Raw genomic sequence first — 56,000 nt, forward strand, 5'->3', positions numbered from 1 at the left:
CGTCAGCGTGGTGAAGAATCTGTTCATCGGGGTAGGTAATGCCCTGAGCGTGTTTGTCCGTAAGCTGGGGATCAAGCTCATTGCGAATCAGGGCCCGGTGCAGGTGCAGGCACAGAATGATCTGATGGAGCTACTGGCACGAAAGGGGATCAGCATTGTCAGCACGGAGGATGAAATCAAAATCATCGCGAAGAAGAAGCTGACTCTGAATGGTGGTGGGAGCTATATCAGGATTGATGCAAGTGCGATTGAATCTGCTACTGCAGGTGAATATCGTACGAAAGCAGGACACTATGGGCGTAAGGCAAGCGCATCAGAAAAGGTCGCGCTGCCTATATTTCCTGTAATGGAACCTGGCGAACAAAGCTTGCGTTTTGCTTTCCCTGGTGCCGATAGTGTCAGCCAAAGTATGGACTGGATGACAAATCAGCCATACAACATTACTGACAGCAATGGGAAAATCCTGTCGACCGGCACGGTAGACATTTCAGGTCGCTTCCCGAAAATAGTGCTTCCTGAAAGCGATACATTAAACTTAATCATTGGGCGAGAAACCTGGGTCAAAGAAGAGCTTCCAACATCAGTCGAAGAGGCTGAGGTAGATAGTGCGGAAGATATAGAATCACTGGAGACTGATACTGATTCGGATGATACCGAGACAGCTGAAGGTCATACTTCTGCGCTAACTGAATCAATGATTGCAAAACTATTAAATTTAACTACGACAGGGTGATCTATGTTAAAGGAAATTTGGAAGTCTATTTTTTGTTTTATATTCGTACTTTCTAGCTTTAGTACATCTGCTACTTGCCTAAAGGAAGGGGATAAAGTAATTCTGACAGGAGTGATTAGCGAAAAATTATACTACGGCCCTCCTGGCTGGGGAGAGGATAAAGCGAATGATGAGAAACTACACGAGTGGATATTGCATTTAAAACAGCCACTCACATGTGTAACAGACGCAGATACTGACAACCAAAACTGGAATCAGGACGTTCAGTTGATAATGCGTGATAGTAATGACTATAAAGTAAATAAAAATCTTCTTGGGAAAAGTGTCAGTATTGATGGCGTAATATTTCTTGCCGAGACCGGATATCACATGACGCCAGTTTTATTAGATGATGCAAAGTTTGAAGTTGCAGGCAAATAGTAGAGAGGATTAATTAAAATGCGCTTTATAAATTCTATTTATCATGCATCGACGAAAACGGTAGAATATGAGTCATCGAGTGGCACAAGATTGTTAAAAACTGGGGGCTCACTGAATTGGCGATTCAATAACCCAGGTAATCTCATTTCTGTAAAAAATCAGCAAGGGAAAATCGGTGTTGGAGTTGTCTACAATCCAGACAAACATTCATTCGCAATATTTTCTAGCATAGAAGCTGGTGATAATGCCAAACGATCTCTGCTCAAAAGGAAATATAAGGATTATACTATTCCAGAAATGATGAAAAAATATGCACCGGGGAATGATGGTAATAACCCTGAAGATTATGCCGATTTTATCATGTCTGAAAGTGGGGTCGGTAAGGAGGAGAAAGTAGGAGATCTTGACGATACAAAATTCAGTAAGGTAATCAAGGCAATTAGCAAAAAGGAAGGTGGCTTGAAGCCGGGCACCGAAAAATGGGTGTATGTGACAAATGTGACTGTTTCTGATGGCTCTCGACCAGTTGCTGATGTGCCATTTAAAGTGACACTAGGAAGCACTAGCTACGAGTGGAAAACAGATGCTTACGGCAAGCTCAAGACAATCATCCATACGAAACAAGGAATGGCTATTGTCGTCAAATATACTAATTCTGCTGGAAAAGAGGATGTTGTTTATTCAGCTGTTTCTGGGGATGAAACGAAGAATATACTGCTCACGAGAAACTTTTCTCAATTCTCTGCCAAAACACTTGCCGAGACCCCCAAAGCCGCACGTGAGAAGAGCGCTCAGAAGCCGATAGAGTACATAGTCATGTCAGGAGACTCTCTCTCGAAAATTGCCGATCGTTATAAGACAAGCGCTGATAATATCGCCAAAAATAATAATATAAAAGATGTAAGTAAGATCTTCCCAGGGCAACGCCTGGCCATTTATGGTGTTAATCCTAGGAGCTCTTTAATTTATCTGGTTGCGCCTGGCGACACATTGGCAAAAATCGCAGAAAGAAATGGCATGACTGTAGATGAGATTGCTCGTCAAAATAAAATTTCAGATCCTAATAAAATATATCCTGGGCAATCAATATCCATAAGTAAAAACGATCGTAATACCGCCACGCAGAGTGGGACGACGAAAGCTACATCTGGCGCTTCAAACCCAGCGGACAAACAACCACAAAAAACCAGCGCCGCGAATACGAATAAGAAAGAACTGGAATCTGTCGGGGGAAAGAATTCGGGTAATCCGATTGCTCTACTACCGCATCATCAGCGAGAGGCTCCTTGGATGGCGGTTGCATTTGAAGAGGGTGAGAATCGATGGAAATGGGGGAAGGTAAAGGAAGGTGATGGCGGTATAAACTATCATAAGAAAACTGGAATTAATATGGCATCTATGGTTGGTAACTCAAACCCATGGTGTGCTTCTTTTATAAATTACTGCCTTAAAGAATCTGGGTATCCAGTATCGGGGAGTGCAAGTTCGCAATCCTTTTCAAAAAATAAAAATTTTGTGAAAATATCTAAACCTATATACGGTGCAATAGTTGTATTGCGAAAGAAAGGATCGTGGACTGGGCATGTTGCTTTTATATATTGCCAGTTTAAAGATGGGGAGATAGGTGTGCTAGGTGGAAATCAAGGAGATAGTGTTACGATAAATCCATTATATCAAGTCTATATAAATGGGCGTTTAGGTTATAAATTGATTGGATATTATGTGCCTAAATCGTACTATCCACATGCACAAGGAATTATTACTTCAGGTGCAAAAGAGCAACCAACAATGTCTAACATCGGAGAGTTGCGTAAAAGCCTGGGGGCGAATGACTCTTCTAGAGATGATGAGAGAACAAGATAATTAAATGTAATGGTATTTTTTTGGAGAGTGATATGAAGTTCTTTTATTTGATTTTACTGTTTAGTTATGGTTCTTATGCTTCAACTGAAGAATGTATAAATAAGTCGGATGTGGATTCATTGATAGGAATTTTTAAAAATAATGAAAAACAATCATTAATTAATTTTTCTTCTGATGCTATAAAGGGTGATATTGAGCAGGATGAACTCATTCTAAATAAAAAAAGCACTCTTGTTAATATGTCTGAGGTTTATTATGGCTGGGGCGTGGATAAGAATTCTAAATATCCAATGCATTCGTCGCCAGTTTTCCCTCGTGAGAGGGTATGTGTGTGGAATATTTCTTTTGCGTTACCAGAGTCCATGAGAAAAAAATGTGACGATGAAGGTGCATATGGATACTTTATTGATTTTAAAAAAAATGGAGGAAAGTTGTCATTATATAGATTTACTTCCTTGTTTGATGCTCTTCCTGATGGGACCTTAGCGTGCAAGGCTGCAAACAAATTTATGTTCCCCAAGTGAACTTGAAAGTGACTTATCTTACAGCCGATGAGGTAATATTCACTACATCTAATAATGGACATGTAAATGAAACATTTCTTTCACTTCCCATTTTTTAAATTTATTTGCATATTAGTGATTGTTCAATGCCCCTCCGTTTTTGCTAAGGATTTGTTCATTAATAGAACTTGGATTGACGATTCTGGTGAGCATAACTTATTGATAGAAAGGGATTTGCTAAAAACAGCTCTGGTGAGTATTTGTCAGTGAAACAAGTAACAGGAGGGAATGTTGATTGGGTTCTTAACGATTATGCTAATGACTGCGGAGTTGATATCAATCTGGATGTGATAACTAAATCAATTGAGATAAATCGGGCTTTTTCTAATAACGAAGCGACAGTTATGTTCGCGTATAAAATTGGATGCATCGGTGGGTTAGATCCTGTTACTGTGAAGTACTTTGCATATAAAAATGGAGTGAAATATGCCTTGAGAGGGGAAGAGCATATTGTTGTTGAAAATGGTAGTTATGGTGGGGAAAATCCACCGATTCCAGATTCTAATTTAAGAGGTGGTAAACCTCTTCTGGATTACATGATGAAAAAATGGAAGGCCATTTCAATGACAAAAATAAATTAGCGCTCTGATTTCTGTTTTTCTTTAACAGAAATGATGGTTGTGTATTTGAGCGTGAGTTTCGACAATGATAAGAATATAACATGGTGAATTCTTGCCTCGTTTGCATACCAAGCTAATTTAGCCATCCTGTAATATGAGAAAATTAATGTCATATACACTTAAATATTTACCAGAACGCTATCCCAGACCTAAGTCTCTAAAATTTTCTCGTTGGCTTATTGCTCTGGTTGCCATGCTTTCGGTCAGTGTTATATTAATGCGTATATTTGGGCGTTATGTTGAAAACCTGTATTTTTGGAAAATTTCTTTAGGTGTGCCTATTGTTTTGTGGAGTGTTCCGTTTGCTTCTTGTCTGCTTCTGTGGGCATTGCAGGATAGCAAAGCAAATGCTTTCGACAAACAACGGGAACAATGGATTCTTCGAGAAACCCGTAAGGCACGTCGTGCACTGCAGGTGCTGAATGCAACATTTATTACCGGACACTCATCAGTTGCTCAAAAAGATACAGCTATTGCCATGCAAAATAACGATAGCATTATTGTTTCGCAGGTCGACCGGGATGGTAATGAAAGCTCCAGAATGAGCCAAATTTCTTCTAGCCCGCAGGACTCGCTAAAATTCGTGATAACGAATATTTTTTCGCAGTTGATTGCTGGCATTCCTTTCGCACAAATCCCTGAAAAAGTACCACTGGTAGTATTTTTTGATGTAACAACATCGCTGCCTCTGGACAACATTCGCCATTACTGGGATGAGGCCTGGCAAAAGAACAATATTACTCTTCCTGTTGAATATGCTGAAGGGAGTGGACTCAGCGTGATTGACCGCTGGTTGAATACACGTATTAAAGATAAAGCAATGTTATTGATTGTGGGGCTCCAGTTTAAGCCCTCCGTTTCTGATAACACCGCAGAGACCGGTGTAGCGCTGCTTCTTGGCAACCGCATGACGCAAGACGCGCTTGAACCCCTCGCGTTGCTGCACCGGCCAGATGCTGCCCGGACAGGTGAACTGAGCGAGGGGATGAACATGGCCGCCTATAACGTTCCGCTCAAAGAGAATATCGTGAAAAATTTATGGCTTGCCGGACTCACTGGTGAGCAGCGTGCAGAAGTGATCGCGTGCCAGAATGCACACCCTGCGCAGTCTGTAAAGGACGACGCCGTCATTTCGCTCGATACATCCATGGGACATGCCGGAGCCGCTGCTCCCTGGCTGGCCATCGCTGCCGCCACTGAAATCGCCCGACAAACACAGTCACCACAGATGATTATCTGCGGTGATACCACGCCGAATGTGCTGTGGAGCACGCTCATTACCCCGATTGCTTCCCGACAGGAGATGGATCCGTGAAGCTACCCTTAATGCCGAAGACCACGGAAGGCCGCTATCTTGCTGTCGCATCGATTTTCTTTTTGCTGTTAGCCGTTATGACGTTCATGGTCTGGAAGCATCCGGATATAGCCGGGATTGAAGACGGAAGTCAGCAGCAAATTTACTGGCTTATCGCCGGCGGATGTATTTCAGGCTGTGCCCTTATCGTATCCTTAGTGCTCCTGGCGGCGGTACGCAGTGCCGGTAAGCAGGAGTTTAATGCGCTTGTCGACAACACCAACGGTGATGATGAGAAAAGGAAACGGGAAAATGATAAAGCGCCTGTTCACCCTGCGGTGGCCATGTGTAACAAGATTCGGGGACATCTCCGCTCCCGTATTGGCCTTTACTGGCGTTGTAAAACCCGTCTGTTGTTAATCACTGGCGATGAGGCGGCAATCGAACAGCTGGTACCTGGCCTGCAGGAAAACCAGTGGCTTGAAGGTAACCGTACCGTTCTGATTTACGGCGGCAGTCTGACTGCTGAGCCCGATAAGGAAAAATACACCGCGCTGCGTAAACTGCGTCGCGGGCGCCCACTGGATGGTATTGTCCGCGTCATGCCGCAGTCGCTTAATATCACTCCTCAGATTAGTGATAACGATTTACGCGGACTGGAAAAAATCAGTGAATTACTGCGCTATTCCGCCCCGGTCTGGCTGTGGCAACTGTGCGACAGCAAGTGGTCGCAGGCAAAACGCACTGAACAGACGGTAGGGGCCAGTTTCCCGCTGCGTGCTAAGCCTGACGATATTACCCGCCAGCTAGAACTGATGCTGCCGGCCCTGCGAACGCAGGGGGTGAGTCAGGTCGCTGAGAACAACGGCCACGACTTCCTGCTGCGCCTGGGACAGCACCTTAAAGACGGCGGTATCGCCCGCTGGGTTCAGCAACTGATGCCATGGCTGGCTGCCTCCCAGCAGCGCGTTCCGCTGCGTGGCCTGATGTTCAGCCTGCCGGAGAATAAACCTGCCGCTATCGCAGGAGAAACAGCCGGTGCTGCACCTGCCGACGCTGAGAAATATATCCCGGAATCACAACGCCATGCGCTGACCCTGCCGTTAACCTGGCAGGGCATTGTGGATGACTGCACCCATGTTCGTGGCCGCCGTGTCGGTATGGCGTGGGAACAGACGCTGGCCTGGACGCTAATGGCCATTATCGGTGTCTGGGGGGCGGGAACGCTACTGTCGTTTGCGGTCAACCGTCTGCAGATTGTCTCTGTGGCGCAGCAGGCGCATGCGCTGGTGGAGCATCCTTCCGTATCGGATGACCAACTGACGGCCCTGCATACGCTGCGTAATGACGCCGGTCGCCTGCAGCACCGTATTCAGGAAGGCGCGCCATGGTACCAGCGCTTTGGTCTGGACCATAACCAGCAGTTGCTCAATGCGATTCTGCCCTGGTATGGCGTGGCGAACAACCGCCTGATACGCGACCCGGCGAATGCCGCCCTGACACAGAAGCTCAGTGCGCTGGTCGGCTCCGCACCCAACAGTGACCAGCGTGCTGCGCTTGCTAAACTGGGTTATGACCAGCTTAAAGCCTGGCTGATGATGGCCCGTCAGGATAAAGTCGACGGCGCATTCTACGCGCAGACCCTGAAAACCGTGCAGCCGACGCGGATGGGCATTTCAACCGGCCTGTGGCAAAGCCTGTCGCCGGATTTGTGGGTCTTCTACATCACCGAACTGCCTGAGCAACCACAGTGGAAAATCACCCCGGATGCGCAGCTGGTGAGCCAGAGTCGCCAGGTGCTGTTGCAGCAGATTGGCCGCCGCAACGCTGAAAGCACCCTGTATGAGAACATGCTCAAATCAGTGCGTCGTAACTTTGCCGATGTGTCACTGGAGGACATGACCAGCGGGACCGATGCGCGGCGGCTGTTCACCACCGAGGAAGTGGTACCGGGCATGTTCACCCGCCAGGCCTGGGAAGGCGGCATTCAGCAGGCTATAGAAAAGGCCGCAAATTCCCGCCGGGATGAAATTGACTGGGTGCTGAGTGACAGCCGGAAAGCGGTTTCCTCAGACCTGTCGCCTGAAGCCCTGAAAGCACGTCTGACGCAACGTTACTTCACCGACTTTGCTGGCAGCTGGCTGAGCTTCCTCAACAGCCTGCAACTTAATCCTGCGAACAACATTGCTGACGTTACCGACCAGCTGACGCTGATGAGTGATGTCCGTCAGTCGCCACTGATTGCCCTGATGAATACCCTCGCCTGGCAGGGGCAGACTGGTCAGAAGGGGGAAGGGTTGTCCGACTCTATCATCAAGTCAGCCAAAGACCTGGTAGGTGGAAAAGATAAACCCGCGATAGACCAGACCGCATCGGGCCCGCAGGGGCCGCTCGATGAAACCTTTGGCCCACTGCTTCAGCTGCTGGGTAAAAACACAGGCGGCAACGTCATGTCGGCTGATAACTCCCTGAGCCTGCAGACGTATCTGACCCGCATCACCCGCGTGCGTCTGCGTCTGCAACAGGTGGCCAGTGCTTCTGATCCGCAGGCGATGATGCAGACCCTGGCGCAGACCGTATTTCAGGGAAAAAGTGTGGATCTGACCGACACCCAGCAGTACGGCAGCCTGATTTCGGCGAGCCTTGGCGAAGAGTGGAGTGGTTTTGGCAGCACGATGTTTGTGCAGCCACTGACCCAGGCCTGGGAGACCGTGCTTCAGCCGTCGGCGGCGGGTCTGAATGACAAATGGAGCCGGTCCGTGGTGGCGAACTGGCACACCGCCTTTGACGGACGTTTCCCGTTTGCGGCGAGCAAAAGTGATGCCTCCCTGCCAATGCTGGCTGAGTTTTTGCGCAAGGACAGCGGACGTATTGAACGCTTCCTGACGACAGAACTCAGCGGGGTACTGCACAAAGAGGGCAGCCAGTGGGTACCGGATAAGGTCAACAGCCAGGGGCTGAGTTTTAACCCGGCTTTCCTGCGGGCGATTAATCAGCTGAGCCAGCTGTCAGACATTCTGTTCACCGATGGAAGCCAGGGCATCAGCTTTGAGCTGCAGGCTCGCCCTGTACCGCAGGTGGTGGAGACGCAGCTCACTGTTGATGGACAAAAGCTGCACTATTTCAACCAGATGGCTGACTGGCAGAGCTTCCGCTGGCCGGGAGACACTTACAAGCCGGGAACCATGCTGACCTGGACCACGGTCAACGCCGGTGCGCGCCTGTTCGGGGATTACAGCGGGGCCTGGGGCTTTATTCGCTGGCTGGACCAGGGCAAGCGGCAGCAGCTTGACCGCAGCCAGTGGATGATGAGCTTCACCGCCCCGGACGGTCGAACCCTGCAGTGGGTATTGCGCTCACAACTCGGAAAAGGCCCGCTGGCGCTGCTGGATCTGCGCGGATTCACGCTGCCGGATCAGATATTCAGTGTCGACAGCGGGGCCACCGTGCAGGCGCTGATGGCTAATACGGAAAACAATGACATGGAGGGTGTCGAGTAATGAGTACACTGCAGAATCTGGTCGCGGCCTGTCACGCTGACGATACTCAGCTGCGGCAAGAGGCGCAGACACGCACAGAAAACTGGCAGACCTGGCTTGCTCCAGTAAGCGATGCCAGCCCGACCGGAGAAGACCCCGGCTATGACGATGATTTTCAGCGTATCCGGGAGGAGGTCAATAAACTTTCCGGCATCGATACCGGGCTGATTTGCACGCTTGCCGAAAAACTGCTGACCACCACGGCAAAAGATATCCGGATTGCCACCTATTACTGCTGGGCGCGTCTGCACCAGGACGGGGAAACCGGCTTTGCCGAAGGGCTTGAGCTACTGGCGGGGTTGATACAGCGCTATGGAGTGCAACTACATCCTCAGCGTGAGCGGAGCCGTAAACCGGCGCTGGAGTGGCTTGCAGGCTCCCGCGTTCTGGATAGCCTGTCACTCTGGCCGGAAGTGGTACGCGACGATGCACTGCGCACTGCCGGTGCGCTGTTGCTCATTTTCGACAGCATGGAGACAGAACCGGCAGCGTCACGGCCAGAGCTAAATGCCCTGTACAGCGCGCTGGAATCTCGCCTGATGAAGGCGGGTGGTGTGGATGCTGTGGTACCGCAGAACGCAGGTAACAAGACACAGACACAGACCCCCACACATATGACAGAGTCTGACGCGCCAGTCCTGAGCCGCATTACCTCCGGCCAGGATTTGTTGGCCCAAGCCCGTACACTGACGGAATATCTTCGTGAGCAACCTGATGGCTGGCTGGCCGCTCACCGGCTGATGAAAAGCCTGCGTCATGACACGCTGCACAGTATTCCTGCTCCGGATGCACAAGGGAAAACCCGAATCGAACCGCCGCGTGCAGACCAGCGGGCCATGCTTAAGCGCCTGTATCTGCAGCAGAGCTGGTCCGAAATTATGGAGCAGGCCGACAGCGCTTTTTCACGCGGCGCCAACCACCTCTGGCTGGATTTGCAGTGGTATATCCATCAGGCCCTGGTGAAATCGGGGCAGGATGTGCTGGCTGATATCATAGCCGCCGACCTGAAAGGGCTGCTGCGCCGCCTTACCGGGCTTGAAACCCTGGCCTTTAATGACGGTACGCCATTTGCCGATGAGGTGACGCTGAACTGGATAAATCAGAGCGTGCTGGACGATATGTCCGGCTGGCGGGATGAGCCGGTCAGTGCTGTCAGTGAGACGGATAATGACATCCTGGCACTTGAACCGGAAGCACTAGAGAAAGCGGACACTGACGGTCTGGATGCCACACTCCACTGGCTGCAGACCCGCCCTGGTGCGGATTCCGCGAAAGACAAATGGCTGCTGCGTCTGCTGATGGCTCGTGTCGCCGAGCAGAAGGGCAAAAATGAACTGGCCCTGCATCTGCTGGGAGAGCTCGACAATGCCGCACAGTCGATCACCCTCACGCAGTGGGCACCGGCACTGTTGTTTGAAGTGAAATCACGTCGCCTCAGACTGCTGCGCATGAAAGCCACACGCAGTGAAACTGATAAATCAAGGCTTCAGCCCGAGATGGATTTGCTTCTGTCCGGTCTGATTGCGCTCGATCCGGCCAGCAGTGCGGTGTTGTGCGGGTAATCAGAACTGAATTAAGGGAAAAGGGAAACGTATGGGAGCTGAAGGGTATTATCTGGTGCAGGGTGACAAGACGACCTGCGGCGGGAAAATCACCACGGGCGCAGAGGATCACACTCTGTTTGATAAACCGGTTGCCCGGGAGCAGGACAGTGTGACCTGCGGGAAGCATGCCGGACTATTCAAGATAGCCGGTGGCATCGACAACGATACCATTCATGACCGGCGAATGGCCGGAACCCTCGACAGCTACAGTACATGCCCCTGCAAGGCGAAGTTTATTCCATCAATGATGGATGATACGTATGAAAAAAGCAGCGCCGGAGCGGATGCTATATCGAAATCTGGCGTTATCGCTTCAACTCAGGCATCACCCGAACGGCCGTCACCTGTAACAGATGCGCATACGGAAGAGGGGGGGCCGTATCACTGTACGCATAAAGATGGTGCGATAGCGGTGGCTGAATATATTCTCAGCGAAATCAAGAAGAATGTAAGTGGCCGGACGGCGGAAATAATACGTTATCTAATCGACGAAGAGATCTTAAAGCAAAGGCGTGCTGAATGGGATAAACTTCCCTTTTATGCAAAGTTGGCTCCGCCTCCTCAACCTGGTTTGCTTGCTGCAATGACAGTCTGGTATCAGACTGTTAAAACAGGTTCAACCTGGGATCACAAACCAAAGATCCGGGATAAATTCGGTTCGTTAGGCGTTGCTCGTCCACTCCCTCCGCCAAGTAATACTCCGTCTAAGTCCTATTATCACAAATATAAGCAGTATGATTACTTTTATGATGTATGGTCGAATATTCATTATGGATATATTGGGCTAAGTGTTGGATTCAGTGAGGATTTGCTGTTGTCCGGTTCAACGTGGGAGCAAAACATGACACCAGGTGCTGTGGGTGACGATACCTTAGATGATGTAACCAGTATTAAAATAGGTTTTGATCTATACTATCAACATGGGAAAATGGCGGGATCATTAACGGCTTTGGATATCCTGAATGCACTGGAGTGCACTCCAGAAAAACAACTACCGGTGTCAAAGCAAAAGCACTGGTGCTGGAATGTTGAAAATCCAGAACGCATTGAGGAATAATAAATATGAAAAAATTTGTTATTTTTTTATCGCTTTATATTTTTATTATAATTTTTTCTGCAGTCTTTCTTCCTTTCAGACCTACGATTACTGTCAAAAATGAATCTAGTGAGTGCTTATACTTACATTCTGATGAAATAAAACATGATGTTGAGCCAACCCCTGAAGAGGTGGAAAGGATAGTAAAATCAAAGCCTGATGTTGTTGAACCTGGTGCAACATTTAAGTTAACTACTTCTTTCAGTTCTTTAATGATAAGTGGTATTGAATTCAATGTTGGATGGCTTACCGGTGGAAAATATTCATACAATGCTATTGGTGGTGGAGGGCAGAATTTTATCATCACGTCAAAACAAGGAGAGTGCTCTTTCTCTTTGACTATTCGTGATGGGTATAATAACTACGTGTTGAACAGCCAAAAAGGCAGATTCTGCGTCACGAAATTATCACCACTCTAATAGTATTTGATAGTTGATGATGCTTAAGTAAGGGGGGTATTTTTCTTCCTATATATGGTTGATATTTTACTCACTTAATCGCGTGCCCACTATTGGTGAGTAGGAACAGTAATGAAAATCAGCATTGTATCTGTAGTCACATTTGTCGTTGGAAGTGTCGTAGTAACCCCGTTGATTGCATTTAACCTTGTAATAGTCATTGGCGTTGGATTTTTTGCTGCCTGGGGTTTAAATAAGCTGGACCAGAAGTTTGGTGTGACAGACAAAGTAGTTGAGTACATTGATGCGGCTCAACAGGAATTTGCTGAAAAAGCCAGAGAAATGGAAGATGGTTTTTGGGATTTAGGTGCTATGCTTGCAGGGCAAATGTTAAAAAAAGGAAAGCAAATTATAGAATCGGAGATTAGGGGATATTTGAGAGATTCGATTGGCGGCATTACCAAAAGGACATACTAATATATGAATAAAAAAGCCAAGGCTGTTTTTTCAGTTGTTATATTGTTGGTTGTTTCTATTGTGTCATTTTGCTTTTGGTTGAGCGAACTATCTGATTATCTTGAATTCCCTGAAGAGGTTGTTTTTTCGTGGATGTCATTAAGTCTTATATCGATACCGATAATGTTTGCATTTCCCTTATACTGGTTTTTCCTCTCACTTCGACATGGGGAGAAACATGCACTTAAAAAAGTGAATGGAATTATGCCGCTTTTTAAGTGTATGTGTGTTTTTACTTTTGCATTGTCATGTGCGATGTCGTTTGGTTATTTATCAGCACTAAAAAGCAAAGGTTACATTCTTTGCTCAGGAGTACCTTCTGGATGGACACCAGGAACAGCCAGCAAATATGTATTAGATAGAAAATTATGCTTCAGTTCGGGTTTGCAACATGAAAGATAGAGTTCGCGCATTTTTCGCTATCATTATCATTCTTGGGTTGTGTTCTCTGAGTTTTTATCTTGGGGAAAGTATATTTAAAGAATATTTCAGCTTTGGTGATGAAATTTTTTTTCATGGTTAACCGTTGCTTTGGTTGCGTTGCCTTTCGTGATGATATTCCCACTGGCCTATTTTATTCTGGTTCTCTTCATGGAAAAAGAGTTTGCTTTCAGGAAGATGGATTACTATGTTGTATATTTTAAATGGGGTTGCATTGCTATCGTAATACTGGCTCTGTTGTACTCCATCTTCTATCCCAAAGAGCTGATTAGCAGAGGATATGTACGCTGCAATGGTATTCCATCGGGCTGGATGCCAGGCACAGCCACTCGTTATGTAAAAGAAACATTCTCCTGTAAACCATATTGATGAGCGACCTTTTTTATTTGAAGTCGCCTGTCGGTTTTTGGAATTCCTTTAATCGCTCATCACGCAGTAATTAACTAAACAGAAACTATTATGGACGACTTAACCCTGCGTTATTACGACGCCGAAATGCGCTACCTGCTGGAAGCCGGTGAAGAGTTTGCCCGCGCTCATCCTGAGCAGGCGGCGATGCTGAATCTTGATAAAGCGGGCGCGCGCGACCCCTATGTGGAGCGCCTGTTTGAAGGCTTTGCCTTCCTGATGGGCCGTCTTCGTGAAAAGCTCGATGACGACCTGCCTGAACTGACCGAAGGGCTGGTCAGCCTGTTGTGGCCGCATTACCTGCGCACCATTCCGTCCATGTCGGTGGTGGAGTTCACCCCCGACTGGCGTGAAATGAAAGAGCAGATGCGTATTGTCAAAGGTTTCGAGGTGAACTCGCGGCCGATCGGTGAGAAGGGCACGCGCTGCCGGTACACCACCACCAAAGAGATAACCCTTCAGCCGCTGTCGCTGGAGCACGTTCGCCTGTCGACTGACCCTGACGGGCGGTCGGTCATCAGCCTGCGCTTTAATTGTAGCCATCTTGCAGACTGGAGCCGTATGGATCTCAGCCAGATCCCGTTCTACTTCAACGCTGACGCACCGCTGGCCTGCGCCATGCACGAAGCCTTTACCATGAACGCTGCGCGTCTGTGGCTGCGGATGCCGGGTGACGTGGACAGAAGACCGCTCGACGGGTATTTCGCCGCGCTGGGGTTTGGAGATGATGACGGGCTGTGGCCGAAGGGTGACAGCAGTTTCAGCGGCTACCAGCTGCTGCTGGAGTATTTCACCTTCCGCGAGAAGTTCATGTTCACGGGCCTACGCGGGCTGGAGACCGTGGTCTTTCCGGCCGAGCTCCCATGGTTTGAAATCGACGTGGTGCTGGCGGAACGCTGGGAGCATGACTTCAGCTTTACCGAAAAGCATCTGCGTCTGAACTGTGTACCGGTGATTAACCTGTTCCCGCTGGAATCCGATCCGCTGACGCTCAATTCTCTGCAAACCGAATACATGCTGCGTCCGATGCGCGTCCAGGATGGTCATACCGAGATTTACGCGGTGGATTCGGTGATGTCATCGAGCCAGCATACCTACGTGCCGTTCTCGAGCTTTCGCCACAAAGGCGGAATGATGCGCCATGAAGCGCCGGAGTATTACTACCACACCCGCGTGCGCCGCGGCCCGTCCGGGCTGCATAACACCTGGCTTATCCTCGGCGGCGAAGCCTTTGACAATCACACGGTGCCGGAAGATGAAAGCCTGTCGCTGACGCTCACCGGTACCAATGGCCAGTTACCGCGCCGCGCACTGCAGAGCACGGTGCTCGATACGGTGATGAAAACCACCTCGACCAGCATAGCCGTACGTAATCTGTGTGCCCCTACGCTTCCCTGTTACCCGCCGGCTCAGGACCGGTTTCACTGGCGCGTGCTGAGCCACCTCGGTAGCGGTTTTCTCTCGATGATGGATAATGCCGATGTGCTGCGTGGCACGCTGGCGCTGTATGAGTGGACGGACAGTGAGATGAACCGCCGCCGTCTGGAGGCGATTATCGACGTGAAGCACAGCGAAACGGAGCGTTTTGAGCAGGGCTACCTGGTGCGCGGCGTACAGATTGAAGTGACACTGGACAGCCACGGTTTTGCCGGACGGGGCGATATCTGCCTGTTTGGCGAGATGCTAAGCCGCTTCTTCGCCCTCTATACCGATATTTACCTGTTTAACCGCCTGATTATTATTCTGCAACCAACCGGAGAGCGTCTGGAATGGGAAGAGAAGCACGACCGCCGCATTCCCGGCTGACCCCACGGCTGGAAGCCGACCTTCACCGGATAAACTTTTACCGTTTATGTCAACTGCTGGAGAAGCGTAATCCGGGCAGGCCGCTGATGGGGTCGACCAGCCATCCCGCTGATGACCCGGTGCGCTTTGCGCCGCACCCGGGGATGGGGTTTCCCGCCAGCGAACTGAAGGCCGTTGAATACGATGAGGATGATGACAGCAGGCCACCGCTCATCCGCACAACCTTTATGGGGATGTACGGCGTCGACTCACCCTTGCCAACGGCCTATCTCGATGACATCACCCAGCGCCGGGAAGGGCACGAGGCGCTGCAAGGGTTTCTCGATATCTTCAGCCACCGCATCCTGACACAGTTTTATCGCATCTGGCGAAAATATTCCTACCCGGCCACATTTGAACCCGGTGGCACCGACTGCATCTCACAGTCGCTGCTGGGCCTGGTGGGGCTGGGCATACCAGGCACAGCAGAGCATATTGCCACCCCGGTATCCCGCTTTCTGGCTCTGCTGGGAGTGTTGCAGCAACCGTGTAAAACCCAGGAGGGGATGCAGGCGCTGGTGAGCTTGCTGGCACCGGACACTGTGGTGCTGGTCAGTCCGTACTGTCTGCGGCCGGTGGAAGTCAGTCAGCCGCTGGGTTTTTACGGGGATGAGGATTTTCTGCTGGATGGCAACACGGCGCTTGGCGACGAGGCGATGGATGCCAACAGCCAGTTGCTGATTGCGCTTTCAACGGATAACGAGCGGGAAGCGCAGGGCTGGAAGCCGGATGGCCTGCTGTACCAGGATCTCCTGGTGATGCTGCGGGTGTACCTCGGCTGGCGATTCAAGGCCAAAATCACTCTGACCACCGCCACTCGTCTGCTGGCTGCGCCACCGCTCGGCGAAGCTCCCTTCTGGCTCGGCATGAACGGCGTATTGGGTGTGGAAGACGAAGCTCTCCCGGAGGATATTCCACAGACCTTTACGACCGAACTGGGTTACTACGCCGGGCTGGAGCCTGCGACACCACAACAAGGAAACCGACGTGTTACGTACAAGTTTAACTAAAACAGCGCGCTGGCTGTTACCCCTGCTGGCATTCAGCCTAGTGGGGTGCGGGGTGACGCAGGGCATCACCGATGGCACCAAATCGGCATTTAACACCGTGTTCTACAAAAAGATTAAGGTGCTGCACCTGGATTTCACCGCGCGTGAGGCGCTGAATACCGATTCGCGCGAGAGCAACTCGCTGTCTGAGCCGGTGGTGGTCCGTGTCTACCAGCTGAAAGACCGCAAAACCTTCGATAAAACAGTCTACCAACAGTTGCTGAAAGACGGGGAGACCATTCTGAAAGCTGACCTGCTGGCGAGCCGTGATGTGGTGGTGAAGCCGGGGGGGGATGCGAACCTGAATATGCCGATGGAAGCCGATGCACAGTTTGTGGCGGTGGTGGGGCTGTTCCGTCACCCGGATATGGTCAACAACACCTGGAAGCTGGTGATAGGGCGCGAAGACCTTGACCCGGATAAACCGCGCATTCTGGAAGCCGGTAACAATCATCTGACGCTGCAACCTCTCAAGGACAACTGATGCCCCAGGGACATAACACGCCTTCGCTGTATGAAATGCTGACCGGAAATTTTACCGGTGGCCTCGACCTTCATCAGGTCAGCGAGCAGAACCAGGTGATTCTGTCGGTGCTCGACAACATGCAGCGCATTCTTAACTGCCGTGCGGGAACGCTGGCGCATCTGCCGGATTATGGCCTGCCCGATATGACCAGAATCCTGCAGGGCATGCCGGGAACGGCCCATGAGTTGATGGGTACCCTGTCTGCTGTTCTGCTCAAATATGAGCCACGCCTGAAAAAAATAACGGTTGTCCTGCTGGAGCAGCACGTTCCCGGTGAACTGCGCTATGCCATTGATGCTGAGCTTAAGGGCATTGGCCTTGTGCGTTACGGCACCGAGTTTATGCCCGAGGGACGAGTGATGCTGAGACACCTGAAGCAACAGCAGTATATCGATACCACAACCCGTCTGTAAGGCCAGATAGCATCATGTCAGTAAAATCACAGTTTCTCGAAAAATTGCAGACCAGACAGTCTGCTCCGGCTTCATCTGTCAGCAAGACTCAGGCTGATATTGCAGAGTTTCGCCTGCGAATGACACAGCTTCAGGAACAGATGGACGCGTGGCTGGTGGGTACCGGACTGAATGTGGAGACGCTCAGTACACCCGTTACGGACCTGCTGGTTGAGGGGGGAGCATTTGAGATTGCGACCCTCGTTCTGCGTATCGACGACCGGTCAGTAAAATTTGTGCCGGCATTCCTTTATGGTCAGGGTGTAACCGGGTGTGTGGAGGCGACCTTCCATAATGGAGGACTCGTGACGCCACTGGGGCGATTATTTATGCGGTCTGGAACGGTGAACAAGTGGACCTTTACTCCGCCTGGTGCTTTATCCCTCTCTGGGCAGGGTTTTGATGAGAGCACATTTTTTGGTTTGATTCTGGCGCTCCTTCCATAGCTCAGCCGGAATGAGTAATAGGTTGTTTGCCTGTCTGTCATTGCATAATTACCTGGCGAAACAGTTAATGGCTGATGGAGAACAGAGCCACAAAATAACGAATTAAATTACGGATATGGAAATGAGAAAATTAATCTTCCTTCTGGTCTCAGGAATTCTTTTTACGGCACAGGCTGATGCTGCGCGAGGAAGGCAGCCCTGCTCAGGTTCAAAAGGCGGTATAGCGCACTGCACATCGGATGGACGCTTTGTCTGTAATGACGGGAGTCTGAGTCAGTCGAAACGATTCTGCTCCGGATATGTTTCCTCAGAAACCAGCAATCCGGTAAAACCGTCTACGTCCTCCCGCAAAGCGCAGACGAAAAAAGTGCCAACAGCGAAAAAGCAGAAACCGCAACGCGTTGCAGAAAACGACGAACCGGTCAGCACGCAACCCCGACAGCCAACATGCGCTCCCCTCTATATGGTCAACAAGCCCGGATACACCCATTTACCGATTTGCTCAGAGAACCAGTATTAATCGGATATGGCAAAGATTCCCTGCCCGTTGTAAAGATTAAATAGTCAGGATTAAAAGAAGAAAGGAAAAAATAAAACATGGCACGAAGAAAAAAAGATGACAATGCTGCGGGTATTATTCTGGTTATTATTGGCGTAATTGCCTGGGGTATTTATGTTGCGGTAAGAGCATTAATTAATCTGAATGAGCGATTTATTGAATCTGTGTCGAATCCGGCAGGAATACTCGGTCTGTTCTTTGGTTTACTGATAGCCGTTGCGCTGATAATACGGGTTTTCATTTACCGGGGCTTTCGGAAGAAAACAGCAGAGCTCGGACAGGCCGCTTCGGATCTGGCACAGAAAGAGAAAGCCTTTGAAGAAACCGTCAATACTGAAGTAGCTCGAGGTCTGTATCAGGAAAAGAAACAGCTTTCGGGTCAGTGGGATGACTTTCACAATGCCAGAAATAAAGCCTCCCGGGCACTGCAGCGTATTGTGGACTCGGCATATAAATTCAAAGTCAAAACACTGCTTTCCGGTACCACGGTAAATAACTGGCAAAGCAAGTACGACCAGCTCAGGAAGGAGAGAGACGCTTACGCGGCTATCAGCGAAAAAATCACCTTTCTGGAACTTGACGATAATGCCGACTGGGAAGGCGTAAAACAGCAGTTTCTGGATAAGGTTGCCCTGCTGGAAAAAGCGCAGGAAGAAAAGGAATATCAGGCTGAGCTCAAGCGTCAGATGCGGGAAGAAAAACAGCGTCAGGATGAACTGGAGCAGCAGCTGCGAGAAGCGGAAGAGGAGGAACAACGCCTTGCGGAGCAGCAGCGCTTACTGGAAGAAGCCCTGCTCGCCGCTGAAGGTGCTCACAGAGAAGAGCTGGAACGACAGCGCCTGGAGCTGGAGCAGAAAATCCAAGACGTGCATCAGCAGTATGAACGCGCCAAATCCATGGCCCAGCTCACCAGACAGGGACATGTGTATGTGATTTCGAATATCGGCTCTTTCGGTGAAAACGTCTTCAAAATCGGTATGACCCGACGACTGGAGCCTATGGAGCGTGTGAAAGAACTGAGCGGGGCAGCCGTGCCGTTTGATTTTGACGTCCACGCCATGATTTCCTGCGATGACGCTCCTGCGCTTGAAAAGACACTGCATGACCATCTGGAAAGCTACCGGATTAACCGAATCAACCTGCGCAAGGAGTTTTTCCGGGTCGAGCTCAGCAGAATTATTGATGAGGTGGAGCGTCACCACGGGCAGGTTGAATATATTGCTGACCCTGTGGCGCTACAGTATCTGCAGAGTCTCGAATATGCAGAAAGCGAAGCCGCATAAACAATCACTTTCAATAGCTCCTTATATGTCAAATGGATATCTGGTCATGAATGACATTCCCTCCCGTAAAATCAAAACCGGCGGCGACCCGCGCACGCTGCCGGATTATGCTGCCCTGCGCGATGAGCTGAGCAAGCTGTCACATCCGGCACGTCCGGATGTGAACTGGCGTTATGCCGAAAAACTCTGCCTCTCGCTGTTTGAACAAAATGGCGTGGAGCTGCAGACAGCGGCATGGTACACGCTGGCCCGCACGCAACTTGCCGGATTATTCGGTCTCAATGAAGGGCTGGCGATACTGGAAGCCCTGATAAGCCATCAGTGGGGGGTACTCTGGCCGCAGCCGGTACACGCTCGCATGGAAATCCTCAGCGCTCTGAGCCAGCGTATACAACAGCTGATGCGTACTCTCCCACTGAATTACAGTGACCTCAGCCAGCTTTATCGTGCAGAACAGCAGCTTGCCAGCCTGGGGGCGATATTACAGCGCTTGGAGCTCAAACATCTGAGTCAGTTCGATACCTTGCGTACCCTGATGCATAACAGTGCTGTTCGTCTGGAAAACAGTGACGGCGCATCGGGTTCCGGCGTTGTTATTCAGCCCGGAATCGTGCCGTCTGCTGCGACAATGAATGACTTGGGAATATCATCTGAAGCCCACTCAGGTATCCCGATTGCAGAGAAAGATGCACCGGCCAGCCCAGTGAAGTGGGTGTATGTAACGCAACCAGAACACCAGGCGAATGTGGAAGTACTGGCAGCGGTGCCAGCTCCGGAAAAAAAGTGGCATTTCTTCGCCGCCGGGATGTGTTCCATGCTGGTGACAAGTTTGGCAACGGTGTGGGGTTGGCATGTCTTGCACCGACCTGACCCGTTACAGACTCAGTTTGCTGCATCTCTGGCACCGTTACCCGCAATACTCACACCTGAACAGTTGGATATGTTGCGTCAGCAATCCCTGTCATCACAAACAGTGATAGCGCAAACACAACAGCAGCTTGCCCGACTGGATAAATTACCTCCTGACTGGAATATTGCCTACAGTCGGCAGCTTCTGGAACAGGCTCAGTTGCTGTGGCCGGAACAGACTAAACCTCTGGTACAACAATGGCAGCGGCAGTTGAACGCTGCTGGCATACCTGCAGAGAACCTGAATGGCTGGCATCAAGGGATGACGAAGCTACAGCAACTGAGTAACCGGCTGAGCGGGCTGGATGAGCAGAAGGGTAAATACATGACGGTCAGTGAGCTCAAGTCCGTGGTATTTTCCACCATGCAGTCATTTAATCAATCCATACCGGCTGAAGAGCAACTGCGGGCATTATCACAAAATCCTGCTGGAGAACCTTTACCTGCCGCTCTCAGGGCTCAACTGGAGATGCATCTGAAGCAACTGACTACCCGATATGCTGAAATAAAACAGAATGCATCAAAATAAAAACGGTGCTAGTTATGCAGCCAGTTCTGGATACCTGCGACTAATTGTTCGCGCATAGTTCTGGCAAGTTTTCCGGCTTCGGCGATACCGATCTCGGGGTAAATACCTAGCCCTGCGTTACGACGCTTTTGTGTTTGAGGGCTTATAAAACGGAGTACCCATTTTCCGCGCCCCCGTTTTGAGGATGGGTGAAGCGCCAGGCCAGTTACGCTTCCGTGAGGGATAGGTTTGTCGTCCAGTTTGATATTTTTTGCTTTGGTATCGGTGATTACAGCCATGGGCTTTCCTCGAAATCCAGTAGGCCATTTGTTTTGGCTATCAGTGGATTTGATTGAACAGCTTTAAATGAGTGCTGTAAATAACATCATGATATTAAAGATTTAATTGAATTGCGTTGGATTGGATGTGAGATAAGAGGTCTGTTCCTCCGCCATAAATTATGACCCCGTGCTCTTGGATCGCGGGGTTTTTTTATGCTCAGAAAATGGTTCGCCGTGCTCGATCCAAAAAAACCGCCCCGGATGGGGCGGCAGAGTAACAGCGAAAAGTACTAGCGTACCAGGTGCAGGAAGTGCAGGTGTTTCTCGTACTGGTCGAGAATATCGTGAATGATCTGTTCTTGCGTCCAGCCCATCACATCGTAATCCTGGCCCCCTTCTTTCAGGTGGACTTCACCCCGGTAGTACTTATGTTCCTCATCACGTTCCTCGTCTTTCAAGCCCGCCAGAGCAAAGGCCGGTTGAATGTAGGCCCGCAGGCGAACCTCATAGACGAAGTTCAGGTCATCACCCAAATCGACTTCGAAACGGATGCGATCGTCCTGTGAATCATCAATAGAGGAAGTGGTGTTTTGCTTGGCTAATTCAGCTTCTACCAGCGCCATGGCCGGTTGAACCACCTCACTGACAAAGCGTTTTACCTGAGAACGTTTCGGGAAGTAGGCGATATTGCGTAACCGCCGTTGCCAAGAAATCGGGTTGCGTGCGGCGGTCGGTGCAATAGTGGTCATCACCTGGCTGTCACGCTTATAGGCGTCGATGCGCAAGGCCTTTAACAGCCCGTAGATAGACATCAGCAATATCATCGAGAACGGCAGGGCACTGGCGATGGTGACGGTTTGCAGTGCGCTCAGCCCACCGGCGAGCAGCAAGGCAATGGCGACCAGGCCCATCATGCCGGCCCAGAAAATCCGCTGCCAGACCGGAGTTTGGTCGGTCCCCCCGGAAGCCAGAGTATCTACCACCATCGCTCCCGAATCCGCTGAGGTGACGAAGAAGACTACCACCATGGCCATGGCGATAAATGACAAGATATTAGAGAATGGGAAATGTTCCAGGAAGTTGAACAGTGCCAGTGCTACGTCATTTTGCACCGTGTTAGCCAAATCTCGCGCACCTTCGACCATGATCAGATTAATGGCACTGTTACCGAACACGGTCATCCACAGCAGCGTAAAGCCCGCGGGGACGAAAAGCACGCCGGTAACGAATTCACGGATGGTACGTCCACGTGAAACGCGGGCGATAAACATGCCGACGAAAGGCGACCAAGACAACCACCAGCCCCAATACAGCAGCGTCCAACCGCCCAGCCAGTTACTGGATTTCGGCTCATAGGCATACAGGTTAAAAGTCTTGCTGACGATGTCAGAGAGATAACCGCCGGTATTTTCGACAAAGGATTTTAACAACAGCACGGTCGGGCCGAGCGCAGCCACCAGCACCAGCAGCAACACCGCCAGGCCGAGGTTCAATTCGGACAGAATTCGGATGCCTTTATCCAGTCCGGAAACCACTGACAGCGTAGCCAGGCCGGTGATCACCACGATCAGAACCACCTGCACCGTTGCGTTGATCGGCAAGCCAAACAGGTGGTTAAGGCCGGCGTTAACCTGCAACACACCGTAGCCCAGCGAGGTGGCGACACCGAACACGGTACCAATCACCGCAAAAATATCTACCGCGTGGCCAATCGGCCCATAAATGCGATCGCCGATAATAGGATATAGCGCGGAACGCAGCGTCAGTGGCAGGCCGTGGCGATAGCTGAAGAAGGCCAGGATCAGCGCCACGATAGCGTAGATTGCCCAGGCATGCAGGCCCCAGTGGAAGAAGGTTAGGCGCATGGCCTGTTTAGCCGCTTCCACTGTTTCCGGCGTTCCGATTGGGGGGGAAAGATAATGCATTACGGGTTCGGCGACGCCAAAGAACATCAGGCCAATGCCCATCCCGGCGGAAAACAGCATGGCGAACCATGAAACATAGCTAAAGTCTGGCTGGGCGTGATCCGGCCCGAGCTTGATATTGCCGTAACGCGACAATCCCAGGTAGGTCACGCTCATCAGGATCAGTGCCACCGCCAGAATATAAAACCAGCTGGCGTTAGTGAAAATACCCTGTTGCAACGCTTTGAATTTGCGATCGGCCAACTCTGGGTAAAAGGCGGCAAAGGCCACCAGGACGATGATTAAAGCGGCAGAGATAAAAAATACCGGAGGATTGATATGGCTACGACGTGCCACAATTTCAGTGTCGTTTTGGCTCATAGAATACCTTCTAGCTAGTCCGTTAGGAGTGAGGGTTTATCCGTTAAAACAGCTCCATAAAAAGTGGGCGAAACAGGCTGCCCGAGAAATCTAACCTGGCGAGTATAGCGGAAAAACGGGGCTATTAACATTTTTTGGTTGAAACGGCTATTTTAAGCGGTTTGGTTAGACTTTTTAGCTATATGAAAAAAGAGCCTGTGAGAAAGGGTAATCCGCTCTTTTCGAAGGGAAAAACGAGTCGGCCAAACCGGCAATAACAGCAACTGGACAAACAAAGCCTCTGGTGGGGAATCGGAGGCCGTGCAAGATGCCGCTGGCGGCAGGGTAGAGCAATTCCTGATAGAAATGCCTATAACAGCGGCCCTGAACCCGGGGGATAGGTCGTTGACTATTGATCGGGACAATGCAGAGGGTAAAATAGACTGACGCGATCGCGTTTAACTCTTTCATGGAGATAGAGATGACCTGGTATCAAATAGCATTGTGGACCATGATTTTTCTGAAGTCCGGTGCGTTTCTGGTGTTCGTTTGGTGGTGGATGTTCAAACGTGCCACCAAACCTTATGTTCGTCCGCAAGATGTTGTCATTGATGAAACACCGGATGATGAAAATCTGACCATGGAAGAAGTGATGAAGAAACACGGCATCACCCGTGTGGAAAATCAAACTCAATAAAAGCGAACTATGCCGAATTCCTCAGGATGAAGGCAGAAACTATCCTTGCGTGGCTTGCGGCCAAACCTGCAAGCCGGGGATAGCTCCCCAACCTGCAATCACAGGATTTAACGCTGTTTTCTTCCCACCAGCCAGACCAGGATGAGCAAGGCCAGTACCGCCACGCTGATTGCCGGAGCCATATAAGGCTGTAGGCTGGCCAGCAGCGGGATCGGGCCACCTTGCCGCAATAGGTTGACGTCCGTGGCGCTGACCTTAACCGCCGGATTGCCATACTGTTGCAGGACATAGTTGCTGATAGCACCGATCTGCTGGTCGTTCAACGCCGAACCGAATCGCTGAGATCAGGTTGGCCGGGTTACCGGAACCGGTGGCCGTGTTATTGAACAGAGAAGGGTAAGCCTGATTTTTACTGCCGCTGCCGTCCGGCTGGTGGCAATTGGCGCAGTTGCCGCTAAACAACGTGGCACCATTGCTCAGGGTGTTATTGGCCATGGCCGACGGTACCGGTATACCAGGCGGTGATAATCGCGGTGACCACATCCTGCAAGCCGGCCTGAACGGCCTGTTGCTAAACTTGCGTAGTGAACTGGGCATTCTGATTATGCAGTGCAGTATGTATTTACAGTGAAATTAACTTATCGCAACGAAACGAATACAATAATGAAACACATTCACGTTACGAATGTGTCAGCGTTGGTACAGCAACGTTGAGGAAAAACAGGCGATACGGCGACAGGGCGGCGAAGGTATCAAAAACGCCAAAAAGCTCGGGAGCACAAAATCAGTATAGGGTAGATCTCAAGGCGGCCCAGCAACATCGCCGAGCACATTAACCATTTGGCCGCATCGCTGAGCGTACCAAACCCGGCGGCGGTTTCACCAAAGCCTAATCCCATATTATTAATACAGGCGGCGACGGTAGCGAAGGAAGTGACCAGGTCATAGCCCATCAGGTTCAGCAGCCAGACGAAGAAACAGCTGAAGAAGACATACAGAAAGAAGAAGCTCCAGACCGAACGCAACACGCGATCCTGAATCGGCGCGTTGCCAACTTTGATGGTGAAAATGGCGTTGGGATGAACCAGTTGGTTGATCTCATGCCGGCTCTGCTTATACATGATCAGAAAACGCAGTGCCTTGATACCGCCGCAGGTCGAACCGACACAACCACCAAAAAAACTTGCCGCCAACAGCAACATAATGGTGTGAGAAGGCATTTTGGCATAGTCGGCGGTGGCTAACCCGTTATCGGTCATCATCGAACTGGTGAGGAAAAAACCGTGTACGAAGGAGTCTTTGGCACCGTACATGTCAGAGCGGTACAGCTCGAAACAGACAATCACCACAATAATCGACAGCACCAGCAGGAAAAAACGCAGTTCCGGGTTTCTGTAGAGCGGCTTCAGGCTGCGGCGTCCCACGGCGACGAAATACAGGGTGAAGTTCACCGCAGCCAGGATAGAAAAAATCCCGCCGACCATTTCCACCGCCGAGCTATCGTAAAAGCCCAGGCTCTCATTGCGGGTGGAAAACCCCCCGAGTGAAACGGTAGAAATCCCATGGCAGAGGGCATCAAACCATGGCATGCCCGCAATGCGAAATGCCACCGTGCAGGCCAACCCCAGGCCGAGATAAATCAGCCACAGGTTTTTCGAGGTGTCGGCCAGCCGCGGGGTCAGGCGTTCTTCCTTGAACGGGCCGGGCATTTCCGACTGATAAAGTTTGGCGCCACCAATGCCGAGCAAGGGCAGTACCGCCACGGCTAATACAATGACGCCGAGGCCGCCGATAAAATTGAGCTGGGAGCGGTAGTAGAGGAAAGATTTGGGCAGGCCGGAAACATCATTGAGCACCGAAGCACCGGTGGTGGTGATGCCGGAAACACCTTCGAACATGGCATCGGTCAGGCTGATGTTTAGCGTGTCGTCCATCCATAACGGCAGGGCGCTGACCATGGAAAAAAGCAGCCAGAACAACACAATGATTAAAAAACCGTCCTGCGTGCGCAGCTGTACCCTGGACTGACGGGTGCTAAACCAGCCCAAACCGCCGAGCGAACCGGCAATCACCAGCGTATAGAAGAAAGAAAAAACGCTTTTTTCTTTATACAACAATGCCACCAACAGAGGGGGGATCATGGACAGGCTGTAAAGGAAAACTAAAAAACTGCAAAGATGAATAACGACCAGAATCTGCTTATTCTTGACCATACTTGCGCCCGAGTTGCCTGTCGGCAATGAGTCGATTTATTCTTTAAGTCTATAAAGAATAAGGCAGACGATATAAAAAAGGCGTAAAAATTTATATCGTCTGCGAAGGTTGGCACGTTTTTTAACCTTGTTGGTGTTTATTCCAACAGGTTGTTGACGGTGCGCCGCACGTATTGCGTCATCTGAGCCAGATCTTCGGGCGATACCGGCCCACCGCCAGCACGGACTACCTGCTGTTCTATCTGGGCAATTTCTTGCTCGACCTTATTGGCAATCTGTACCTTGACGATTTTATCCACCGACGAGAGCAGAACCTTCAGCACCACTTTCAGCGCCACATTCTCGCAGAACGAATCGTAGTGATGAACCGCAGGCGGCGTCACAGGTGGTTCGGGTGCGCGTGGGGCCAGAGCCTTGAAACTGTCTACATTTTCAATAATAAGATCCATGTCTCTTATTAGTTCATCAAAATCTTTAGACACTGACTTATTTCCCTTCGCTATGCGCAAAAACAGAACGCCCGTCATCAGGGCACGGGGCGGTGATTGACGGGCAGAACGAATTTCGACCGTGACGTTCAGGTAGTGAATGGCAGGCTGAGCGGCATTTTAACCTTGCTGTGGGTTGGCAACAAGATGGGGTCGAAGGAATCAACGACCCCGTAGTGCAGGTAACAGAAGGTTATCGCTTAACTTTTCAGCTTGGCGGTGATTTTTGCCACGTGTTCGCCCTGGTAGCGGGCAATGGTCAGTTCTTCCTGGCTCGGCTGGCGTGAGCCGTCCCCCCCGGCGATGGTGGTTGCGCCATAAGGCGTACCGCCACGCGTTTGGGAGACGTCAAACAGTTCCGGGGTGGCGTAACCGATCGGCACAATAATAAAGCCATGGTGCGCCAGGGTGGTCCAGGTGGAGGTAATGGTATGTTCCTGCCCGCCGCCGGTACCGGTGGAGGAGAAGACGCTGCCCACTTTGCCGTATAGTGCGCCAGAAGCCCACAGGCCGCCGGTTTGATCGAGGAAGGTGCGCATTTGCCCGGCCATATTGCCAAAGCGGGTCGGCGTCCCGAAGATAATGCCATCGTAATCGGCCAACTCCTGTGGGCTGGCCACCGGTGCTTTTTGATCTTGTTTACCACCGGCTTTGGCAAAGGCTTCTGCCGCAATGGTTTCCGGCACGCGTTTCAGGGTCACTTCAACGCCACTGACCCGGCGAGCGCCTTCCGCTACCGCCTCCGCTAAGGTTTCAATATGTCCGTACATCGAGTAATAAAGGACCAATATTTTCGCCATGTTCCATTCTCCGCTTTGGTGATTGAACGATATGCCCCCCTAAGCATAGAAGTGAATGCTGAACTTATCTTCGCGGCATTATTTTATTCCGGCCAATGCCAACAATGTGCCGAAGGTAATCAGCAGGCTACCGAAGACTCTGTCGATACCTTTGCGCATACGCAGCAGGCGCGTATTGATGCGGGGTGCGGAAAACAGCAGCGCGACGGCACTGAACCAGAAAATATGGGCAAGTGAAATAAACAGCCCATAGCCGATTTGTACGCTGAGCGGTGTCTGCGGATTAACCACCTGCATAAACAGGCTGACGATAAAAATGGTGGTTTTCGGGTTTAGCACGTTGGTTAAAAAGCCGGTTTTCAGCGCAACCATATCACTAGCGGCTGTGGGCGAACTGGACGACGGAGCTGCCTGGGCACCGGCGTTACGCAGCATACTGACGCCAAGATAGATCAGATAGGCGGCGCCAATCGCCTTCAGCAGGGTGAATAGCCACAGAGATTGCTGGATTAACACACCGACCCCAATCAGGGTATAAGTGACATGGATCAGTACACCAGCGCCAATGCCACAGGCGGTCACTACCCCGGCGCGGCGGGAAAGCAGCAGACTGTTGCGTGACACCATGGCGAAATCCGGCCCTGGGCTGATGACAGCGAGTAAAGTAATGGTGACGACAGCGAGGAGTTCGGTCATAGTTATCCTATTAATAAATCAGAAGAGAGTCGCTGATTTATAAGAGAAATGGTCGAAGGTGACAAACGATGAAAACTGACAGTACCGGTGAGAAAAACTCACGCAATGCTAACCGCCCGTTATCCTTGGGTGGTTTGCGTTGTTTCGAGGCCGCGGCGCGGCTGGAGAGTTTTACCCAGGCGGCGAACAGCCTGAGTTTGACGCACGGTGCAGTTAGCCGTGCTGTCAGGGGGCTGGAGGATGAACTCGGCGTGATGTTATTTGAGCGCCGTCATAGGCGGGTGTATCTGACGGCGGCGGGTCGTACGTTATTGCAGGCGTCACAACAGGCATTCGGTATTTTGGAGCACAGCGCACAAACGCTGCGGCAGCAGGCGCAGGACGCACCGCTGGTATTGTCCTGTGAGCCGACGCTATTGATGCGCTGGCTGATACCGCGTCTGCCGGCATTTCAGTTGGCACACCCGGACATTAACCTGCAACTGGTGGCTGGTGGTGGGCCGTTTTCGTTTCACGATGGGATTAACGCCGCTATCCGTCGCAATGATTTTGACTGGGACGACAAGCTGAACAGCGTGACGTTGTTCAACGAACGGGTCGGGCCGGTGTGCAAACCTGAAATGCTACGGCGTTTCGTTACCGCCAAGGGTGGCCAGCCGCAGTTGAGTCAAGACGCGGTGTTATTGCACTCGGCCACCCGCCCCGATGCCTGGCTACAGTGGGCACACGTGCAGGGCGTCGCGCTGGTGGGGCGTTCGGAACAACGCTTTGATCATTTTTACTTCAGTTTACAGGCGGCGGTGGCGGGGATAGGCATTGCCATCGGCCCGTGGCAGCAGGTACGTGATGATGTCGCTAACGGGTTGCTGTGCGCACCTTTTGGCTTTTCGTCGGACGGCAGCGGTTACTGTTTGCTGACGCCGCAAGAAATCCGGCCGGGCAGTGCGCTGGCCCGGTTGGCGGATTGGCTACAGCTTATGGCATGCGCCTGAGTTTTTCTGCCAACCGTTGTTGTTGCCAGCGACGGAAAACATCACGCAACAGCAGGGGCCTCATGGCACGCAAGACGAGCGCGATGCTCATGCCGCCGATGGCCCACAGTGACCACAGATCTTGCGGATGGGTAAACCAGTTGATGGCAAACTGCTGTTCTCCAAAATGAACGTTCACTGAGCACAAGTGTAGGGGCTGCCACCCTCGGCCGCCACGACAGTAGCATGACATGGGGACGACAGAGGGGTGACAGCCTGCTGAAAATGCGGGCTGACGTGGCGACTAGAAGGTGACGTTGCAGATAAAACGTATTGGCAGCTCGCTGCGGTTGGCATAGGCATAGTGCTGATCGCTGTTGAACACCTGGGTTTGTCCGGCCTCCAGTGTCAGGGTTTGCTGTTCCAGTACCAGCGTCAGGCTACCGACGATCACGTAGATAATTTCGCTCCAGCCTTCGGCATCCGGCACTGAGTCGTAGTGCTCGCCCGGCATTAGCGTCCATTCCCAGAGTTCAACCCGCTGGCGCGCAGGCACGCTGGCAGCGAACAGCGCCTGACTTGCCGGTTGTACTCCCTGCCAGGCCAATTCACCCACCAAATGGCTGCCGCGCGCTTCGGGCGCCTGGATCAGATCGGTGAAGGCGATATTCAGGGCGTCGGCCAGCTTGTCCAGCACCGCCAAACTAACGTTACGGTCACCGGCCTCAATACCGGCCAGCATGCGGCGGCTGACGTCAGATTTTTCTGCCAACGCCACCTGGCTAAGCCCCGCCTGCTGGCGATAACCGCGCAGGTTGCTGCTCAGGTATTGCAGTACCTTGGGAGCTTCATGTTTACCGTTGTTCACTGTATTGCCCATCCACTGGCTTTACCTCATACTGGCAGGATCTGTGCATTATATTGCACCCAGCAGGAAGGGCAAGCCGGTGTCCGTAGTAAAAAAATCCTTTATTTCCACGTACATTCCCAAGATAAAGCGACAGGAAGCGGTGCTGATTTTCATCACCATGATCTGGGGCGGCACCTTTTTGGCGGTGCATCTTGCCATGCAGGTCAGCGGGCCGTTCTTTTTCGTTGGCTTGCGATTTGCCGCAGCCACGCTGGTACTGGTGTTGTTTTCGCTGCGCAGTTTGCGTGGGCTGACCTGGTATGAGCTGAAAGCGGGCGTGTTTATTGGCGTTGCCATTATGTTCGGCTACGGTCTGCAAACTGTGGGGCTACAAACCATCAGCAGCAGTCAGTCGGCGTTTATTACCGCCATGTATGTGCCTATGGTGCCGCTGCTGCAGTGGTTGGTGTTGGGCCGTTTTCCCGGTGTGATGGCCTGGGTCGGTGTGTTACTGGCCTTCACCGGCCTGATGCTGCTGGCAGCGCCGAGCAGCAGCGATATGACGCTCAGCGTGGGCGAGATACTGACGCTGATTGGCACCTTGGGCATGGCCGCCGAGATCATTTTGATTGGTGCCTATGCGGGCAAGGTCAATGTCAAGCGGGTGACGGTGGTGCAATTGGCTACCGCCTCAGTGGCCTCGTTCCTGATGATGGTGCCTACCGGTGAGTCGGTACCGCCGTATAGCAGCTACTTGTTGTACAGCGCGCTGGGGCTGGGGCTCGCCAGTGCCATCATTCAAGTGACGATGAACTGGGCGCAACGCAGCGTTTCGCCAACGCGTGCCACGGTCATCTATGCCGGGGAGCCGGTCTGGGCCGGGTTGGTCGGGCGTATTGCCGGCGAGCGTTTGCCCGGTGTCGCCCTGTTGGGGTGCGCACTGATCGTGCTGGGGGTGCTGGTTAGCGAACTGCGTATTCGCCGCAAAGAGAAAGCGGCGGCGTTGGCCGAATAAGACCAGCGCCGTTTAATTAACGTACGGTACTGTCTGCCAGCGGCAGCGCTTTACGCTTGCGCAGCAGGGCATTAAGGATAATGGCGCCGAAAGTGGCGGTGCCTATCCCACCCATGGTGAAGTTGCCAATAGTCAGTGCAAAATCGCCCGCACCCAGTACCAGGGTGACGGCAACCATAATCAGGTTGCCGTTATCGCCCAGATCTACTTTGTTCTGCACCCAGATGCGCGCGCCGGCGACGGCGATCAGACCGAACACCACCACCGAGGCACCGCCCAAAACCGGGCCGGGAATGGTGTGGATCAGCGCGCCGAACTTCGGTGAAAACCCCAGTACAATCGCTACCAACGCCGCCGCGATAAACACCAGCGTAGAGTAAATTTTGGTCACTGACATCACGCCGATATTCTCGGCATAGGTGGTCACCCCGGTACCGCCCACTGAACCTGAGAGCATGGTCGCCAGTCCATCCCCGACGAAGGCACGGCCGATATAAGGATCGAGATCGCGACCGGTCATGCCCGCCACCGCTTTGACATGCCCGAGGTTTTCCGCCACCAGAATGATTGCCACCGGGGCGATCAGCAACATGGCGTGCAGGTGAAACACCGGCGTGGTGAACTGTGGCAGGCCGAACCAGGCTGCCTGACTTAGTGCGCTGTAATCCACCGGTTTGCCAAGCCCAAAGCCGTTGGTGGTTATCACGTAGATTAAATAGGCGGCGAGCAATCCCACCAGGATCAACAGCCGTTGCATCAGCCCGCGGGTAAATACCGCGACCGAGCCAATACACAAAATAGTGGTCACCGCCATCCAACTGTCAAAGCTGGAAGCTGAAACGCTGCGCACCGCGATAGGTGCCAGGTTAAGGCCAATCGCCATCACTACTGCACCGGTCACCACCGGCGGCATCAGGCGTTCGATCCAACGGGTACCTACGCTCATCACCACCAGGCCGATCAGCAGGTACACCAAGCCACAGGCGATAATACCGCCAAGCGCCAGCGCAATATTCGGGTTAGCGCCCTGGCCACTGTAGCCGGTCAGGGTGATTACCAGCCCGACAAACGCCGCGCTGGAACCGAGATAACTTGGTACCCGGCCGCCAACCACCAGGAAAAACAGCAGCGTGCCGATGCCGGACATCAGAATGGCCAGATTGGCGTCAAAGCCCATCAGCAGCGGCATCAGTACCGTGGCACCAAACATCGCCACCGCATGTTGCAACCCCATCACCAGCGTTTGTGCCAGCGAAAGCCGTTCATCGGGCGCAACAATCGAACCGTCCAGACTGCCTTGTTTCAGGCGCCATTGGGGAAACCAGGTCTTCGCCATCGTTATCTCCAAAATTTTAGGGTGTAGGTGAATGGGTTTGAGCGGGTTATGCGCCGCTCATTGTTTCAACAGCGAGTGGTAGCGCCGGTCGAAATAGGCCAGGCCGTGGCTGTCGTCATTACGCGTCAGTGCCACCGCCTGGCAGAACAAAATGTCGTGGGTGCCGACGCTGACAATCTGGCCGATCTGGCAGTCGAATGAGACCACCGCCCCGTGCAAAATGGGGGAGCCGGTCGCCAGCGTAGACCAGCGTGCAGCAGAGAAACGCAGGTCCATCGGGGTTTTACCGCCGAACAGATTCGACAGCGACTCGTGTTCCGCGGCCAGCGTATTGACGCACAGCGTTTGGTTTTGTTTGAACACCGAATAGACAGACGCGGAACGGTTAAGGCACACCAACAAGGTTGGTGGCGTGTCGGTGACGCTGCAGACTGCCGAAGCGGTAAAACCGGCTCGGCCGGCAGGGCCATCGGTAGTGATGATATTGACCGCCGATCCCAGGCGTGCCATGGCGTCGCGGAAGTCCTGTTTTTCTACAGACGGCGGCTGTAGTGGCGTATTGGAAAGCAGCGTTTGGCTTTGCATATTGTGTCTCCGGGCTAGGGTTGCAGGTGGGCTTGGGCGTATTGCGTTTTCAACAGCCAACCCAGCAGGATGCGGTTAAAGTGCTCGGTGTTGGTCACGCTCATGGCATGACCCCCGTAGGCCATCTCGGCCAGTTCGCCGTTCGGCAGGCTGGCCGCCAATTGATGCGAGCAGTGGTAGGGCACCAGCAAATCGTCGCGGGAGCACAGCGCCAGGGTCGGCGTGGTGATGTCCGCCAAATGTGGACGGAAATCGGTGTTCATCAAGGCATGCAGACGGCGCAGCAGGTTTTCGGTGCCCTGAAAATGCGCGGTCTGATGCTGCAACTCTTCATCCAGCAAACTCTGGTGGTGCGACAGCCAGTCGGCGGGGAACAGGAACAGCGGTTGGGCACGCACGTAGGCTTCCACGCCGCTGTTGAGCAGCAGATCCTGACGTACTTTAAAGCAGCGCTGTGTCTGGCTGTCCAACGCCGACCAGCCGTTAACCACCACCAGCTTTTCGACCCGTTGCGGATACGTGAGCGCCAGTTGCAAGCCAATCATCCCGCCGAGTGCATGGCCGACGAAGTAGCAGCGTTCTACATTGAGTGAGCGTAGCAACTGCGCCACCTCATCAGCCATGTCGGCCATGCTGTAGCCATTCGGCACGCTGCCCTTGCTGTGTGCGGTACCGAAGTGATCGTAAACCACCACCCGGAAATACTCACTCAGCGCGTTAATCTGCGGTTGCCAAAAACTGCCTGCGCCACCCAGCCCGGCAGACAGCACCAGCGTGGGTGCCAACGGCGTGTCTTTTCCCAAAATCTCAAAATACATGCTCAGTCCTCAGTGGATAATGACTCAGCGGCCCAGATGGGCCACGGTGGCAATTTCAATCAGGGCGTCCGGTTTTACCAATCCGCACTGAATGCAGTAGCGTGCCGGTTTGTCGCCGGGGAAATACTCGGCATACACCTGATTGATGGCGGCATAGTTTTGCCAGTCGGTGAGGAATATCGAGTTAAAGGTCACGTCGTCCATGCTGCCGCCGGCGGTTTCAATCACGCTTTTGATGGTCTCAAGCACGTGACGGGTTTGCGCCGCCGCGTCACCGACGTGTACCACGTTATTGTTCTTATCGAATGCCAGCGTGCCCGAGACGTAAACCACGCCGTTGGCCAGGGTGCCGGGCACGAAAGGAGCCAGCGGTTTGCCGGTGCCCGGCGGGGTAATAATGGTTTTTGGCATAGTGGTGCTCCTGGAGAAAATTTAATTTTGGTTAAAGGCGGGCAAAACTCATGCCGTCTGGCTGAGCGGGGCGGCGAGCACATCACAGAAACTGTCGACATCCGACACCCAACCAAAGAAGGTTTCGATGTTGTACAGCGCCGCCTGCTGGGCGAACGGTGGCCCGGCCTGGTGGGTGGCGTCAGCCAGCACGATGCCGAAATATTCGAGGAAAAAGCCGTCGCGCAGCGTGGATTCCACGCAGACGTTGGTGGCAATGCCGGTAAACACCAGATGATGAATACCATACGAGCGCAGCAGGCTGTCGAGCTGTGTGTTAAAGAAGCCGCTGTAACGCGGTTTCGGGATCAGAATGTCGCCGGGCTGCGGTTGCAGTTCGTCAACCAGATCGTAATCCCAGTCGCCCTTGGCCAGTAGCTTGCCCATCAGTTCCGGGCGTTTACGCATGGTTTTCAGCGCGTTGGATTTATGCCAGTTGGGGGAGCCCTGGCCACCGGCTTCGATGTACTGGTTATCCCAGCCATTTTGGAAAAAGATCACCTTGATTCCGGCGGCACGGGCAGCACTGATGGCGCGTTTGATGTTGGCGATCACCGGGGCGGTGGCCGAGACATCAAAACCGGCGAGATCCAGATAGCCGCCCTGCGAAGCGTAGGCATTTTGCATATCGACCACGATCAGCGCGGTTTCCTGTGGTGCAAAGACGATAGCCTCCGGACGGGCAGGCAGGGTAAGGGTAACCCCGGCCTGTGGTGACTGGCGGCGCACTATTGGTTGGTTTTCAACAATTTTCATTATGCTACCTCGCGGCTTGTGGCAGTCTGTGGGCAAACGTCGGCGCGACTTTTCATCAGTGGCTGGATGCGCTCGCCGAAGTCTTCCACCCCTGTGACGAAATCATCGAAGGTCAGTAACACACCTTCGGTACCGGCGACGGTGGCGATTTCATCCATCATGCGCGCCACGTTGGCGTAGGAGCCGACTAGCGTGCCCATATTGATATTGACGGCGGAGGTGGGATCCGCCATCTGGCGTACGTTGGTGTCGGCACCGGATTTGGTGTCCTTGCCGCTTTGCTCCGTCAGCCAGGCCAGGGCTTCGGTATCGGCCCCCGCTTTATAGCTTTCCCATTTGGCACGGGCGGCCTCGTCGGTTTCATCGGCAATAATCATAAACAGTACGTAGCAGGCCACGCTGCGGCCTTCGCTATCCGCCGCAATTTTTAAGCGTGCTGCGGTTGGCGCAAAGGCGGTCGGCGTGTTGACGCCCTTGCCGAAGCAAAAGTTGTAATCGGCATATTTTGCCGAGAAGGCCATGCCCGCATCGCTTTGTCCGGCGCAGATCACCTTGATGTCCGCCTGCGGCTGCGGGCTGACGCGACAGTCGTCCATCTGGAAGAACTCGCCTTTGAAATCGGATTTACCGGTGCCCCACAGATCACGCAACACATTGACGTACTCCGCCAGATAGTCGTATCGACGGCCGAAGTAATCGTCGCCCGGCCACATGCCCATCTGCTCGTATTCCGGCTTCTGCCAACCCGTCACTACATTCAGGCCAAAACGCCCGTTGGAAATGGAGTCAATGGTGGAGGCCATACGGGCGACGATCGCCGGTGGCATGGTTAACGTGGCTGCCGTGGCGTAGATCTTGATGCGTGAGGTGACGGCGGCCAGCCCGGCCATCAGGGTGAAGGATTCCAGGTTGTGGTCCCAGAACTCGGTTTTGCCGCCGAAGCCGCGCAGTTTGATCATCGACAGCGCGAAGTCGAAGTTGTAGTGCTCGGCCTTCTGCACGATGGTTTTGTTGAGTTCAAACGTCGGTTGGTACTGCGGGGCATTGCTGGAAATCAGCCAGCCGTTGTTGCCGATCGGGATAAATACGCCAATTTTCATTTGAACACCTCGGTTGCTAGTGGGACGGATCATGCGTCGCCTGAATGCTTTCTGCAGGCGGCGCTGGATACGGAGGCTTTTGCAAAGGCGGTGCCAGTTTTGAAAATGGCTTATTTATCAACGAATTTTTTTAAGGTGTAATTTTTTTTGTTGAGTGAATGGTCTAAAACAGACCATTTGGTCAAAAATAGCTGCACAAAAAACAGGCGAGGCTGCGCGTTAAAGGTGCAAATAATCACTCGAAAGGGGTAGGCAAAAGCGTGGGTTTCACCCAATGGCTTTGTTATGCTGGCCCGAATCAGGTTGCGCCAAGGAGTCGCAGTGAAGCCACAAGCCCTTAAACCTCCCACGCGCCGCTCGCGTGCGGTGGCTGCAAAACGCAGCACCATTATGGATGCGGCGCTGGAGTTCTTCTCGCTGTACGGTATTCATGGCACCAGTCTGGATCAGGTGGCGGAACGCGCCGACGTCTCCAAAACCAATCTGCTGTATTACTTCCCTTCCAAAGAAGAGCTGTATGTGGCTGTGCTGAAAGGCATTCTTGATGTATGGCTGGCACCGCTTAAAGCGCTGCGTGCCGATCAGGAACCCTTGCAGGCCATTCGTGAATATATTCGGCTGAAGCTTGAGGTATCCCGTCATCATCCGCAGGCTTCACGGCTGTTTTGTCTGGAGATGATCCAGGGGGCGCCTTTATTGAAACTGGAGCTGCAGGGCGGGTTGAAGGCGCTGGTGGACGAGAAGTCCGCCATGATTGAGCGCTGGATTGCCGAAGGTCATATCGCGGCGGTAGATCCGCACCATCTGATCTTCATGCTGTGGGCAACCACTCAGCATTACGCTGATTTTTGGGTGCAGGTAGAAGCGGTGACCGGCAAGACCCTGGACGATGAGGCGTTTTTTCAGCAGACGGTGGAGAACGTGCAGCGGGTGATTGTCGAGGGTATTCGGCCGTGCTAAGCGCCAGGAGCGGAAAGGGGGATAGCGGACTATCCCCCAGCAGCGTCTTAAGCGGTTTTCTTCTTACGCAGGAACACGTAGGACAGGCCGAGCACCACAAACCACAGTGGCGTGACGATCAGCGCCTGGCGGGTATCTTCGCGCAGCGTCAGCAGCACCAACACAAAGGCGAAGAACGCCATACAGACCCAGCACATCAGTTTGCCGGCCGGCATCTTGTAGATCGATTTCTGGTGCAGCGCCGGGCGTTGTTTACGGTAAACCAGATACGAGCACAGGATGATGGTCCAGACAAACATAAACAGGATCGCTGAGACGGTGGTCACCAGCGTGAAGACTGTCATCACGTTCGGGATCAGGTAAATCAGCACCACCCCACCCAACAAACAGATACAGGAGAAGGTCAGGCCATTAGCCGGTACTGCTCGCTTGGACAGGTGGGAAAACGACTTGGGTGCATCGCCTTCCTGTGCCAGACCGAACAACATACGGCTGGTGGAGAACACACCACTGTTGGCGGAGGAAGCGGCGGAAGTCAGTACCACAAAGTTGATCACGCTGGCCGCGGCAGGCAGGCCAATCAGCACGAACAGTTCCACGAACGGGCTCTTATCGGCGACCACGGAACTCCATGGCGTGACTGACATAATCACGATCAGGGCGAACACGTAGAACATGATGATGCGGATAGGAATCGAGTTAATCGCGCGCGGCAGCACTTTTTCCGGGTCTTTGGTTTCAGCCGCGGTGGTGCCCACCAGCTCAATGCCGACAAAGGCGAACACTGCAATCTGGAAGCCGGCGAAGAAACCGCTGATGCCTTTCGGGAACATGCCGCCGTCATTCCACAGATGTGAGAACGAGGCGACGGTGCCGGTAGGCGACTGGAACTGCATAGCGATCATCACCAGCCCGGCGATGATCAGCCCGACAATGGCGACGATTTTGATCATAGCGAACCAGAATTCCATCTCACCAAACATCTTCACCGTCGCCAGGTTCAGGCCCAGCAGCAGCAGGATACACAGCAACGAAGCGATCCACTGTGACAGTTCGGGGAACCAGAACTGCGCGTAGGCGGTGATCGCCACCACGTCGGCAATACCGGTGACCACCCAACAGAACCAGTAGGTCCAGCCGGTAAAGAAGCCGGCCCAGGGGCCGAGCAGATCGGCGGCGAAATCGCTGAAGGATTTATATTCCAGATTGGAGAGCAGCAACTCGCCCATGGCACGCATCACGAAGAACAGCATAAAGCCGATAATCATGTATACGAAGATGATCGAAGGTCCGGCCAGGCTGATGGTTTTGCCGGAGCCCATAAACAAACCCGTACCTATAGCACCGCCGATGGCAATCAGTTGAATATGTCGGTTAGTTAGGTTTCGCCGTAGATGATCTTCTGATTCTGGCGCGGCCTCTGTGGCTATTTTAGAGTGATCTACCATCTTATGATGTCCTGTTTTACCTGTCATGAGTGAAATAGCGAGCTCTGAAGTGGCTCTTTTTTATACGATTATCCGGTTGGCCCGGCTTTAGTAAGGTAGTGCAATAACGCCACCTTCGTGCAACATATTTACAACATTTATGCGAGGGATAAAAGTCGATTGTTCTTTACACTGCGGAGACAAATCGGACGTCTTGGGGGCGGAAGATTACTCTGGGTCTTAGCAGATTAACAGCCCTAATGTGGCTTATCTTATTGATAAAACAGGGGGTTAAAAATATCGCATGAGAAAAACTAATGCGTGTAAGCGTTTTGCATTTGGGGAACGGAGGTGAATAAGTTAACACCTTGAGTTGTTAGCACTGTGGGTAGCATCCTTGAGGTTTAATTAATTGATTACGGGGTTGGATTTAATAAAAAATATAAATTAAATCAATTTTTTAGCGGTTTTTTTCTTCATGGTTTTTTAACGATTAATACCTGATTGAGACTCTTCCCACAAAAATTGCCTCCTTTCAGGAGGAATTTGCCGTTAAGTGATCTGGCGCAAGGTGGGCTTCCGATCTCAACCTTTCGGGTGTGGTACAGCCAGCTATTTCCTGCAAAATTGATAATGGGACTTCGATTGAATAAGCCGATTGCCTTGGGAGCATGATATATGCCGGACGTAGTGGGAAGTGTCTGGATGCCGGAAGTCTATCGAAAAGTGTTGTTGGCTTTCTGTAAAATGAAAACAGCCATCGATAAAGTTATTGAGAAAGATAAATGCGCTGTAGGTTTGAGTAATGTAGTTATCACTCAGCTCAACCATGCCTTCCTGTTTGGCAAGATTGGTGTTCGGGCAGAGGGTAACCTAATTATTGACCGTAGCCTTCCGGGTTGTGAAAACCACGCGTAACCATCGAGCCACCTTTAGGTGGCTTCAGACTGATGACAAACCTCATTCCTGCCCAGAGCGAGTAGAGGCCGATAAATAAAAATCAGGAAAATCAATTTATTGATTTTCGGCTGCTCACCACAAAGCAGGAAAAACCACGCTTTTTCCTGCTTTGTCAGCAACCTAGAGCCACCTTTAGGTGGCTTTTTACTACCTTAGCCATAGTATCGGCCAGTCTGGTATTGATAGTCAGGTCAAAACACCCGACTAACCAATATCAGAGCCAGCGCCCAAATCCCGGCGGACAGCGCACTGGCGCAATAGACCTGCCTCAGGGGCAATGTAATGATGCCGGCCACCAACGGCACGCTGTAGCGCATCACCGCCAAAAAACGCGAGATAAACAACAGTGGCATGCCTTTTTTCTGCAGTGCGGTTTGTGCCCTGTGCAGTGGTGCATGAAATCTGACCGGTAACCCTTTGAGTGATCCCCGGAGGCAGAACAGCGCGCCACAATGGAAGGACAAAACGGAGCCGAGTAAGGCGCCCAGGGTAATCGCCCCCCAGACATGAACGTCGGGGAGCACGCTTTTACCGGCAACGATGCCCAGTATTAGCGTGACCGACGCGGGTGGCAGCAACGAGGAAATAAAAATCACTGACTTTCCCAGCGAAAATAAAAAGATAATCAACAACAGGAATTCAGGTTCCGGGCTGTATTTGGCAATAATTTGTGTGAGTTGTTCCATCGGCCACCTTTGAAAATGTATCCTCTGGTGACCAGTTTCCCATTGATAACCTCAATAAATGGTAAATTAGGTTTTGTTAACTGAATAGGTTCATCCTGATGAGATAGCGCGGTTACCCTGATGGTTCGCTTGAGATAAAAACAAGGAAGGTAACAATGTTAAAAGTGATTGCTGAAGATTTTATCAAGCTCGATTGTGTTGAAACGGTGATGCCGCTGTATCAGGAACTGGTGCAGAAAACCCGGCAGGAGCCGCTTTGTCTCTCCTATGAACTGTTTATCGATCATCAGGACGCGGGGCATTTTATTTTTGTCGAAGAGTGGCCCGATCGCGCCGCGCCGGACGCCCATTGCCAGACGGAACATTTCAGGCGTTTGGTACCGTTAATCAACCAGCATCAAAGTAAACCCTGCACCTTCCTGTTTATGCAGCCATTTGCCTTGGTGAAGGGCTAAGGGAGCAAAAAAATCCCCGCAGAGCGGGGTTAATGGCTTCTCAAGCACTGTCTTGTAATGATTAAAAATTAGACTGCGAATGATTACCATTCATTAAGAATGTTCCTAAAAGGATATTGCCGCCTGACGCGCCCGGTTTACCCCACTTTGTTGGTAGTCAAAGGAAGGGGCTTCGTGTCGGTTTAATCCATGGTGGACGATGGCCTTCACCGCCTGACTTGCCTGCGGATTTTTCTGCGCAATCTGCCGGGCGAGATTCAGCGACTCCTCATATGCGCTGCCCTCGCTGATGCGGGAAATAGCCCCCTGTTGCCAGGCTTCCTGTGCGGTGATGATCCGGCCGGTCAACAACCAATCGAGGGCGATGTAGGGTGAGATGCGCGCCGGCAGCCGTGAACACTCTCCCTGCGCGGCTATCAATCCCAGCCCGGTTTCCGGGAAACTGAATTGCGCGTTGCGGCTGGCGACAATCAGGTCGCAGGCCAGTGCGCGTAACGAAACCTTCTTCCTGTGGTTGGCGCAGATGGTTCATAAAACGCTGCGTGAGGCATTAATATCGGTAAACGACGAGGCAATCAAAGATGTGCTGACTCTGCGCGAAAAGGATATTTTGCGCTGGTGCAGCGAAGGTAAAACCTCGGAAGAAACTGCTCAGTTAATGGGGCTGAGTGAACGGACGGTGAATTTCCACATTGGCAATTCGATTAAAAAGCTTTCGGTGGCCAATAAAACCGTCGCCACGGCGAAGGCGGTGTATTTACAGCTTATTTAACCGCGTTTGAAATAGTTAATCGGCTATCCGTTAGAAATGTGATGTTTATATTTTGTTAAATAAGGAATTATCCTGGTCAGTATTTACCGCCGATCACAAAAGCGCGAATAAGCGGTTCACCCGTACTCTTCCCGGCAGTACCCTGTAGGCACCAAGGTTGCATAGAAGGGATGTGATATGTACAAGACTATATTAGTGCCGATAGATATTGAAGAAGATCTGTTGACCGAGCATGCGCTGGAGCATGTTGAGTACCTGGCGAAAATATCCGGTGCCAAAGTGCATTTCTTCCATGCGCTGCCGGATGCTTCGGCATTCGTTACCGCTTATTCTTTCGGTATCAAGGAATTTGAGAATCAGGCGGAAGTGAAAGCGGTAGATAGGCTCAAGAAGATCATGTCGGAAATAGACATTCCCCTGGATCGCCTGGATTACACCATCAGCTTTGGTTCGCCGCGCGATGAGGTGCTGCAGTTGGCGGAGGAGATCAAGGCCGATCTGATCATCATCGGCTCGCGTCGCCCGAGTGTAAAAACCTACCTGCTAGGTTCCAACGCGGCGGCCATTGTGCGCCATGCCAATATCTCGGTGATGGTGGTCAGGTAATCCCGTTAAATCAGGCCCGCAATATTGCATTGCGGGCCTGATTCGTTCATCGGCAGAGCGCCACAATCTCGTCATACAGCGTCTGCTGCAAGCTAATGCCGTGCTGCTCACTGTACTGTAGGCGCTCAAAACGCCGTTCCCCCGGAATACGTGTCCCTTGATCACTCAATCCGCAAATAAGACTTCTGCCCTGGCCAAATGCACCGTCTTGTCCGCCCCCAGAAAACGATCGGGATCCATCGCGATAATCAGCTCACCGCCGTAAGGGGAGGAGCCGGTTTGCCGATCGTAGGCCAGTGATTCCTTACTGGTCATATCGCCAATCAACGGCCCGGCGCTCAGTTCGACCATCGCCGCCAGCGCCGACCCCTTATGACCGCCAAAGGTCAGTATCGCCCCTTGCAACACGCTCGCCGCATCGGCGGAGGGTTGCCCCTGGCGATCGATGCCCCACCCCGGTGGCAACGGCTTACCGGCGCGGCGATGCAGTTCGGTTTCACTGCGTGCTGTTGCGTTGGTGGCCATATCGAAAATAAAGGGTGGTCGCTGAGGACGTGGCCAACCGAAGGCAATCGGATTGGTACCAAACAGCTGCCGGGTTCCTCCTGCCGGCGTGACCCAGACATGGTTGGGGGTATAGGCCTGGGCCACCAGCCCCTTGTCGGTCAAGGGTTCGATATCGGCCCACAGCGCCGAGTAATGCACATGCCGAAGGTAAACTGCAACGCATGGCGGAGTATGGTGTGAGCAGCCAAGCACTGAACGCCGCGCAGGTTACCTTTGTGCTTAACCCTATGCTGAAAACGCTGGCGACACGGGAAACGCTATTGTGTCGTTGTGAGGATGTGCCGCTGCATCAGTTAAGTAGATTAGCCGATTGGACGGCCGCCAAGTTGAGCAGCCGCTGTGGCATGGGTGCTTGCCAGGGCAAGATTTGTGCGGCGGCAGCGCGCCATTTGTTCGGCTGGCCACTGCCGGTCCCACGGATCCCCCTGACGCCAGCCAGGGTGGCTACTCTGGCTCGGTTGGGCCATATCGAGCACGGCGGATAAGCCTGCTACACTCAGACATAGTGACCAGAAAGATCGGGCGGACAACGGATGATAAATGCACTGATTACGCTGGGGCTGTGCCTGCTGCTGATACCGCTGCTGCTGTGGCTGATTGGTCGGGCATTATCGGCCGCAAAAGATAAAAAACCGGAACAGAATAAAGCTAGGCCGAGGACCGGCATGCCGCACGGTGATGATGAATAATCCCCGGCGGTAAGCAGTGTCAGTTGAGCTAAGTGCCAGCCTCGACAACGCTGAGATTACTGTGGCCAGTAATAGGTTTTCTCATGCCAGCCTTTGCCATACATACAAGCTTCGATAGTCGCCGTTCGTGCCTCTTCATTGCGATCGTTTTGCACCGTTTTAAACGAGGGTTGTTTATCGTAACGGTAGCCTTTCGGGCAGTCTTTTTTGTCTTTCTCGCAGCTGTGGTATTGGTTCTCGTAGCTAAACTCAAAGTCACGTACCACATCGGGAGGAAACCGCTCGTATCCCCGCCCCTTGCATTCTGCATACTCCGCATCACGGGTGGCGTTGCCGGCGCCAGCGCGTTCCCATTGGGTACAGGCGGTCAATGTTACTAACGGTAATAAAATCAAAAAGCTATACTTCTTCATGGTATTCCTGACTCTTCCTTTCGTCCTAAATGCACACGCTGAGAATTTTCTCAGGTGGAGCCTGAGTGTAATAAACTGCTGCTAAAATTGAAAATGATAATAGTTATTGTTTAGATGGGGTTGAGGTGAGGCTGGTGGCAATGTGTGAGGAAGATGCCTTGTTGATAAGTAGAATAATACTTATTTGTTATCATGTTCGTGCTAATTTTTTTTCTGTGTTTTTTTATTTTTTATTGTTTATTCATTAAGATATTTGCCTAAGGATTTATTCTTATTATTTGCTGTATAAGGATATTTGTACTCTGCGTAATTAAATTGAGTTTTTTTATATTGCTTTTTATAAACAATCAAGATTAAAAAAAATATTGAATATGTCGGTAATGAGATTGCAATTCAGGTGTAAATTTTTTAGATTCAGGATCGATGAATGACTGTCATGGTGATGAAGACATTAAAGGGATTTATATTTTGGCGAACAAACCTAAAACACTTAAAGATAGTGGTGATTTACCTTCATTATCAGAGGATTGTGAACGGCTGAGAAATCTTTCTGATGTCGGTGATTCATTGGGTTATGGCCGTACTCGCTTCTATCAATGGTGTCGTGGCCGCGGTTTTCTTACTCTTATGAATGCACCCTCTACGGAGATGATTAACGCAGGTTATATGGTGACTACGCTGTCAGAAAACGGTTACTCGCGGGTTTATGTGACGGAAGATGGTTTTAACTATGTGGGTAAAGCCTTTCGCGATGACATACAAAAACGCATGGTCAAAATTTAGAAAAACCATAAAATTTTTATTATTTTCAATATACTGTATACAGAATATTCTTATCTCTACGGACTGCCTTGCCTTGTAGCAATAGAGTTGGCGTGGGTAAGATTATTCCGGCTCTTTTTTTCTCAGCCCACTGGAAGTTATCCTATTTTTCTATTGGTGATACCCCGGTGCTACAGTCAGTGGCTATTCTCTTGCTAGTATGAGGGTTGGTTTATTTCAGGAGCAAAGGATGAAGCATTACGCCGCGTTACTTGTTACCACCGTGCTATTGTCTGGTTGTGCCACCCAGGCCGTTCCGCTGCAGCAGGCCGAATCACCGCCGCCCAGCCGGTTGCTGCTTTATCAGAATGTGCCACAAACGCCATTTGCCACCATAGTGGTGGTACGCGACAGCGGGATGCTGGCGGGAAGTTGCCGGACTGGGGTTTATATCAACGGCGAGTTCGCCGCCTCGCTGGCATCCAAAGAGAAGGCCGAGTTTCGGGTGCCGGTAGGCAATAACGAAATCAGTATTGGGCAGGATATGATCGAAAACAGCCTGTGTATCTGGCGTGATACCAGCGGGCGGCTGCCAATGACGCTACGCGCCGGTGAGAGCCGCTATTTCCGCGTTGCCGGTGATATGCAGCGTGGGTTTGTACTGCAGGCCGGTAGGCCTTAAGCCTGGCGGGGGGACTATCAGCGCCGCTGCCACCATTCTCCTGGAGGGAATGGTGGCAGCGGCGATAAGGGCAGGCCGGAAGGGTGACAGATTATTGACGGTAAGCGTGCTTAATCTGTTGGATGCTGTTTTTAAAAATTTCGGCCTGGGTCGGGTCTTCAATCTGCGCAATAAAGCGCTCCATGTTGATAATGACTTTCCCGGCATCGGCCTGACCGATCGATTTCAGGATCAGCGTCAGCGTGGCTTTAAGGCAGGCAACTTCTGTTGCTAGCGTTTCCGGGTTTGCAGACGTAGTGAAATCAACGTTGCTCATTTTCTCTCCTGGTTTTTGAGGCCGAAGCCTGAAACAAAATGCATTTTGATGCGCACCCACACCGATATCATTCACTCGAACCTGCAGATGCGTATTTAACTGGGCGCGGAGTATAGCATAGCATGCAGCTATCCATCTGCACTGATAGCGCTGTCGTAGTCCGTACCATTAACTGGAGTCAGTTCCAGGGTTTAAGCGACTTCACATTATAGTGCATACTCACTATTGATGAATTAATCGGCTTGCTGAACAATACCGCCAAGTTATTTTTTTTTGAGTTAATAAGTATTTGTCTGGCAGGTTATTGTTACCTTGCTCCTGTTATTTAAATGATCAACATTAGTCTCTGGCCTGACGTTGGCTTGGCATGGATTGAATAATTTCTTTTGCAATGAATTTCGCCATGTGAGATAAAGATAATCTTGCCATTTTGTGTTGTTTCAATAAATTACAAGCTGGTCATGCCGGTGTTAGTATTATCTGTGTTGCGATTGCTTACACTGGTTTTACCTGCGGGTTAGGTTAGACGCACTATCATGAGGTCAGAGGCCCGCATGGTAATATTCATATCGTCGGTTTTTTATCGACAAACAACGGTTTTATCGGGCTGCCTTGGGTGACTAAAATTCAAAAATTTGGCCCATTGCGCAAAGTTAATCGGGAGTAAGTATTAATCTGTGTTCATTCTTGGCTGAAAAACAAGTAATATCTCTGCCTATAACAGCGGCTGATTGCGTTACTCCCTTCTTTTTGGAGATTTTTCCTTGATTAGCGTTCTTCTTGTTGATGACCACGAACTGGTGCGCGCAGGGATACGACGCATTCTTGAAGATATCAAAGGTATAAAAGTTGTCGGGGAGGCCCAGTGCGGTGAAGACGCCGTGAAATGGTGCCGTGGCAATGCTGTAGATATCGTTCTTATGGATATGAACATGCCGGGTATTGGCGGGCTGGAAGCCACGCGCAAGATTGTACGCTATGCGCCCGACGTAAAAGTCATTATGCTGACAATCCATACTGAAAATCCATTGCCGGCCAAGGTAATGCAGGCGGGCGCCGCAGGCTACCTGAGCAAGGGCGCGGCGCCACAGGATGTGGTGAATGCCATTCGCGCCGTGCAGGCCGGGCAGCGCTATATCGCGTCCGATATTGCCCAACAGATGGCATTGAGCCAGTTGGAACCGCAGACGGAAACGCCGTTTAGTTGCCTGTCTGAGCGCGAACTGCAGATTATGCTGATGATTACCAAAGGCAAAAAGGTTAACGAGATCTCAGAACAACTGAGTCTCAGCCCCAAAACGGTGAACAGTTATCGTTACCGCATGTTCAGTAAGCTGAATATCAGCGGTGATGTTGAATTGACACACCTGGCTATCCGACACGGATTGTTCAATGCGGAGACTTTGTTAAGCAGTGAGTGACCGTTTTGATGCCAAAGCATTTCTAAGCACCGTAACCAGCCAGCCCGGCGTCTACCGAATGTACGACGCCTCTGGCACGGTTATCTATGTCGGTAAAGCCAAAGATCTGAAAAAACGCCTTGCCAGTTACTTCCGCCAGCAGGTGGGAAGCCGTAAAACTGAGACGCTGGTTAAAAATATCGCACAAATAGACGTTACTGTTACGCACACCGAAACAGAAGCGCTATTACTGGAACATAACTACATAAAGTTATACCAGCCTCGATATAATGTTCTTTTGCGAGACGATAAATCTTATCCGCTGATCTTCCTCAGTGCGGACAGCCACCCGCGGTTGGCCGTGCATCGTGGTGCCAAACATGCCAAGGGGGAGTATTTCGGCCCATTCCCCAATTCCTATGCTGTGCGTGAGACGCTGGCGCTGCTGCAGAAACTGTTCCCGATACGTCAGTGCGAGAACAGCGTATACCGCAACCGCTCGCGCCCTTGTTTGCAATACCAGATCGGCCGTTGTCTGGGACCTTGTGTCGCCGGGCTGGTGAGTGAAGATGAATATCGTCAGCAGGTGGAGTATGTTCGCCTGTTCCTGTCTGGCAAGGATCAGCAGGTACTGCATCAGTTGATTGAAAGGATGGAAATCGCCAGCAAGGCGTTGAACTTCGAAGAGGCCGCGCAGATACGCGATCAGATCCAGGCGGTACGCAGGGTGACTGAGCGTCAGTTCGTGTCCGGTAACAGCGACGATCTGGACGTGATCGGCGTGGCATTCGAGGCAGGCATGGCCTGTCTGCACGTACTGTTTATCCGCCAGGGCAAAGTATTGGGCAGCCGCAGCTACTTCCCCAAAGTGCCAGGCGGCACCGAAATGAGCGAAGTGGTGCAGACGTTCGTCGGTCAGTTCTATTTACAGGGTAGCCAGATGCGTACCTTGCCGGCGGAAATCCTGTTGGATTTCACTTTGCCGGAAAAAGACCTGCTGGCCGAGTCGTTGTCTGAACTGGCCGGTCGCAAAATCCAGATCCAGAGTAAACCGCGAGGCGACCGTGCTCGTTACCTTAAACTGGCGCGTACCAATGCCGCGACAGCTCTGACCACCAAGCTTTCCCAGCAGTCGACCATTCATCAGCGACTGGCCGAGTTAACTAAGGTGCTGAATCTTTCCGAGATTAACCGCATGGAATGCTTCGACATCAGCCATACCATGGGTGAGCAAACTGTAGCTTCCTGCGTGGTGTTTGACGCTAATGGGCCGCTGCGTTCCGAGTATCGTCGCTATAATATCACCGGCATTACGCCAGGGGATGACTATGCGGCGATGGCGCAAGTGTTGAAACGCCGCTATGGTAAGGCTCTGGAAGAGAAAAAAATCCCCGACGTTATCTTTATTGATGGTGGCAAGGGGCAGCTTGGTATGGCGATTGACGTATTTAACTCGCTGAACGTGAGCTGGGATAAAAACAAACCCTTGCTGATCGGTATCGCCAAAGGAGCAGACCGTAAAGCCGGGTTGGAAACACTTTTCTTTGTACCTGAAGGTGAGGGGATTGCTTTGCAGTCGGATTCACCGGCGCTGCATGTGATCCAGCACATCCGCGATGATTCACATAACCACGCGATCACCGGGCATCGGCAGAGAAGGGCAAAAGTAAGAAATACCAGCGCGTTGGAGCTGATCGACGGCGTTGGACCAAAACGGCGACAGGTGCTGTTGAAGTATATGGGCGGACTTCAACCATTATTGAACGCCAGCGTTGAGGAAATTGCAAAAGTGCCGGGTATTTCACAAGCATTGGCAGAAAAGATCTACAATGCATTGAAACACTGAGGGCAATGTAGCAACATACTCTTAATTCCCACTCCAGCCAGATAGTTACCCTAGCATTATGCAATTGAATATACCGACTTGGCTTACTCTGTTTCGCGTAGTTCTGATCCCATTCTTTGTTCTGGCATTTTATCTGCCGTTCACCTGGGCTCCGATGGTTTGCGCCGTCATCTTTGTGTTTGCTGCCATAACCGACTGGTTTGATGGTTTCCTCGCCCGCCGCTGGAAGCAAACTACCCGCTTTGGAGCCTTCCTCGACCCGGTCGCGGACAAGGTGATGGTGGCGGTGGCACTGGTGCTGGTGGCGGAACACTACCACGTCTGGTGGATCACTCTGCCGGCGGCGACCATGATTGCTCGTGAAATTATCATCTCGTCACTGCGTGAGTGGATGGCGGAGATTGGTAAACGCAGCAGCGTAGCGGTGTCCTGGATTGGCAAAGTAAAAACCATGGCGCAAATGATGTCGTTGGTCGGTCTGCTTTGGCGTCCGGACCGCACCGTTGAGTATGTGTCTTTTGGTTTGTTGTACATTGCTGCGGTGCTGACTTTCTGGTCAATGTTCCAATATTTGAACGCTGCCCGCAAAGATTTGCTGGAACCCTGATCAAAGCGCTGCAAAAATCGTCAAACAAACGTAATGAGCCAACAATTTTATTGACTCATTACGTCAGGTAAGTAGAATGCATCGCATCAGACGGCAGCAGTGATTTGCCGAAAGATAGCAAAAAAATCAGTAAGTTCTGATTAATGCGGGAATAGCTCAGTTGGTAGAGCACGACCTTGCCAAGGTCGGGGTCGCGAGTTCGAGTCTCGTTTCCCGCTCCAAATTTGATAAAGCTGGTGTTTTACGAGCTTTAGCCTGAAAAAGGTAAACAGAATTTAGGCGCGTTAACAAAGCGGTTATGTAGCGGATTGCAAATCCGTCTAGTCCGGTTCGACTCCGGAACGCGCCTCCAATTTTCCCGAGCCCGGGTGGTGAAATCGGTAGACACAAGGGATTTAAAATCCCTCGGCTTATGGCTGTGCGGGTTCAAGTCCCGCCCCGGGTACCAGGAAAATAAATTCAAGAATAACAAGCAATAAGTAGTAATGTCGTGACCGCCGGAAGGCGGTTTTTTTGTACCCGAAATCACCTTTCAGAACATCTTCAGAAGATGCTTTCAGAAGATAAAACCTGAAAGCAGCATAAATATTCATCCTTTCTGATTACCCACCACCGGCACTATTTTCACTTCGGGTTATTGCGGCTGGAAAAGGGTTTGCACTAGGTTTCGGCCGGGCTGTGTCCAACTCTGGCGCGCTGATAGCCGAAAGTGGTTACGAATCCCTGCCTGCCGATGGGATTTATTCGCAGTTTATTTTGTACCGTATCCCGCTACCGAACACTGAAGGTTACACGGGAACCGGCGTAATATCTGCGGGAACTATACGACGGTTCCTGACTGGCTGCGCGTCCGGTTCGGGAATGACTCATTCCTGACAGATGCTGTTTGGATCAATCACGGTGGTACGGCTGTCAGTGACCCAAGCAATTATCCGATCAATACGACGATTGCAGGATTTCGCGATAATCAGTGGCACATTGCAGCAATCGAGGCGACGAGCTCGCATCATCGTTGGGAGCATGACGGCGCACTATTACAGCAGAAAGAGATCCAGATCCCGGCTAAGCCGTTCTCAACGGCTGCATCGCGCCAGTTGATCGTAGGTGGCGCAGGCAACCCATTGAGTAACGGTTTTCAAGGGGACATTACCGCGAAAATAATCGTCCCCGGTGCGCTGTCGGTTGACGCGAAAAACACGCTCTATGCGCGATTCAACGCGTTAAAAGCCGAGTTGATGGGGTGATTATGAAAGCCGGGATTGATCCCGGCTCATTAATTTAAATCGACAGTGTGCGCCCCAGCGGTGCGCGCTCACACCACCTATCTTTATACGCCTCCGTCGGCTTGCCGAAGGAATAGCGCATCTCCTTTCCTTCCTGTTCGCATAACTCGTATGCGGCCCGAACGTTTAACCAGGTGACAATCGTCCCAGGGCAAAATCCGTTATGTTCACGGTCATATCCACCATTCACATAATCAAAGCAGATCCATCTTGGACTGTCAGTGCGAGTAATTAATTGAAAAGCACACGGCTTGCCGTTATAGAACAGCACAAAACCGAATATCATTTCACGCAGCGACGTTATCATTTCCATCATCTGACGCTTGTTTCCGGGCTCCCGGTCCCAGCGCTTGGCATACAACTCAAAGTAAATGTCTACAATTTGAGCTGGTGTTAATAATGCTTGGTCTACTATTTCACCACCTGAATTCAGGAATTTTTTTAGCTCGCGGTTCCGGCTGTTTTTTGTTGATGATGAATATCCACCTTTGCCGCAGGTTTTAGCCAGACAAATTTCACGCTGACTATTAAGCGAAAACGTAGAGTTCAATGTTGAACGGCCGTTTAAGGACGATAGGATTTTAGAGCGATAAGGGATCACTGTCTTAACGCTGCTGCTAATTGGTAAAATCATTTCGTCTTTGTTAAACGGGAACATATCAACCCCGATTTTTTTCGACTGACGTCCGACGATAGCGATCTCTTTTCTTCCATTGGTACACATACCGCCGAGTAGTGAGCCATTGGAATCCCGCTTGATGTAGTATTTATGGCGTAAGTTAAGTTGACGTTGCATAAAAGATAAAACGTCAGGGTGAGTTACAAAACTACCGCCATAAAGGCAATAACATGTTCTATATTCTTCTGCTGTGCCTATGCGCCAACCAGACGCATAAGAAATAAATTTCCGTATCATAAATTAGTTAGTTTCCTATATTATACTGAGCCATTATATGCTAAAAGGCCTTGATCTTTGAAGTGCTATTGTTCGACGTGGTCGCTTGGAAACGTCCAATATTACGATGGTCGGTCACTTTTTCATCTTGGGGTGTTTTGCAGTTTGACGGGAGTATCCAATAAGGAATTAAAGGTAACTTGGCATTCGGCCGGTTATGCATGTAATTGTTCGGAAGATGGGGGTTAGTCTTGCTCTAACTAGATGATTTCTAAATGTGAAGTTATTAATCCATGTTCCGAATTTTTAAACAACCCATTGTTTTTTAAGATGTTAACGCTGAATTTAAAATCCCTCGGCTTATGGCTGTGCGGGTTCAAATCCCGCCCCGGTACCAGGAAAATAAATTCCAGAATAATCAAAGCAATAAGTAGTAATGTCGTGACCGCCGGAAGGCGGTTTTCTTGTATCTGGCCCCCGTTGAGCCATACCTCCCTGATATCCCTTTATTTTATTCGTGCGCAAATAATTTACAGTCACCCAAACGACAACAATCATTCTGGCTTGGCGCAATACCCGGCGGTTGAGCCGGGGTTGTGCTTATCTATCTCTCCTGAAAGTCTTGGTCGCACTAGTGAATACCAAACGGCGGGGCTAGATCAGCGCTACAGTTCGCTACCCACATAATGGCCACCACGGCGGCGATAGAGAGAATGGTGCATAGATCCGATTTTCGCATGCAGTTCCTTAGCGGCCAGTGACACCAATAACTTCGATTGCCGCCCTGTGCAGCTTTTGGCAATGGTCATCGGGTTGTGTTTCGATCTCTTTGATCAAATAGGCGAGAATGCTTTGTTTGCTGATGGGCTTGTTGGCGGAGAGCACCTGAATAACGCCCTTGCCGAGCAGGTTGTAAATTTGTTCACGGTACGTCTCGACATCTTTATCGTTGAGACCGTAAAGGGAGTAATCGATCATGGAATTTTACCGCTGATGAAATGTAAAGTGCCAGCCGAAGCTGGCAGAGAAGCCATATAAAAATTAAAGTTGTGCAAATGCCACTTAGGTCACTACCTAAGTGGCATGTTAACGATAACGTAGTAAGAATATTCCTATCAATAGGGTGGAGCAATCTGGATGGCTAATTAGGAAAATCCTCAGACGATAACCAGAGTTAAGGCTTGTTCTGTGGATTTAATCTTCCGCTTGCGCACCGAGGCTTTCTGGCATTAACTGTGCCAGCAACAGATCCAGCGTCAGCATCAGCCCATAGCGTGCGGCACTCCCACCACTCAGGGGCAGGACCTTATCTGCCAGGGATGCCAGAGTGCTGCCTGCCGGGGTCAACGCGATGCGATAAGCGCCAGTGGCACCGGCTAACCTGGCGGCATTGAGCAAATCGCTATTTTCCCCACTCAGCGAGAGTAGTATCACGCACTGTTGCGTACTCAGGGTGGAGGCCGTCATGCGCATCAGTGCCGGATCCTGGCAGGCAAAAGCGGGATAACCCAAACCCACCAGGCGTTGTTGCAGTTCGTTGATGTACAACGCCATGCTGTTTACGCCAAAAATATGCACGCTTTTGCACTGGCTCACCTGTTTACTGGCGTCTATTAATGCCGAATGTTCTACCTGTTGCAGTTGTTGATGCAGCGTGGTTTCTACGTCATTGACGCGCTGCAGCCACAAACGAGGTGGCCCATTGGGGGTTGTCTGGGCAGCCAAGTAGCGTGATCCGCTGACGCTTGCCTGTGCCAGCTTCATGCGCAGATCGCGAATATCATCACAGCCTATGGTTTTGGCGAACCGAGTGATGGTTGCCGGGCTAACCCCTGCCTGACTGGCCAGCAACTCTATCGTAGCGGAAGAAGCAAAGGCGATATCGTCCAAAATGGTCTGTGCTACCTTGGCTTCCTGTTGGCTGAGTTGGTTTTGCCGCGCACGGATTTGATAGACGATGTCGCCGATATCTTCACAACCGATGGATTTGGCGAAGCGACTCAAAGTCGTGGGGCTGACACCGGGCAATTTACCGATATCGGCAGCGGACGAGAAGGCGATATCCATGCCGCCCAGTACCGGTTGCGCCACGGTGGCTGGCTGGCTTATTGGTAAAGGCTGAGTGCGCATCAACGAGATAAAGTCGTTAAGATCCTGACAACCAAGAGACAGGGCAAAATGCGTGACGATCTCGGTACTGACGCCAGCCCGCTCTGCCAACTGTTCAATAGTCGCGGTTGAAGTGAACCCGGGATTGTCCAGGATAGTCCGGGCAATTTTTGCCTCCTGACGGTTGAACGGATCCTGACGGAACTGAATGTGGTAAACGAGATCCATAACTGCAGTGTCCCTTCTGTGTGCCAACCGATGCCCGGTGCTTCAAACTAGCCTGTTTTTCGCACGCTATAAAGCCCTGACTGGCAGAATAAATTAATGAAAATAATTTTCAATGCACTCTGTTGTAAAACACGACACTCATCTCGGTGTTGATTTGTTGTGTCTTTATCTTTTTGTTTTTAAATGATTTTAAAATGTTATTGCGATTATTAAACCAAAAATTAGATCGTCGATCACAGTGTTGAAAAAAATTTTCATGATAATTTTTTTTTAATCGATTGTTTTTAAATGATTAAGTAAAAATCATAATCGAATCGTATGGATTTAAGGTATTTACAAGCGTGTTACGGAGTTGTTTTATATTTGAACAGCCGTGGTGGCTAACAACCGGGACACTGAAAAATGCAAACAATCGTCTTATGCTGTGCCGCAGGAATGTCGACCAGCATGTTGGTACAAAAAATGAAAAACGAAGCGCAAAAACGAGCGCTGGATATCGAGATCGAAGCCGTTCCGGTGGCAGACTTTGAACGCATCCTGGGGTGGGCAGACATTGTCCTGTTGGGGCCGCAGGTGAAATATGAACATGCGCGGCTGGCCGAACTGGCTGCGCCATTGGGAAAAGCCGTGGCGGTTATCGACATGATGGATTACGGCACCATGCGCGGCGATAAGGTGCTGGACAAGGCGCTTAGTCTGCTGGCCTGATAAACACTCTGGGGACGTAGTTCCCCATATTCATTTATTTATTGATTTACCACGGGTTATTTCATTAACCCGCGGTGGGATCGCCGTGTCTGGAATCAGGACGGGGGAGGTAATGATGGATTTGGAAACTAGTGTGATGGAATTGCTGGTTCATGCAGGTAGTGCGCGTAGCTCGCTGCTTTCTGCATTGCAGTTAGCGCGTCGCGGTGAATTTGAAGCCGCCAGCGCCAGGCTGGAAGAGGCGAAGGCCGATATTGGCCGGGCGCATGGCATGCAGACGGAGCTGATTGGCATGGATGAAGGCTGTGGAAAGGTATCGGTCAGTTTAATTCTGGTGCACGCGCAGGATCATTTGATGAATGCGATGCTGATCCAGGATCTGGCCACTGACATGATCGAACTTTATCGTCGTTTACCCCAGGGGGCAGGCAATGACTAAAATCACCGTAATAGGCGGGGGCAGCAGCTACACGCCGGAGTTGGTCGAGGGATTGATCGCGCATTTTCAGGATGTGCCGTTAACCGAGCTGGCGCTGGTTGATGTGGAGTCCGGCCGCGAGAAAGTGGGCATTATTGCGGAGCTGACCAAAAGAATGCTCAAGCGCAATGGGCTGGAGCAGGTGGTGGTTTCGGTACATTTCACGCTGGAGCCGGCCATTCGCGGTGCCAGTTTTGTGCTGACCCAGCTGCGAGTGGGGCAACTGGCAGCCCGCGCTGCCGATGAGCGTCTGGGGTTGAAATATCAGCGTCTGGGCCAGGAAACCACCGGCGTCGGCGGTTTTGCCAAGGCGTTACGCACCATTCCGGTGATGCTGGAGGTGGCACGCGTGGTGGAGGCGGTGGCGCCTAATGCCTGGATTATCAACTTCACTAACCCGGCTGGGATCGTTACCGAAGCCGTTTCCCGTTACAGCAAGGCGAAGATTATTGGTTTGTGCAACGTGCCGATCACCATGCACCACATGATCGCCGATATGATGAAAGCGCCGTACGATCAGGTAGATCTGCGGTTTGCCGGGCTGAACCATATGGTGTGGGTGCATCAGGTGACGCAAAGCGGTAAGGATGTGACCGCCAAGGTGCTGGAAATGTTAAGCAATGGCGAAACGCTGTCGATGAACAACATCAAAGACCTGCCGTGGCCTCCGGCATTTCTGCAGGCTCTGGGGGCAATCCCTTGTCCGTATCATCGCTATTTTTATCAGACTGCCGGCATGCTGGAAGAAGAGCTGGAAGC

Annotated in this window: 59 protein-coding genes, 3 tRNA genes and 5 pseudogenes (1 of these 67 running past the window's edge); 43 read left to right on the forward strand and 24 right to left on the reverse strand. The window is 51.4% G+C overall.

What is annotated here, in order from left to right; all coding sequences use genetic code 11:
- The 20 genes from ACUTQ5_RS07605 to ACUTQ5_RS07700 form a co-directional block, all read left to right on the forward strand.
- The coding region (locus ACUTQ5_RS07605) for a DUF2345 domain-containing protein (RefSeq protein ID WP_445650749.1) at positions 1-733 on the forward strand (733 nt) is incomplete at its 5' end.
- Between the two features lie 3 nt (positions 734-736).
- Entirely contained in the window at positions 737-1,153 is a 417-nt protein-coding gene (locus ACUTQ5_RS07610) for a DUF4431 domain-containing protein (RefSeq protein ID WP_445650750.1), read from the forward strand.
- Positions 1,154-1,171: 18 nt separating this feature from the next.
- On the forward strand, positions 1,172-3,016 hold the full coding sequence (locus ACUTQ5_RS07615; RefSeq protein WP_445650751.1) for a TIGR02594 family protein: 1,845 nt from the start codon (positions 1,172-1,174) through the stop codon (positions 3,014-3,016).
- A gap of 32 nt (positions 3,017-3,048) precedes the next feature.
- The gene (locus ACUTQ5_RS07620) at positions 3,049-3,540 is read left to right on the forward strand and encodes a sugar ABC transporter permease (protein WP_445650752.1); all 492 of its coding nucleotides are present in this window, start codon (positions 3,049-3,051) and stop codon (positions 3,538-3,540) included.
- A gap of 245 nt (positions 3,541-3,785) precedes the next feature.
- Positions 3,786-4,160 (forward strand): M949_RS01915 family surface polysaccharide biosynthesis protein, encoded by a 375-nt coding sequence (locus ACUTQ5_RS07625; RefSeq protein WP_445650753.1) that lies wholly within the window; start codon positions 3,786-3,788, stop codon positions 4,158-4,160.
- A gap of 145 nt (positions 4,161-4,305) precedes the next feature.
- A complete protein-coding gene (locus tag ACUTQ5_RS07630) occupies positions 4,306-5,514 on the forward strand; it encodes a hypothetical protein (protein ID WP_445650754.1) in 1,209 nt (402 codons plus the stop codon).
- Complete coding sequence (locus ACUTQ5_RS07635; protein WP_445650755.1) at positions 5,511-8,993, forward strand: ImcF-related family protein; 3,483 nt, start codon at positions 5,511-5,513, stop codon at positions 8,991-8,993. Before ACUTQ5_RS07630 ends, ACUTQ5_RS07635 begins: the two co-directional genes overlap by 4 nt.
- Positions 8,993-10,594 (forward strand): type VI secretion system protein TssA, encoded by a 1,602-nt coding sequence (tssA, locus tag ACUTQ5_RS07640; RefSeq protein WP_445650756.1) that lies wholly within the window; start codon positions 8,993-8,995, stop codon positions 10,592-10,594. Before ACUTQ5_RS07635 ends, tssA begins: the two co-directional genes overlap by 1 nt.
- Positions 10,595-10,625: 31 nt before the next feature.
- Positions 10,626-11,693, forward strand: coding sequence for a polymorphic toxin type 44 domain-containing protein (locus ACUTQ5_RS07645; RefSeq protein WP_445650757.1), 1,068 nt, complete (start codon positions 10,626-10,628; stop codon positions 11,691-11,693).
- Between the two features lie 5 nt (positions 11,694-11,698).
- The gene (locus ACUTQ5_RS07650) at positions 11,699-12,151 is read left to right on the forward strand and encodes a hypothetical protein (RefSeq protein ID WP_445650759.1); all 453 of its coding nucleotides are present in this window, start codon (positions 11,699-11,701) and stop codon (positions 12,149-12,151) included.
- 111 nt (positions 12,152-12,262) lie between these two features.
- Positions 12,263-12,607 carry a hypothetical protein gene (locus tag ACUTQ5_RS07655; RefSeq protein ID WP_445650760.1) on the forward strand — a complete coding sequence of 115 codons (345 nt, stop codon included), beginning with the start codon at positions 12,263-12,265 and terminating at the stop codon, positions 12,605-12,607.
- A gap of 3 nt (positions 12,608-12,610) precedes the next feature.
- Positions 12,611-13,048 (forward strand): DUF1240 domain-containing protein, encoded by a 438-nt coding sequence (locus ACUTQ5_RS07660; protein ID WP_445650761.1) that lies wholly within the window; start codon positions 12,611-12,613, stop codon positions 13,046-13,048.
- A 498-nt stretch (positions 13,049-13,546) separates the two neighbouring features.
- On the forward strand, positions 13,547-15,301 hold the full coding sequence (tssF, locus tag ACUTQ5_RS07665) for a type VI secretion system baseplate subunit TssF (protein WP_445650762.1): 1,755 nt from the start codon (positions 13,547-13,549) through the stop codon (positions 15,299-15,301).
- Complete coding sequence (gene tssG, locus ACUTQ5_RS07670) at positions 15,265-16,350, forward strand: type VI secretion system baseplate subunit TssG (protein WP_445650763.1); 1,086 nt, start codon at positions 15,265-15,267, stop codon at positions 16,348-16,350. The genes tssF and tssG overlap by 37 nt, the downstream gene beginning before the upstream one ends.
- Positions 16,328-16,873: a type VI secretion system lipoprotein TssJ gene (gene tssJ, locus ACUTQ5_RS07675; protein WP_445650764.1), complete on the forward strand. Its 546-nt coding sequence runs from the start codon at positions 16,328-16,330 to the stop codon at positions 16,871-16,873. The genes tssG and tssJ overlap by 23 nt, the downstream gene beginning before the upstream one ends.
- Positions 16,873-17,328 (forward strand): type VI secretion system baseplate subunit TssE, encoded by a 456-nt coding sequence (tssE, locus tag ACUTQ5_RS07680; protein ID WP_445650765.1) that lies wholly within the window; start codon positions 16,873-16,875, stop codon positions 17,326-17,328. The genes tssJ and tssE overlap by 1 nt, the downstream gene beginning before the upstream one ends.
- A 14-nt stretch (positions 17,329-17,342) precedes the next feature.
- Positions 17,343-17,813: a hypothetical protein gene (locus tag ACUTQ5_RS07685; protein ID WP_445650766.1), complete on the forward strand. Its 471-nt coding sequence runs from the start codon at positions 17,343-17,345 to the stop codon at positions 17,811-17,813.
- A gap of 121 nt (positions 17,814-17,934) precedes the next feature.
- Complete coding sequence (locus ACUTQ5_RS07690) at positions 17,935-18,333, forward strand: YdcA family protein (protein ID WP_445650767.1); 399 nt, start codon at positions 17,935-17,937, stop codon at positions 18,331-18,333.
- A 77-nt stretch (positions 18,334-18,410) separates the two neighbouring features.
- The gene (locus ACUTQ5_RS07695; protein WP_445650768.1) at positions 18,411-19,655 is read left to right on the forward strand and encodes a GIY-YIG nuclease family protein; all 1,245 of its coding nucleotides are present in this window, start codon (positions 18,411-18,413) and stop codon (positions 19,653-19,655) included.
- A gap of 46 nt (positions 19,656-19,701) precedes the next feature.
- A complete protein-coding gene (locus tag ACUTQ5_RS07700; protein WP_445651141.1) occupies positions 19,702-21,093 on the forward strand; it encodes a VasL domain-containing protein in 1,392 nt (463 codons plus the stop codon).
- Positions 21,094-21,125: 32 nt separating this feature from the next.
- Here the strand turns inward: ACUTQ5_RS07700 and ACUTQ5_RS07705 are convergent.
- Both ACUTQ5_RS07705 and betT read right to left on the reverse strand, forming a co-directional pair.
- Positions 21,126-21,371, reverse strand: a pseudogene (locus ACUTQ5_RS07705) (Arm DNA-binding domain-containing protein); the annotation flags it as partial.
- Positions 21,372-21,643: 272 nt separating this feature from the next.
- On the reverse strand, positions 21,644-23,638 hold the full coding sequence (betT, locus tag ACUTQ5_RS07710; protein WP_445650769.1) for a choline BCCT transporter BetT: 1,995 nt from the start codon (positions 23,636-23,638) through the stop codon (positions 21,644-21,646).
- A 460-nt stretch (positions 23,639-24,098) separates the two neighbouring features.
- Here betT and ACUTQ5_RS07715 point away from each other — a divergent pair, with 460 nt between their 5' ends.
- A complete protein-coding gene (locus ACUTQ5_RS07715; protein WP_012006231.1) occupies positions 24,099-24,314 on the forward strand; it encodes a hypothetical protein in 216 nt (71 codons plus the stop codon).
- 107 nt (positions 24,315-24,421) lie between these two features.
- On the opposite strand, the pseudogene ACUTQ5_RS07720 reads toward ACUTQ5_RS07715, so the two are convergent.
- Positions 24,422-24,806 (reverse strand): annotated as a pseudogene (locus ACUTQ5_RS07720) (c-type cytochrome); the annotation flags it as partial.
- Here ACUTQ5_RS07720 and ACUTQ5_RS07725 point away from each other — a divergent pair.
- Complete coding sequence (locus tag ACUTQ5_RS07725; protein ID WP_445651155.1) at positions 24,754-24,945, forward strand: hypothetical protein; 192 nt, start codon at positions 24,754-24,756, stop codon at positions 24,943-24,945. The pseudogene ACUTQ5_RS07720 and the gene ACUTQ5_RS07725 overlap by 53 nt on opposite strands.
- Before the next feature lie 121 nt (positions 24,946-25,066).
- Here the strand turns inward: ACUTQ5_RS07725 and ACUTQ5_RS07730 are convergent, their stop codons facing one another.
- The 4 genes from ACUTQ5_RS07730 to ACUTQ5_RS07745 form a co-directional block, all read right to left on the reverse strand.
- On the reverse strand, positions 25,067-26,527 hold the full coding sequence (locus ACUTQ5_RS07730) for a TrkH family potassium uptake protein (protein ID WP_445650770.1): 1,461 nt from the start codon (positions 26,525-26,527) through the stop codon (positions 25,067-25,069).
- A gap of 137 nt (positions 26,528-26,664) precedes the next feature.
- Positions 26,665-26,976, reverse strand: coding sequence for a hypothetical protein (locus tag ACUTQ5_RS07735; protein ID WP_017892346.1), 312 nt, complete (start codon positions 26,974-26,976; stop codon positions 26,665-26,667).
- Between the two features lie 239 nt (positions 26,977-27,215).
- Positions 27,216-27,815, reverse strand: a complete 600-nt coding sequence (gene wrbA, locus ACUTQ5_RS07740) for an NAD(P)H:quinone oxidoreductase (RefSeq protein WP_445650771.1) — start codon at positions 27,813-27,815, stop codon at positions 27,216-27,218.
- A gap of 78 nt (positions 27,816-27,893) precedes the next feature.
- A complete protein-coding gene (locus ACUTQ5_RS07745; protein ID WP_445650772.1) occupies positions 27,894-28,511 on the reverse strand; it encodes a LysE family transporter in 618 nt (205 codons plus the stop codon).
- A 68-nt stretch (positions 28,512-28,579) separates the two neighbouring features.
- Between ACUTQ5_RS07745 and ACUTQ5_RS07750 the strand changes: the two genes are divergently transcribed.
- Positions 28,580-29,503 (forward strand): LysR family transcriptional regulator, encoded by a 924-nt coding sequence (locus ACUTQ5_RS07750; RefSeq protein WP_445650773.1) that lies wholly within the window; start codon positions 28,580-28,582, stop codon positions 29,501-29,503.
- Here ACUTQ5_RS07750 and ACUTQ5_RS07755 read toward each other — a convergent pair.
- Both ACUTQ5_RS07755 and ACUTQ5_RS07760 read right to left on the reverse strand, forming a co-directional pair.
- Positions 29,487-29,681 carry a hypothetical protein gene (locus tag ACUTQ5_RS07755; RefSeq protein WP_445650774.1) on the reverse strand — a complete coding sequence of 65 codons (195 nt, stop codon included), beginning with the start codon at positions 29,679-29,681 and terminating at the stop codon, positions 29,487-29,489. The genes ACUTQ5_RS07750 and ACUTQ5_RS07755 overlap by 17 nt on opposite strands.
- A gap of 105 nt (positions 29,682-29,786) precedes the next feature.
- Entirely contained in the window at positions 29,787-30,362 is a 576-nt protein-coding gene (locus ACUTQ5_RS07760; RefSeq protein WP_445650775.1) for a helix-turn-helix domain-containing protein, read from the reverse strand.
- Between the two features lie 67 nt (positions 30,363-30,429).
- On the opposite strand from ACUTQ5_RS07760, the gene ACUTQ5_RS07765 reads away from it, so the two are divergent.
- Positions 30,430-31,347, forward strand: a complete 918-nt coding sequence (locus tag ACUTQ5_RS07765; protein WP_445650776.1) for a DMT family transporter — start codon at positions 30,430-30,432, stop codon at positions 31,345-31,347.
- A 16-nt stretch (positions 31,348-31,363) separates the two neighbouring features.
- On the opposite strand, the gene rutG is transcribed toward ACUTQ5_RS07765, so the two are convergent.
- Genes rutG through rutA form a run of 6 tightly spaced genes read right to left on the reverse strand, consistent with a single transcriptional unit; the run spans position 31,364 to position 36,392 of the window.
- Positions 31,364-32,683 carry a pyrimidine utilization transport protein G gene (gene rutG, locus ACUTQ5_RS07770; RefSeq protein WP_445650777.1) on the reverse strand — a complete coding sequence of 440 codons (1,320 nt, stop codon included), beginning with the start codon at positions 32,681-32,683 and terminating at the stop codon, positions 31,364-31,366.
- Positions 32,684-32,740: 57 nt separating this feature from the next.
- Complete coding sequence (gene rutF, locus ACUTQ5_RS07775; RefSeq protein ID WP_445650778.1) at positions 32,741-33,268, reverse strand: NADH-dependent FMN reductase RutF; 528 nt, start codon at positions 33,266-33,268, stop codon at positions 32,741-32,743.
- Between the two features lie 14 nt (positions 33,269-33,282).
- Entirely contained in the window at positions 33,283-34,086 is an 804-nt protein-coding gene (gene rutD, locus ACUTQ5_RS07780; protein WP_445650779.1) for a pyrimidine utilization protein D, read from the reverse strand.
- Between the two features lie 24 nt (positions 34,087-34,110).
- Positions 34,111-34,497, reverse strand: a complete 387-nt coding sequence (rutC, locus tag ACUTQ5_RS07785) for a pyrimidine utilization protein C (RefSeq protein ID WP_445650780.1) — start codon at positions 34,495-34,497, stop codon at positions 34,111-34,113.
- 48 nt (positions 34,498-34,545) lie between these two features.
- On the reverse strand, positions 34,546-35,292 hold the full coding sequence (rutB, locus tag ACUTQ5_RS07790; RefSeq protein ID WP_445650781.1) for a pyrimidine utilization protein B: 747 nt from the start codon (positions 35,290-35,292) through the stop codon (positions 34,546-34,548).
- Positions 35,292-36,392 (reverse strand): pyrimidine utilization protein A, encoded by a 1,101-nt coding sequence (gene rutA / locus ACUTQ5_RS07795; protein ID WP_445650782.1) that lies wholly within the window; start codon positions 36,390-36,392, stop codon positions 35,292-35,294. Before rutA ends, rutB begins: the two co-directional genes overlap by 1 nt.
- Before the next feature lie 285 nt (positions 36,393-36,677).
- On the opposite strand from rutA, the gene rutR reads away from it, so the two are divergent.
- Positions 36,678-37,352, forward strand: a complete 675-nt coding sequence (gene rutR / locus ACUTQ5_RS07800; RefSeq protein ID WP_445650783.1) for an HTH-type transcriptional regulator RutR — start codon at positions 36,678-36,680, stop codon at positions 37,350-37,352.
- 47 nt (positions 37,353-37,399) lie between these two features.
- Here rutR and cycA read toward each other — a convergent pair whose 3' ends face one another.
- Positions 37,400-38,800, reverse strand: coding sequence for a D-serine/D-alanine/glycine transporter (gene cycA / locus ACUTQ5_RS07805; protein WP_445650784.1), 1,401 nt, complete (start codon positions 38,798-38,800; stop codon positions 37,400-37,402).
- A 657-nt stretch (positions 38,801-39,457) separates the two neighbouring features.
- Between cycA and ACUTQ5_RS07810 the strand changes: the two genes are divergently transcribed.
- Positions 39,458-39,697, forward strand: coding sequence for a hypothetical protein (locus ACUTQ5_RS07810; protein WP_445651156.1), 240 nt, complete (start codon positions 39,458-39,460; stop codon positions 39,695-39,697).
- Between the two features lie 233 nt (positions 39,698-39,930).
- Here ACUTQ5_RS07810 and ACUTQ5_RS07815 read toward each other — a convergent pair whose 3' ends face one another.
- Complete coding sequence (locus ACUTQ5_RS07815) at positions 39,931-40,425, reverse strand: DedA family protein (protein WP_445650785.1); 495 nt, start codon at positions 40,423-40,425, stop codon at positions 39,931-39,933.
- Positions 40,426-40,580: 155 nt separating this feature from the next.
- On the opposite strand from ACUTQ5_RS07815, the gene ACUTQ5_RS07820 reads away from it, so the two are divergent.
- Positions 40,581-40,880: a putative quinol monooxygenase gene (locus tag ACUTQ5_RS07820; protein WP_445650786.1), complete on the forward strand. Its 300-nt coding sequence runs from the start codon at positions 40,581-40,583 to the stop codon at positions 40,878-40,880.
- Between the two features lie 105 nt (positions 40,881-40,985).
- Here the strand turns inward: ACUTQ5_RS07820 and ACUTQ5_RS07825 are convergent, their stop codons facing one another.
- A complete protein-coding gene (locus ACUTQ5_RS07825) occupies positions 40,986-41,405 on the reverse strand; it encodes an enoyl-CoA hydratase/isomerase family protein (RefSeq protein WP_445651142.1) in 420 nt (139 codons plus the stop codon).
- Here ACUTQ5_RS07825 and ACUTQ5_RS07830 point away from each other — a divergent pair.
- Both ACUTQ5_RS07830 and ACUTQ5_RS07835 read left to right on the forward strand, forming a co-directional pair.
- Positions 41,359-41,652 (forward strand): annotated as a pseudogene (locus tag ACUTQ5_RS07830) (LuxR C-terminal-related transcriptional regulator); the annotation flags it as partial. The gene ACUTQ5_RS07825 and the pseudogene ACUTQ5_RS07830 overlap by 47 nt on opposite strands.
- 177 nt (positions 41,653-41,829) lie before the next feature.
- Positions 41,830-42,258 carry a universal stress protein gene (locus ACUTQ5_RS07835; RefSeq protein WP_261095199.1) on the forward strand — a complete coding sequence of 143 codons (429 nt, stop codon included), beginning with the start codon at positions 41,830-41,832 and terminating at the stop codon, positions 42,256-42,258.
- 46 nt (positions 42,259-42,304) lie between these two features.
- On the opposite strand, the pseudogene ACUTQ5_RS07840 reads toward ACUTQ5_RS07835, so the two are convergent.
- Positions 42,305-42,969: pseudogene (locus tag ACUTQ5_RS07840) on the reverse strand (Ldh family oxidoreductase); the annotation flags it as partial.
- A gap of 68 nt (positions 42,970-43,037) precedes the next feature.
- On the opposite strand from ACUTQ5_RS07840, the pseudogene ACUTQ5_RS07845 reads away from it, so the two are divergent.
- Together ACUTQ5_RS07845 and ACUTQ5_RS07850 are read left to right on the forward strand one after the other, a co-directional pair.
- A pseudogene (locus ACUTQ5_RS07845) lies at positions 43,038-43,310 on the forward strand (FAD/NAD(P)-binding oxidoreductase); the annotation flags it as partial.
- 48 nt (positions 43,311-43,358) lie between these two features.
- Positions 43,359-43,514 carry a hypothetical protein gene (locus ACUTQ5_RS07850; protein ID WP_445650787.1) on the forward strand — a complete coding sequence of 52 codons (156 nt, stop codon included), beginning with the start codon at positions 43,359-43,361 and terminating at the stop codon, positions 43,512-43,514.
- Between the two features lie 56 nt (positions 43,515-43,570).
- On the opposite strand, the gene ACUTQ5_RS07855 is transcribed toward ACUTQ5_RS07850, so the two are convergent.
- Positions 43,571-43,927, reverse strand: a complete 357-nt coding sequence (locus ACUTQ5_RS07855) for a hypothetical protein (RefSeq protein WP_445650788.1) — start codon at positions 43,925-43,927, stop codon at positions 43,571-43,573.
- 423 nt (positions 43,928-44,350) lie between these two features.
- On the opposite strand from ACUTQ5_RS07855, the gene ACUTQ5_RS07860 reads away from it, so the two are divergent.
- Together ACUTQ5_RS07860 and ACUTQ5_RS07865 are read left to right on the forward strand one after the other, a co-directional pair.
- On the forward strand, positions 44,351-44,710 hold the full coding sequence (locus ACUTQ5_RS07860; RefSeq protein ID WP_445650789.1) for a hypothetical protein: 360 nt from the start codon (positions 44,351-44,353) through the stop codon (positions 44,708-44,710).
- Positions 44,711-44,939: 229 nt separating this feature from the next.
- Complete coding sequence (locus tag ACUTQ5_RS07865; RefSeq protein WP_445650790.1) at positions 44,940-45,371, forward strand: hypothetical protein; 432 nt, start codon at positions 44,940-44,942, stop codon at positions 45,369-45,371.
- A 91-nt stretch (positions 45,372-45,462) separates the two neighbouring features.
- Here the strand turns inward: ACUTQ5_RS07865 and ACUTQ5_RS07870 are convergent, their stop codons facing one another.
- A complete protein-coding gene (locus tag ACUTQ5_RS07870; protein WP_020826235.1) occupies positions 45,463-45,687 on the reverse strand; it encodes a DUF2594 family protein in 225 nt (74 codons plus the stop codon).
- A gap of 764 nt (positions 45,688-46,451) precedes the next feature.
- On the opposite strand from ACUTQ5_RS07870, the gene uvrY reads away from it, so the two are divergent.
- The 7 genes from uvrY to ACUTQ5_RS07905 all read left to right on the forward strand — a co-directional run bounded on the left by uvrY (position 46,452) and on the right by ACUTQ5_RS07905 (position 50,784).
- Positions 46,452-47,108, forward strand: a complete 657-nt coding sequence (gene uvrY / locus ACUTQ5_RS07875) for a UvrY/SirA/GacA family response regulator transcription factor (RefSeq protein ID WP_012006273.1) — start codon at positions 46,452-46,454, stop codon at positions 47,106-47,108.
- The gene (uvrC, locus tag ACUTQ5_RS07880) at positions 47,101-48,933 is read left to right on the forward strand and encodes an excinuclease ABC subunit UvrC (protein WP_445650791.1); all 1,833 of its coding nucleotides are present in this window, start codon (positions 47,101-47,103) and stop codon (positions 48,931-48,933) included. Before uvrY ends, uvrC begins: the two co-directional genes overlap by 8 nt.
- Before the next feature lie 58 nt (positions 48,934-48,991).
- On the forward strand, positions 48,992-49,540 hold the full coding sequence (gene pgsA / locus ACUTQ5_RS07885; RefSeq protein ID WP_017892379.1) for a CDP-diacylglycerol--glycerol-3-phosphate 3-phosphatidyltransferase: 549 nt from the start codon (positions 48,992-48,994) through the stop codon (positions 49,538-49,540).
- A 145-nt stretch (positions 49,541-49,685) separates the two neighbouring features.
- Positions 49,686-49,761 (forward strand) — tRNA-Gly (locus tag ACUTQ5_RS07890).
- A 57-nt stretch (positions 49,762-49,818) separates the two neighbouring features.
- Positions 49,819-49,892: transfer RNA gene (locus ACUTQ5_RS07895), tRNA-Cys, on the forward strand.
- Between the two features lie 10 nt (positions 49,893-49,902).
- Positions 49,903-49,988: transfer RNA gene (locus ACUTQ5_RS07900), tRNA-Leu, on the forward strand.
- A gap of 673 nt (positions 49,989-50,661) precedes the next feature.
- Complete coding sequence (locus tag ACUTQ5_RS07905; protein ID WP_445650792.1) at positions 50,662-50,784, forward strand: hypothetical protein; 123 nt, start codon at positions 50,662-50,664, stop codon at positions 50,782-50,784.
- A gap of 34 nt (positions 50,785-50,818) precedes the next feature.
- On the opposite strand, the gene ACUTQ5_RS07910 is transcribed toward ACUTQ5_RS07905, so the two are convergent.
- The 3 genes from ACUTQ5_RS07910 to ACUTQ5_RS07920 form a co-directional block, all read right to left on the reverse strand.
- Entirely contained in the window at positions 50,819-51,739 is a 921-nt protein-coding gene (locus ACUTQ5_RS07910) for a GNAT family N-acetyltransferase (RefSeq protein ID WP_445650793.1), read from the reverse strand.
- 726 nt (positions 51,740-52,465) lie between these two features.
- Positions 52,466-52,696, reverse strand: a complete 231-nt coding sequence (locus ACUTQ5_RS07915; RefSeq protein ID WP_445650794.1) for a hypothetical protein — start codon at positions 52,694-52,696, stop codon at positions 52,466-52,468.
- A gap of 216 nt (positions 52,697-52,912) precedes the next feature.
- A complete protein-coding gene (locus ACUTQ5_RS07920; protein ID WP_445650795.1) occupies positions 52,913-54,055 on the reverse strand; it encodes an SIS domain-containing protein in 1,143 nt (380 codons plus the stop codon).
- Positions 54,056-54,457: 402 nt separating this feature from the next.
- On the opposite strand from ACUTQ5_RS07920, the gene ACUTQ5_RS07925 reads away from it, so the two are divergent.
- From ACUTQ5_RS07925 to ACUTQ5_RS07935, 3 genes are all read left to right on the forward strand, one after another.
- Positions 54,458-54,763, forward strand: coding sequence for a PTS sugar transporter subunit IIB (locus ACUTQ5_RS07925; RefSeq protein WP_445650796.1), 306 nt, complete (start codon positions 54,458-54,460; stop codon positions 54,761-54,763).
- Between the two features lie 112 nt (positions 54,764-54,875).
- A complete protein-coding gene (locus ACUTQ5_RS07930; RefSeq protein ID WP_445650797.1) occupies positions 54,876-55,202 on the forward strand; it encodes a PTS lactose/cellobiose transporter subunit IIA in 327 nt (108 codons plus the stop codon).
- A protein-coding gene (locus tag ACUTQ5_RS07935; protein WP_445650798.1) for a 6-phospho-beta-glucosidase crosses the window boundary here: on the forward strand, positions 55,195-56,000 show its 5' portion. 496 nt of this gene lie beyond the right edge of the window; the window shows 806 of its 1,302 coding nt (coding positions 1-806); its start codon is at positions 55,195-55,197; its stop codon lies off the right edge, out of view. The genes ACUTQ5_RS07930 and ACUTQ5_RS07935 overlap by 8 nt, the downstream gene beginning before the upstream one ends.

Source organism: Serratia sp. NA_112.1, from assembly GCF_052691715.1.

Bases quoted from the DNA above. Each gene is read 5' to 3' on its own strand.
- ACUTQ5_RS07850 (WP_445650787.1), top strand. From the start codon at position 43,359: ATGATAAATGCACTGATTACGCTGGGGCTGTGCCTGCTGCTGATACCG.
- ACUTQ5_RS07915 (WP_445650794.1), bottom strand. From the start codon at position 52,696: ATGATCGATTACTCCCTTTACGGTCTCAACGATAAAGATGTCGAGACG.
- rutC (WP_445650780.1), bottom strand. From the start codon at position 34,497: ATGCCAAAAACCATTATTACCCCGCCGGGCACCGGCAAACCGCTGGCT.
- ACUTQ5_RS07760 (WP_445650775.1), bottom strand. From the start codon at position 30,362: ATGGGCAATACAGTGAACAACGGTAAACATGAAGCTCCCAAGGTACTG.
- tssA (WP_445650756.1), top strand. From the start codon at position 8,993: ATGAGTACACTGCAGAATCTGGTCGCGGCCTGTCACGCTGACGATACT.
- ACUTQ5_RS07690 (WP_445650767.1), top strand. From the start codon at position 17,935: ATGAGAAAATTAATCTTCCTTCTGGTCTCAGGAATTCTTTTTACGGCA.
- ACUTQ5_RS07695 (WP_445650768.1), top strand. From the start codon at position 18,411: ATGGCACGAAGAAAAAAAGATGACAATGCTGCGGGTATTATTCTGGTT.
- rutD (WP_445650779.1), bottom strand. From the start codon at position 34,086: ATGTATTTTGAGATTTTGGGAAAAGACACGCCGTTGGCACCCACGCTG.
- ACUTQ5_RS07735 (WP_017892346.1), bottom strand. From the start codon at position 26,976: ATGGATCTTATTATTGAAAATGTAGACAGTTTCAAGGCTCTGGCCCCA.
- ACUTQ5_RS07930 (WP_445650797.1), top strand. From the start codon at position 54,876: ATGATGGATTTGGAAACTAGTGTGATGGAATTGCTGGTTCATGCAGGT.
- pgsA (WP_017892379.1), top strand. From the start codon at position 48,992: ATGCAATTGAATATACCGACTTGGCTTACTCTGTTTCGCGTAGTTCTG.
- ACUTQ5_RS07685 (WP_445650766.1), top strand. From the start codon at position 17,343: ATGTCAGTAAAATCACAGTTTCTCGAAAAATTGCAGACCAGACAGTCT.
- tssF (WP_445650762.1), top strand. From the start codon at position 13,547: ATGGACGACTTAACCCTGCGTTATTACGACGCCGAAATGCGCTACCTG.
- tssE (WP_445650765.1), top strand. From the start codon at position 16,873: ATGCCCCAGGGACATAACACGCCTTCGCTGTATGAAATGCTGACCGGA.
- ACUTQ5_RS07700 (WP_445651141.1), top strand. From the start codon at position 19,702: ATGAATGACATTCCCTCCCGTAAAATCAAAACCGGCGGCGACCCGCGC.
- ACUTQ5_RS07650 (WP_445650759.1), top strand. From the start codon at position 11,699: ATGAAAAAATTTGTTATTTTTTTATCGCTTTATATTTTTATTATAATT.
- ACUTQ5_RS07860 (WP_445650789.1), top strand. From the start codon at position 44,351: ATGAATGACTGTCATGGTGATGAAGACATTAAAGGGATTTATATTTTG.
- ACUTQ5_RS07865 (WP_445650790.1), top strand. From the start codon at position 44,940: ATGAAGCATTACGCCGCGTTACTTGTTACCACCGTGCTATTGTCTGGT.
- rutR (WP_445650783.1), top strand. From the start codon at position 36,678: ATGCTGGCCCGAATCAGGTTGCGCCAAGGAGTCGCAGTGAAGCCACAA.
- ACUTQ5_RS07655 (WP_445650760.1), top strand. From the start codon at position 12,263: ATGAAAATCAGCATTGTATCTGTAGTCACATTTGTCGTTGGAAGTGTC.
- rutB (WP_445650781.1), bottom strand. From the start codon at position 35,292: ATGAAAATTGTTGAAAACCAACCAATAGTGCGCCGCCAGTCACCACAG.
- ACUTQ5_RS07815 (WP_445650785.1), bottom strand. From the start codon at position 40,425: ATGGAACAACTCACACAAATTATTGCCAAATACAGCCCGGAACCTGAA.
- ACUTQ5_RS07835 (WP_261095199.1), top strand. From the start codon at position 41,830: ATGTACAAGACTATATTAGTGCCGATAGATATTGAAGAAGATCTGTTG.
- ACUTQ5_RS07645 (WP_445650757.1), top strand. From the start codon at position 10,626: ATGGGAGCTGAAGGGTATTATCTGGTGCAGGGTGACAAGACGACCTGC.
- ACUTQ5_RS07820 (WP_445650786.1), top strand. From the start codon at position 40,581: ATGTTAAAAGTGATTGCTGAAGATTTTATCAAGCTCGATTGTGTTGAA.
- ACUTQ5_RS07715 (WP_012006231.1), top strand. From the start codon at position 24,099: ATGACCTGGTATCAAATAGCATTGTGGACCATGATTTTTCTGAAGTCC.
- ACUTQ5_RS07610 (WP_445650750.1), top strand. From the start codon at position 737: ATGTTAAAGGAAATTTGGAAGTCTATTTTTTGTTTTATATTCGTACTT.
- betT (WP_445650769.1), bottom strand. From the start codon at position 23,638: ATGAGCCAAAACGACACTGAAATTGTGGCACGTCGTAGCCATATCAAT.
- ACUTQ5_RS07855 (WP_445650788.1), bottom strand. From the start codon at position 43,927: ATGAAGAAGTATAGCTTTTTGATTTTATTACCGTTAGTAACATTGACC.
- cycA (WP_445650784.1), bottom strand. From the start codon at position 38,800: ATGGTAGATCACTCTAAAATAGCCACAGAGGCCGCGCCAGAATCAGAA.
- tssG (WP_445650763.1), top strand. From the start codon at position 15,265: ATGGGAAGAGAAGCACGACCGCCGCATTCCCGGCTGACCCCACGGCTG.
- ACUTQ5_RS07750 (WP_445650773.1), top strand. From the start codon at position 28,580: ATGAAAACTGACAGTACCGGTGAGAAAAACTCACGCAATGCTAACCGC.
- ACUTQ5_RS07630 (WP_445650754.1), top strand. From the start codon at position 4,306: ATGTCATATACACTTAAATATTTACCAGAACGCTATCCCAGACCTAAG.
- ACUTQ5_RS07615 (WP_445650751.1), top strand. From the start codon at position 1,172: ATGCGCTTTATAAATTCTATTTATCATGCATCGACGAAAACGGTAGAA.
- rutA (WP_445650782.1), bottom strand. From the start codon at position 36,392: ATGAAAATTGGCGTATTTATCCCGATCGGCAACAACGGCTGGCTGATT.
- ACUTQ5_RS07620 (WP_445650752.1), top strand. From the start codon at position 3,049: ATGAAGTTCTTTTATTTGATTTTACTGTTTAGTTATGGTTCTTATGCT.
- ACUTQ5_RS07870 (WP_020826235.1), bottom strand. From the start codon at position 45,687: ATGAGCAACGTTGATTTCACTACGTCTGCAAACCCGGAAACGCTAGCA.
- ACUTQ5_RS07920 (WP_445650795.1), bottom strand. From the start codon at position 54,055: ATGGATCTCGTTTACCACATTCAGTTCCGTCAGGATCCGTTCAACCGT.
- wrbA (WP_445650771.1), bottom strand. From the start codon at position 27,815: ATGGCGAAAATATTGGTCCTTTATTACTCGATGTACGGACATATTGAA.
- ACUTQ5_RS07730 (WP_445650770.1), bottom strand. From the start codon at position 26,527: ATGGTCAAGAATAAGCAGATTCTGGTCGTTATTCATCTTTGCAGTTTT.
- ACUTQ5_RS07810 (WP_445651156.1), top strand. From the start codon at position 39,458: ATGCCGGACGTAGTGGGAAGTGTCTGGATGCCGGAAGTCTATCGAAAA.
- rutF (WP_445650778.1), bottom strand. From the start codon at position 33,268: ATGCAAAGCCAAACGCTGCTTTCCAATACGCCACTACAGCCGCCGTCT.
- ACUTQ5_RS07745 (WP_445650772.1), bottom strand. From the start codon at position 28,511: ATGACCGAACTCCTCGCTGTCGTCACCATTACTTTACTCGCTGTCATC.
- ACUTQ5_RS07910 (WP_445650793.1), bottom strand. From the start codon at position 51,739: ATGATACGGAAATTTATTTCTTATGCGTCTGGTTGGCGCATAGGCACA.
- ACUTQ5_RS07660 (WP_445650761.1), top strand. From the start codon at position 12,611: ATGAATAAAAAAGCCAAGGCTGTTTTTTCAGTTGTTATATTGTTGGTT.
- rutG (WP_445650777.1), bottom strand. From the start codon at position 32,683: ATGGCGAAGACCTGGTTTCCCCAATGGCGCCTGAAACAAGGCAGTCTG.
- ACUTQ5_RS07925 (WP_445650796.1), top strand. From the start codon at position 54,458: ATGCAAACAATCGTCTTATGCTGTGCCGCAGGAATGTCGACCAGCATG.